Origin of the sequence: Flavobacterium tructae, assembly GCF_001853485.1 — a bacterium.
Classification (GTDB): domain Bacteria; phylum Bacteroidota; class Bacteroidia; order Flavobacteriales; family Flavobacteriaceae; genus Flavobacterium; species Flavobacterium tructae.
This window is the reverse complement of the sequence record NZ_MIKE01000024.1, coordinates 461,372-515,812: the sequence shown is the minus strand read 5'-3', so window position 1 is coordinate 515,812 and position 54,441 is coordinate 461,372. Positions and strand designations below refer to the sequence as shown.

The window sequence follows — 54,441 nt, the reverse complement described above, 5'->3', positions numbered from 1 at the left end:
GCGCGAAACCCACCACAAGATGAGATTTCTTTTAAGGATCGTGGAAGATGACCACGTTGATAGGCTATAGATGTAAAGGCAGTAATGTCATAGTCGAGTAGTACTAATAATCCGTAAGCTTATGTACACCCTTTTCCCGATAGCGCAAGCTATCGGGAGGAAACTTTCTTAACTAAAAAACTTATTTGTTTCTTTATCTCAGTATGTTAAAATATTGTTTTAATTATCAATTGTTAATTATCAATTGTCAATTAAAAAGTTGCCCAAGCAACTAACAGCCTTAAGGTGGTTATTGCGGCGGGGCTCACCTCTTCCCATCCCGAACAGAGAAGTTAAGCCCGCCTGCGCAGATGGTACTGCAGTTATGTGGGAGAGTATGTCGTCGCCTTTCTTTTAAGAACCCTATCCAAATCGGATAGGGTTTTTTGTTTTATACTAGTTTTAAATTCTTACGCTTTTTGTATAAATCTCTGCGGTTAAAAAAAAAGTACACAGATGATACGGATTCGCCAGGCGAAAACGCGGATTGGAACGGATTTTTTTTGATTTACAGGAGTGAAAATTACTTTTGCCCTTTCAGGGCGATGTTTGCTGTTTATTTTGCTTTATACATAGTGCTTCGCACCATGCTCTTTGCTTTTCGGGCTTTCAGCCCTTTTTCCTTGTGTGCTTTGCGTAAACCTTTGCGGGCTTTGCGGTTAAAAACTTTAGTCCTTTTTTCTTTGAATATTCTTTTTATCACAGACTGCGTTAGGGATGGAAGCGATATCCTTTTGCGATTACCGTACATTTAAAATTCCCTGAAACTTCTATCGCAAAAGATTTGGCGGACAGCCCGACCCAAAGGGGAACGCCATAATAATTAGCTAACACGATAAGATGAATATGCAACCGCACAGGGAATGTGTAGTTGAGATGTTTTTTTAAGTGTTTTTTAGTGCTTTATTTTTAGTTTTATCTGGAGAGTGGGTTCTTGCTTGTTTTGGATGAGAAAAGCGATTTAAATCTCCTGTTTTGAAGTGATTTTTGTGGAAAGGAGTATGGGGTTAAATTGCTACATCGTAGCCAACTTTTACCTTGTCCATTATTACATGAGTGTAGAAATGTTTAACATTCGGATCATCCATTAGCCATTTTTTGGCAAAAGATTCGTAATGCTGCATGTCTTTTGTGTTTACAATAATAACAAAATCATAGGTACCGGTGACGAAATAACATTGCATCACTTCGTGGCATTTCCGCATAGAATCCTTGAATTTTTCTAAAGCTTTTGAATTTCCGTCCGCTAGAATGATGTCTACTATGCAAGTAATCGTTAAGCCAATAGTGCTTGGTGCTATTATTGATATATCGGCCTCTATTATTTTATTTTCTCTTAATCTTGCTAATCTTCTTTGTACGGCTGAACTGCTTAAATTTACTAAGTCGCCAAGTTCTTGCGCAGTCAATCTATTGTTTTTTTGAATGTACTGTAAAATTTTTTTGTCGTATTCGTCGAGTGCTTGCATTTTTTACCTGATTTTCAAGTAAATTTAGGTTAAATTAGTTATTTGTAGTATTTATTTGCTGAAATAAAGCAGGATGGTATAAGTAGTTTTGTGTTGTAATATTTAACATAAAAGAAGAATAATGAAAAGAAATGGAAGTGTTTTTTCTGAAGAAGAAATAGAAAAATTTAGAAGTGAAACAATTGGGTGTAAAAATGTAAACCATCTTAACAATGCAGGCGCAGGTCTAATGCCTGATGTGGTAACTCGGTCTATTTTGGAACATATAAAGTTAGAATCTGAAATTGGGGGGTATGAGGCTGCGGCTTTGAAGACAGATGTAATAAAGGAATTTTACGCTCAGGCTGGAAAATTGGTTAATTGTAATCCGTCGAATATTGCTTTTACGGCGAGTGCTACGGATTCTTATACCCGTGCGTTGTCTTCTATCCCGTTTTTGAGGGATGATGTAATTTTGACTGATAATGATGATTTTATTTCGAATCAAATTCAGTTTATTTCATGTCAAAAACGATTTGGAATTAAAATAGTAAGAATAAAGAATGCTGAGGCCGGAGGTGTTGATCTAAAAGATCTCGAGGAAAAATTATTTTCTCTTCAGCCAAGATTACTGGCTATAACGCATATTCCAACCAATTCCGGTTTGGTTCAGCCTGTTAAAAGTGTAGGTGAAATATACAATCGTTATAGAAAAGTGCATACTGATAAAACCTGGTATATTCTGGATGCTTGTCAATCGGCGGGACAAATGAAGTTGGATGTTGAGGAATTGAAATGTGATTTTTTAAGTATTACGATCAGGAAATTTTTGAGAGGTCCGCGTGGCACGGGGTTTCTGTATGTTTCAGACAAGGTTCTTGAGTCTGGACTCGAGCCTTTGTTTATTGATATGAGAGGTGCTGATTGGATTGAAAAAGATGAATATAAACAACAGCCGGATGCTAAACGTTTTGAAGATTGGGAATTTGCTTATGCTCTTGTTTTGGGAAGTAAAGCTGCTATTGAATATTGTTTAAGTATTGGGGAGGATAGAATTTGGAGGCAAATACAGTTGTTGTCAAAATATATGAGAGATGAACTGGCTAAAATTTCTAAAGTTAGGGTTTTGGATAAAGGACCTGAGCTTGGGGGCTTGGTGACATTTTTTGTCGAGGATTCTCAACCAAAATATATTGTTGATGAGTTACTGAAGAGAAAAATAAATGTGGTTCCGAGTTTTAGAAATTTCGCTGTTATTGATTTTGATGAAAAGGGGGTAAAATGGGCAGTGAGAGCATCTCCTCATTATTATAATACTTTCGATGAAATTGATTTGTTTATCGAGGCAGTTAAGGAAATTGTGTCTATTTAATATTGCTAAGTCGTCGTGATAAATAGCAAAAAAAACTCCTTAATTTCTTAAGGAGTTTTTTGTGGGCGATGAGGGGTTCGAACCCCCGACCCCCTCGGTGTAAACGAGGTGCTCTGAACCAGCTGAGCTAATCGCCCTATTTTACTAGGTTGCTATCGTTTGTGATTGCGAGTGCAAATATACGCTAGTTTTTGAGTTCTGCAAAGAAAATCGAATAAAAAATAAAACTTTTTTAAAAATGATTTATATCTCGCTGTTTATGAATTTGTTATTAAATTGGTTTTTTGCAGATTTTTTTGCTCTTGAGGCTTTTGTTTAGGCAAGAGGCAATTCAGCGACTACAAAAGTGCTCCCGCCAACGTAAATAAAATCATTTTTTGAGGCATTTTTTCTGGCTGCAGTAAAAGCATGTTCTACTGAGTCGTAATTTTCCCCTATTAAATGGTGCTTTTTAGCGGTTTGATTTAAAATTTCTGTCTTTAGACCTCTGGACGAATTTGGGCTGCAAAAATAGTATTGTGCATTTTTAGGAAAAAGAGGTAAAATTGAATCGAGATCTTTGTCGTTTACAACTCCCAGAACAATATGTAAATTTTCGAAACTCTCTTTTTGGATTTGTTTCATTACAACAGCCAGTCCGTGCTGGTTGTGGGCGGTATCACAGATAATCTTTGGGTTTTCTCCCAATTGCTGCCATCTACCTTGTAAACCGGTATTTTTTACAACATATAATAAACCGTTTTTTAGATTTTCGTCTGAGATTTTAAACTCATTTTGAGAATTTAAAATGTGGATTGTCTGCTGTACCGTTTTTTTATTGTGAAACTGATAATCCCCAATTAGATCGGAAGGAAAAACTTCTGTGATTAAATCGGAAGCAAAATAAATGGAAGCTTCATTTAATTTTGCTTTGGCTAAGAATACAGGTTGAGTCTCAAAGGTGTATTCTCCAATGACAACAGGAACATTTGGTTTTATGATTCCGGCTTTTTCACCAGCAATTGCTGCCGGGGTATTTCCTAAAAACTGAGTATGGTCTAAATCGATGTTGGTAATAACCGATACTAATGGTGTGATTATGTTGGTTGCATCGAGTCTTCCGCCAAGACCAACTTCAATAATAGCAATATCAGTTTTCTCTGAAGCGAAGTAATCGAAGGCTAGTCCAACAGACATTTCGAAAAAACTCATATCATTGGCTTCAAAAAAGTTTTTGTGTTTGGCTACGAATTGACAAACAAAATTTTCGGAGATTTCCTGGCCATTAATTTTAATTCGTTCTCTAAAATCTTTAAGGTGCGGAGAGGTATACAGCCCTACTTTATATCCGGCTTCCTGTAAAACTGAAGCCAGCATGTGCGAGGTAGATCCTTTACCATTGGTTCCGGCAACGTGGATGCATTTTAACTGATCCTGAGGGTTGCCAAGATGTGCAGCCAGCAACTTAATATTAGTCAAATCTTCTTTGTATGCCGAAGCTCCCTGAAGTTGGTACATTGGAAGCTGATTAAACATCCAGTTTGTGGTTTCCTGATAGTTCATTGAATTGCGTTAAAATGGTTTCGAATTGAAATAATTTTCATTTTTTTTAGTTTTATAAGGGAGTGAAAATTATCTTTATTGCAAATTTCAAATATTTTTTAGAATTAATTATTAAAAACAAGAATTAATATATGTTTAGCTACATTCAATTACAAGCTGATACCATCGCAAATGCCTCAAACGTAGTTATCGAAAAGATTGCACCTGAAAATGAAATTTCAATGTTTGGGTTTATTATGAAAGGGGGAGTTTTCTTAATTCCGATTGCACTATTATTATTTTATACTATTTATATCATTTTTGAACGTTACTTATATATCAAAAAAGCATCAAGAATCGATTCCCGATTGATACAGGATGTGGGAGATAAATTAAATGCCGGAAATATTGAATTAGCCAGGACTATTGTGGAAAGAAGTGATACAGCAGCAGGAAATATTCTGAAAGAAGGTGTGCTGGTTATTGGAAGACCAATTGCTGAGATTGAATCAAACATGGATCGTGCCGCTGATATTGAAATTGGTGAAATGGAAAGAAATTTGGGACATCTGGGACTTATTGCCGGGATTGCTCCAACACTTGGTTTTATTGGAACTATTTCGGGTGTAATTAAGATTTTCTACAGTATTTCGGTTACTGAAAATATTAGTATAGGAAATATTTCCGGAGGATTGTATGAGAAAATGATCAGCTCGGGTTCCGGATTAATTGTGGGGATTATTGCCTATAGTGCATATCACTTATTGAATGGAAAAATTGATGATTTTGCGTTGAAGATTCAGAAACAAATATTAGAATTTGTCAATATAATTCAAAGAGCATAAGGTATGTCTATCAAGAGAAAAAGAAGGTTTCATGCTGAAGTGGCGACATCGTCATTAAGTGATATTATGTTTTTCCTGTTGTTGTTTTTCCTTATTATATCAACACTTGCGAATCCTAATGTGATTAAAATGACATTGCCGAAAGCGAAAGCCAATGAAAAAACAAATAAACAGTTGATTAGTTTGTCTGTTACCGAAGACAAAAAGTTCTATATCGACAAAGTACCTGTTGAATTTGATGCTTTGGAAACCACTCTAATGTCGAAAATTGGAGCTGACAAACAGCAAACCGTGGTAGTTCGAATTCCGTTTAATCTTCAGGTTCAGGATTTAGTTGATGTGTTGCAAATAGGAGTGAAGAATAATTTAAAGTTTGTAATTGCTACCAGTCCGAAGTAACATAAACACATAGCTTTGTCCTCTTGGATTGGAGGAAAAAAGTACAAACTAATTGATGAAAATAAAAAAGGCTTTCAGGAAATTCTGAAAGCCTTTTTTATGGAAACAGATTTTAGTGTAAATCTGTGTAATTTGTGTTTAATCCAGACTGAAATTGTAAATTATTTTTCCAACCTGTTTTGCGGCTGCTTTGTCGTCTGCTGACCATTTTGTGTTCAATGCCGCTATTTTTGCCTGCTCCAGTAAACAGCTTGCGGTATTAGTTGTTCCTTTTATTCCCGCAGTTGCGCTAATGGTTTTTCCATTTTGGTCTACGGTAACTTCTACCACTACTTTTCCTTCTTCATTGCAGGTGTATTTTGGTGCCGGTTTAGACAGTGCTTTGCGTCCGTTTAGCGAATATCCAGATCCTCCACCGGAGCCGCCGCCACTTCCGGGACCATAACCGCTTCCGGTACCAATTCCATTGCCGGTTCCGTTGCCACCGCCAGTTCCTCCTCCGGAACCTCCCGTTCCATAATATCCGTTCGAACTTAGACTGCCGTTCGCTTTTCCTTTGTTTCCAGCTGCTTTATCGTCGCCATCACCACCTTTATTGGATCCTTTTAAAATGCTTGATAAGGCATCGTTTGTAGAATTGGAAACTTTTGGTTTTTCAGGAATCGGTTTTGCTTCCGGTTTTACAACGGGTGTTGCTTTTTTTGGTTTTTCTTTTGTTGGAATTGCAACACTTTCGTCGGTTGTGGTATTTTCCTGAGTTAAAATTGCTTCGTCTGGTGTTGCTTTTGCCGGAGTTTGTCGGGCTTCGTTTTTTACATTTAAAACTTCACTTTTATAATTTGCTCCCGAGCCTAAATCGCTGTCTCCAAAATTTACCGTAACACCTCCGCCACCTCCGCCAGAAGCCAAAGCAACATTGTTCTCCGGATTGTAAGGAGGCCAAAAGCGTATAAGAAATAACAACGCAATAAGTACTGCATAGATAACAGTAGTGAGTAGTAAGGATTTCTTTTGATCTGAAGAAATGGAACTCATTTTTATTCTGAATTTTGAAATTGTATTATATAAAAAACGCTTAAAAGTAGTAAAAATTGTTTAGAATAGAAGAGGAGGTGATTTTATGACTTACTGTTTTTTGCACTCCGATTTAGCCGATTTGCGCAGGTTTTGTAATTCATGGGGAAGCGGAATCAAAAAAGATCAGCTGAATCAGCGTGAAACATAAAAAAAACGGGCCAGATGTTCATCCGGCCCGTTTTGATAAAGTATAAAAAAATTATACTAGTTGTTTCAATGCAATTTCAAAAGCAGTTGCACTGATATTTGTTTTGGATGGATTTAAAGTGTGGGCTTTAACAATCGCATTTTTTATAATTTCTGAAGTATCATTAAAGATATCCTCGTCCGTCATCTGAACTTTTTTCTCCATGAAATAAGCAAAAACTCTTGCCATTCCACAGTTTGAAATGAAATCAGGAATCAAACTTACTTTGCTATCCACTTCTTCCATGATCGAACCGAAGAAAATTTCTTTATCAGCAAAAGGAACGTTTGCTCCACATGAAATAACTTCTAATCCATTTGCGATTAAGTTATCGATTTGCGCCTGAGTTACCAATCTTGAAGCCGCACAAGGAGTGAAGATTTCGGCACCAATTGTCCAGATTTTAGTGTTGATTTCGTCAAATGGGATCATGTTATCGGCAACTAATTTGTTTCCGTCTTTATTTAAAAACAAAGTTCTGATTTCTTCAAATGAAAAACCTTCTTCTTTAATTAATCCTCCGTCACGGTCAATAATTCCGATTACTTTAGCACCCATTTCAGCCAAATAGAAAGCGGCAGCTGAACCTACATTTCCAAATCCCTGAACAATTGCTTTTTTACCTTTGATGTCTCCACCGTAAGTGGCATAGAAATGACGAGCTGCTTCGGCAACACCATAACCGGTAATCATGTCGGCAACCGTATATTTTCGGGTTACATCAGGAGAGAACTTTGGGTTTTCGATTACTTTGATAACACCCTGACGCAATTGTCCGATTCTATTGATTTTGTCTGCTTCGGTAGGTTTGAAGTGTCCGTTGAAAACACCTTCCTGCGGATGCCATACACCACATTCTTCGGTCATTGGAATTACTTCGTGAATTTCATCTACATTTAAATCTCCTCCAGTTCCGTAGTAACTTTTTAATAATGGTGAAACGGCTTTGTACCAACGTTGTAATACTCCTTTTTTACGTGGATCATTTGGGTCAAAATTTATTCCTGATTTGGCACCTCCAATGGCTGGTCCTGAAACAGAAAATTTAACTTCCATAGTTTTGGCCAACGATAAAACTTCATTCATATCTAAGCCTTTTCTCATTCTTGTTCCTCCACCCGCAGCTCCACCGCGCAGTGAGTTGATAACAGTCCATCCTTCGGCTTCTGTTTCGGAATCTTTCCAGTTAAAAACAATTTCAGGTGCTTTATTTTCAAATTGCTGTAATAAATCTTTCATTTTGTTGAGATATGTTTAGTTTGTGTAAAAGTATAAAATAGAATAATGCGAATAATGTATCTCGTGTCAAAATTTTATGGAAGAGAAAAAAGAAAGCCGAAAACAATACGTTTTCGGCTTTTGAATTTTATAAATCTAACAAATTATATTCCTAATAAGTGTTTTTTTAATGTCTCATCAACAGGTTTGTCTGAAAGCCAGATTCCGAATAATGCTTTTTTGAAATCAAATCCTGGAATTTTTCCTTTTAAAACTTCATTTTTGTATACATTGATGGTTTGGTCAAGCGGATTATAAGCAAGAACAAACACATCTTTTTCAGTTATCATGTCACTTAAAAAAGTTTTAAATTCCTCGATTCGGGGACGCAATTGATTAAGATTGCTTGACGCAGATTTTTCAAAACCGGCATTCATCGCTTTCGTCAGTTTGCTTGAAGAAACCATTGAAGAAGTAATTTCAATTCGGATTGCCATTTCGGTATCGCTGTCAATAATAAATTGTGGATCCTGACTTAGCTGCGATAAATATAAGGCCTGAACATAAACTTCCAACCACATTTTTGATCGGCCTCCAGCACCATTAAGCTGTAAAGTTTTGCCCTGAAATTCAATTTTTCTTGGAACTGTTACGCCATTCACATCAAGCTGAGTCTGGGCTGAAACGGTTGAGAATTGTATACTAAAAAGGAATGTAAGTAGAAGTAAACTTTTTTTCATGTTTTATGGAAATTATAATTATTGAGCAAAAATAATGTTAATTTATCAATTTTATAGCGTTCTTAAATATGTTTTTTTTGACTCAATTTTGCTTTTTTTGTTTGTATAAGATTAGTAATCAAATTAGTAAGAGTTGTTTTACGGGAGGCTGTATATTTTAAGAATTGTTTAATCTTTTGAATAACTAAACTTTACTAAAATTTTAGCGATCGGACTTTTTTGATCCTGTATTTTATTCTTGTTTTTTAGAGTAATGATTGCAAATTTGATGCGTGTTACGCTAAATTTTTAAGATTATAACGAAAACGTTATCGTAATTATTGCCGATCTAGTAAATTTATATGCGCGCATTGTTAAACTCACTTTTAAAATTTATCTTTGGGAGCCTTTTTACAAAAAAAGCAATTCAAAAAAACAAAACAAAAATAACCGTCATCTTAATTTCGATATTTTAAATCGGGTTAAGCTGAGAAAAATAAAAAAGGATAACTATGGATTTTAATCTTACCGAAGAACATTTAATGATTCAACAAGCTGCAAGAGATTTTGCTCAAAACGAATTGCTGCCGGGAGTTATTGAACGTGACGAAAAACAAATTTTTCCGACAGAACAAATAAAAAAAATGGGGCAACTAGGATTCCTGGGAATGATGGTTGATCCTAAATACGGAGGAAGTGGACTGGATGCAATTTCTTATGTAATTGCGATGGAAGAAATTTCAAAAGTAGATGCCTCAGCTTCTGTAGTGATGTCTGTAAACAACTCATTAGTTTGTTGGGGACTGCAGGAATTTGGAACTGAAGAACAAAAACAAAAGTATTTACCAGGTTTAGCATCGGGAGAGATTCACGGAGCATTTTGTTTGAGTGAGCCTGAGGCGGGTAGTGATGCTACTTCTCAAAAAACAACCGCGGTTGATATGGGAGATCATTATTTGGTAAACGGAACGAAAAACTGGATTACCAATGGAAATACAGCATCTGTTTATTTAGTGATTGCACAAACGGATCCGGAGAAAAGACACAAAGGAATCAACGCTTTGATCATGACGAAAGACATGCCGGGCTTTTCTATTGGACCAAAAGAACAAAAAATGGGAATCCGTGGTTCTGATACGCACTCTTTAATGTTTAGTGATGTAAAAGTTCCTAAAGAAAACAGAATTGGAGAAGATGGTTTCGGATTTAAATTTGCCATGAAAACGCTTGCCGGAGGTCGTATCGGAATTGCTTCTCAGGCTTTAGGAATTGCTTCAGGAGCTTATGAACTGGCTTTGAAATATTCTAAAGAGCGTAAAGCTTTCGGAACTGAAATCTGCAACCACCAGGCCATTGCTTTTAAATTGGCAGATATGGCGGTTAATATCGAAGCAGCACGTCATTTGTGTATGAAAGCAGCTTGGGATAAAGACCAACATAAAAATTATGATGTAAGTGGTGCAATGGCGAAATTGTTTGCTTCGCAAGTGGCAATGGATACTGCCGTTGAAGCGGTTCAGATTCATGGAGGCAACGGTTACGTAAAAGAGTACCATGTAGAGCGTTTAATGCGTGATGCAAAAATTACTCAGATTTACGAAGGAACTTCAGAAATTCAGAAAATTGTAATTTCAAGAGCTGTTATTGCAGGATAAATCTCTTCGAAACTTAGATAATCAAAACCCTTTCAGGCTGCCCAATGTCTGAAAGGGTTTTTGTTTGGATTTTAATTTCGTTATATTTACAGAAATAAACTTTTTATGTACGAAGATTTAAAATACTGGTATTTACGAGACCATAAGTTGTTTAGAACTTTGAGTTACTCACAGATCAAACAATTGTGCATTATCACAGGTTTTAAAAAAGCGTCAAAAGGAGAAATTATTTATTTTTCTACTTCAGATTTACCCCGCATATTTTTACTCAAAAAAGGAAATATTAAAATCGTATCTATTGATGAAGAAGGTAATGAAACCATAAAAGACATCATTCAGAAAGGGGATTTGTTTGGCGAATTAACTTTGGAAACGGATGCCAAAAATGAAGAATATGCAAAAGTACTTTCGGATGATGTTGCGATTTGCAGCTTCCTGATGTCAGATTTCGAAGATTTATTACTAAGAAATCCAACACTGGCACTTTCGTACACCAAATTTGTGGGGCTGAAAATGAAACGTATTAAAAATAGTTATGCCAATTTAGTTTCTAAAGATGCAAAAACCAGATTGTATCAGTTTCTTAAAGACTGGGCAGATAAGGAAGGAGTAGCGGAAGGGAATTCGGTAACGATGGAAAACTATTTGACACAGAATGATATTGCACAAATTATTTGTACTTCAAGACAAACGGCAACCCAATTGCTGAACGAGATGGAAACGAATGAACTGATACATTACAATAGAAAAGAGATTGTTATTGTTGATATTACCAAAATCTAAGTTATTTTAAGCGAAGTGTAAATTAGCCGACATTTGCCTTTTTCATACTACCGTAATTTTACATTATCAAATTAAGATGTAAAGTTAAAAATTATGAAAAAATTATTTTTTATTGCTTTAGTAGCCTTATGTACTGTTGCTACTGCGCAAAGTTCGCTTCCTAAAATGGCGACCGATATTGCTCCTTTATTAATAGGAGAGAAAATTCCAAATACCACATTAAAGTCAGTTGAAAATGCAGCGGTAAAAATCTCTGATTTGCTTGAAAAGAAAAAAACGGTTTTAGTTTTCTATCGCGGCGGCTGGTGTCCTTATTGCAATATGCATCTTCAGGCGTTAGCTGAAGCAGAGAAACAAATTCTGGATCTTGGATACCAGATTATTGCAATATGTCCTGATGCTCCGGAGAATTTAAAAATTACAGAAGAAAAAGATAAAGTAAAATATACTTTGCTTTCTGACTCTGAAGGAGAATTTACCAAAGCGATTGGAATTGCTTACGAAGCTCCTGAAAACTATAAATCAGTAATTAACGTACATTCTAAAGGAGTTAATAAAAGTTTCTTACCGGTTCCGTCAGTTTTTGTTGTGAATCCAAATGGTGAGATTGCGTTCGAGTATATTGCTCCTGACTTTAAGCATCGCATTTCGACTGAATTACTCGTTTCAGTATTAAAAAACCTAAAATAAAACAAGATGAAAAAGCTGTTGTTTTTTGTATTGATTTTGGTTTCGGGTATTTCATTTGCTCAGAATGATGCGAAAAGAATAAGTCAGTACAATCTGGAAAATAAAGTAGCCATTCAGGGCTACGATCCTGTGGCCTATTTTAGTCCGGGAAAAGCGATTAAAGGAAAGAATGAATTATCAGCTTCTTATCAGGGGGTGATTTATAAATTTTCTTCCAACGAAAACAAACAGGAATTTTTAAAAAATCCCTCAAGATATGAACCGCAATACGGAGGCTGGTGTGCCTATGCTCTGGGAAGTTCCGGAGAGAAAGTGGAAATAAATCCGGAAACTTTTAAAATTATCGACGGTAAACTCTATTTGTTTTACAATGCCTATTTTAATAATACTTTGAAAAGCTGGAATAAAAATCAGACTAATCTGAAAACGCAAGCCGACGAGAACTGGAAAAAAATAAACAGGTAACAAGATGGAAAAATCAGAAAAAATAATCTGGGCTTTAAGGATTATAGCAGCCGGAATTTTGTTGCAAACCTTATTTTTTAAATTCAGCGGAGCAGAAGAAAGTATTTATATTTTCTCGACTTTAGGAATTGAACCATACGGAAGAATTGGATCAGGAATAGCCGAATTGGTTGTTGCGATTTTAATTTTAATTCCAAAAACAACATGGATTGGAGCTTTGGGCGGATGTGGAGTAATGGCGGGTGCTATTCTATCTCATTTATTTGTTTTGGGAATTTCAGTTCAGAATGATGGGGGCTTACTTTTTTTACTGGCCCTTATCACCTTATTATGTTGTTTAGGATTACTTTATTTCAATAAAAGTAAATTGTTTAATCTTCTAAATTTAAAATAGCCATGTTACTAAAATCAATACGCCACAGTTTAGATGAACTCGATGATCTGTTAGGTCAATTGACAGATGCAGATTATGCAAGACCTTGTTCTGCTCTCAACAATGCAACAATTGGCGAGCATTTGCGACACATTCTGGAAATGTTTATAGGTCTGGAAAAGGGTTACAATTCAGGAGTTGTAAATTACGATAACCGTGAGAGAAATATTCGAATGCAAACGGAAACGGCATTTGCAAAAGAACTTATAACCGGAATAAAAGCAAATCTGAAAAGTGAGAACAAAACCATTTATTTAGAACAGGTAATAGACGGGCTTGCCCTTCGAATTCAAAGCAATTATTACAGAGAATTGCTATACAATCTGGAGCATTGCATCCACCATCAGGCTTTGATCAAAGTGGCCGTTATGCCGTTTAAAGATGTTTTGATTCATGAGAATTTTGGTGTGGCCCGTTCCACTATAGAATACAGAAAACAATGTGTACAGTAAGTTTCGTCAACCATAACGGAGTGGTAATGATTACTTCAAATCGGGATGAAAAAGTAATCCGTCCGGAAGCCATTGCACCCAGAAACTATTGTCATAATGGTAAAAATGTGATGTACCCGAAAGATTCAAAAGCGGGAGGGACGTGGTTTGCCGTAGATAAAAACGGAACTGTACTGGTACTTTTGAATGGAGGTACAGAGAAGCATCGGATTTCATTTTTGTATAGAAAAAGCAGGGGACTGATTGCTCTCGATATGATTTCGAGTTCGTCGCCCAAGGATTTCTGGGATGAAATTAATCTGGAAGATATCGAACCTTTTACATTGGTTTTGTATCAAAATGAAGAATTGTACGAACTGATTTGGGATGGTCTGGTAAAAATTAAGACACTGTTGGAGAGTTCAAAGAATCACATCTGGTCATCGGTTACTTTATATCCTCCGGAGATCAGAAAGAAACGCTCCAATTGGTTTTTTGAATTTTTAGAAGGTAAGGATGAAATCTTCTCTACCGATATGTTAGATTTTCATAAAAACACTCAAAATGATGATTCTGAAAACGGATTGGTCATTAATAGAGAAAATGTTTTGAAAACACTTAGTATAACTCAGGTGGTAATCAAGCAGAATAAAGGGACTATGAAGTATTGCGATTTAATTAAAACAAAGGAGTTCTCGACTTCTTTTATAAGTATTTAATGTAGTAAAGATGAAACTATTTTTTCATAAAGTAACCAATTGGGAGTACTGGCCTTTTAAAGTGCTGTACGTTCCTATTTATTTTCTTTGGGCCTATTATGCGATCAAAGCAAGATCAGTATTTTTCTTTAATGCGTCTAATCCGAAGATAAAAAACGGCGGGTTTATAATGGAAAGTAAAAAACAAATTTATGATTTGCTTCCCAGAGAATGTTATCCCCATACTATTTTGATCAAAGAGGATACGGATCTAAATAAGATTGCAGAAAAAATAGTCGAAAACAGAATTTATTTTCCTTTAATCGCTAAACCTGATATCGGTTTAAGGGGGTCTGGTGTGAAAAAAATAAGAAATGTTTTTGAGTTGAGTGAATATGCCGGAAAAGCAAATTTTGATTTTTTATTGCAGAATTTGATTCCATTTAAAAATGAAGTTGGTATTTTTTACGTGCGTCATCCACACCAAAAAGAAGGCAAAATTACCGGAATTGTTTCGAAAGAATTTTTAATTGTTACCGGTGACGGAATCTCAACTATTGAAGGGTTAATCTGTAAAACGCCAAGATTTCAATTGCAGCTTGATGTTTTAAGAGAGGAATACGGAGATCAACTGCATCAGGTTTTGAAATATGGTGAAAGAGTAAATTTGGTTCCTTTCGGGAATCATGCCCGTGGAGCAAAATTTTTAGATGGAAGCGATTGGATCACCCCAAAGTTAACCGCAATGATTGATAAAATTGCTAAAGAGGTTCCGGAATTTTATTTTGGGCGTTTTGATATTATGTACAACACTTTCGAAGAATTAGAACGTGGAGAAAAGTTTCAGGTTGTAGAGCTTAACGGGGCAGCCAGTGAACCCACACATATTTACGATCCTAAACATTCTGTTTGGTTTGCCTGGAAAGAACTGGCAAGACACATCACTTATATGTATGAGATCAGTGCTGCGAATCATAAAAAGGGAGTGCCATACCTGAATTATAAAGTTGGAATCCGGGAATATAAATTGCATTTGGCTCAGAACAGTAAGATTATAAATTTTTAAAAAATGAAAAGGTTAAAGAATGTCTCAATTGGATTTTTGGTGAGCTTCATCGGATCGATCCCGTTAGGATATTTGAACGTAGTAGGTTTGGAGATTTATTCGAAATCAGGACTTTTTAATTTGGTTTTCTTTCTGTTCGGAGTCATTTTTGTCGAAAGTTTTGTCATTTATTTTACGTTGCTTTTTGCCAGAGAACTAATCGATAATAAAAAATTAATGAAGCTAATTGATTTTTTTGCTATTGGATTTATGTTTGTTCTGGCTTTTCTCTTTTATTACGGATTCAATCAAGCTACAAAATCAACTGATAATTTAAAGGGGTATTTGGTGTATTCACCATTTGTCATCGGAATGATTTTAAATTGTTTCAATTTTTTACAGCTGCCTTTCTGGACGAGCTGGAATCTGTATTTGCTTAACGGAAAGTATATTGTCGTAGAAAAAAAGTTAAAATATTATTATATTGCAGGAACTTTGATTGGTATTTTTTTCGGGATGTTAAGCCTGATTGTGGTTTTACAGACTATTTTTGAAAAGAGTAATCCATTATCAAGGTACGTGATGCCTGTTTTTATTCCGATATTTTTTATGGTCTTAGGGAGTATTCAGGTATTTAAAGTGTATAAAAAATATTTTAAATCGACTGCTTTTGAGGTTTAGTTCCTCAAGCACAATTAAATCATTCTTTATGAAAAAGCTTTATTTTCTACTTCCTTTTGTTTTTCTGGCCTGTAAATCAAATCCCGTTACAGTGAACACTACATCTTCAACAGCTGTTTCAAACCCTATTGAAGTTGCCTATAAAGTAAAAGAATCTGAAGTTTCAGATTTTCTGAAAGAATTGTCTTCCGATGAGATGGAAGGTCGTGAAACAGGCACAAAAGGTATCGAAAAGGCTGCCGCTTTTTTAGAGAATTTTTTAAAGAAGAACCATGTGGCACCTTATTTTACTGCCTATAAAGACACATTGACCAACTTTAAAACACCAGCCTATAATATTGTGGGAGTGATAGAAGGAACCGATCCTGTGCTGAAAAAAGAATTCGTGGTCTTAAGTGCGCATTACGATCACATTGGATTAGAGAAAAAACAACAGGCAGATGTTGTTTTTAACGGAGCGAATGATGATGCGTCCGGAGTTACAGCAGTTGCTGAGATGGCGAAGTATTTTAGTGAAACAAAATCAAACAAACGCAGTATTCTTGTTGTGTTTTTTGCCGGAGAAGAAAAAGGATTGTTAGGTTCTAAAAGCCTCGTGCAAAAACTTAAAAAGCAAAATTTTAATTTATACACACAATTGAATATCGAAATGATTGGTGTACCTATGAAACGTGATTATCTGGCCTATATTACCGGTTTTGACAAAACCAATATGGCTGCGAAAATAAACGAATACACGGGTAAAAAGACTATTGGTTTTTTACCAAAAGAAGCAGAGTACAAACTGTTTTACCGATCGGATAATTATTCTTTTTATGAGGCATTCAAAAAACCATGTCAGTCTATAAGTACTTTCGACTTCGAAAACTTCGCCTTTTACCATCATGTCTCAGACGAATTTAAAGTAATGGATATTTCACATATGACTTCTTTTATTCAGGAGTTTCTGCCGGCAGTGACCAAAATTGCAATCACACCCACAGAGGAAATTACGATGAATAAATAATACTGTCCTTTTATTCGATTTGCTTATTTTTGCTTTATGAAAAATATTATTGTTACCGGAACCAGTCGTGGAATTGGTTACGAATTGGCATTGCAGTTTGCCAATGCTGGTCATCAGGTTTTGGCAATTTCAAGAAAAACACCTCAGGCACTTTTGGAGCATCAAAACATTAGCTGTTTGTCAGTAGATCTGTCAGATGAAGCGGCTTTACAAGAAGTAGATCAATTTCTTTCGTCTGCCTGGAAGAGAGTGGATGCAGTGGTTCATAACGCAGGTGCATTGTTGTTAAAGCCTTTTGCTGAAACCACTCAGTCCGATTTTGAAAGTATTTATAAAGTGAATGTTTTTGCGGTTGCCAACTTAACTCGTATTTGTCTTCCTTATCTTCAAAGCGGAAGCCATGTGGTTACAATCAGTTCTATGGGCGGCGTAAGAGGAAGTTTGAAATTTGCAGGTTTAGCGGCTTATAGTTCCAGTAAAGGAGCTGTAATTACTTTAACCGAATTGTTGGCGGAAGAATATAAAGAAAAAGGAATCTCATTTAATGTTTTGGCACTGGGTTCCGTTCAGACTGAAATGCTAAATGAAGCTTTCCCCGGTTATCAGGCACCAATATCCGCCGAAGGAATGGCAACGTATATTTATGATTTTACGCTTAACGGAAATAAATATTTTAACGGAAAGGTTTTAGAAGTTTCGTCTACTAATCCATAAGCTAAAATTCCAAACATATATGTCAGGCCGAGCGAAGTCGAAGCCCTTTTTACAAATAATATTTAACTTATAGTGAACGAGACCCTTGCAAAATATATACCGGAGCATGCTGTAAGGCCTGTTTTTGATTTGATTGTTGCCAATCAGGTTCATCTGAAAATCGTGAATGAGCGTCAGACGCGTCATGGGGATTACAGAAGAGGGCCTAGTGGCAAACATGAAATTACGGTGAATGCAAGTTTAAATAAATATCGTTTTCTGATCACGCTGATTCATGAAATTTCGCATTTAGTGGCGTTCGAAAAGTTTGGCAGAAATATTAAACCTCATGGAAATGAATGGAAGTTTACTTTTCAAAGAATGATGGTTCCTTTTATTCGTCCTGAGATTTTTCCAAGTACTTTATTGCCGTTATTAGCCCGACATTTTAAGAACCCTTCAGCAAGTAGTGATACCGATACGACCTTGTCTTTGGCCTTAAAACAATACGATGCGCACAACGATAAGAACTATATTTTTGAAATCCCCTATGGAAGTGTATTCAGGATTAAAAATGGTAAAACATTCAAGAAATTGGCCGTTAGAACCAAACGTTTTGAATGTATCGAAATTAGCTCAGGAAAAACGTATCTGTTCAATCCAAATGCCGAAGTGGAGATAATCCAATAAAAGAAAATTCCAATAAAAAAAATCCAAATTCCAACTGCATAAGTATTGGAATTTGGAATTTTTTTATTGAGTTTCCCAGCGGAATTTGGAATTTTAAAATCTTATCCTTTCAAATAAGCCTCTCGTACTTTTTTAAACAGATTAGAAGAATAAACGAATTTTACAATGGCTTCGTTATCCGTTCTAAAGATTTCTTCTTTAGTTCCCTGCCACGCTTTAACTCCTTTTTTCAGGAATACGATATTCTCACCAATTTCCATCACCGAGTTCATGTCATGGGTATTGATAACGGTTGTAATGTTATATTCTTCTGTAATTTCTTTGATCAGATTATCAATCAGAGTAGAGGTATTTGGGTCCAGACCGGAGTTAGGTTCATCGCAAAATAAGTACTTCGGATTATTTACAATTGCACGTGCAATTGCAACACGCTTCTGCATTCCTCCCGAAATTTCAGAAGGCAATTTTTTATGTGCATCAATTAAGTTTACTCTTTCCAGAACAAAATCAACACGTTCTTTGACTTTAGCCTTGTTATCGTTTGTGAACATTTTTAGAGGGAAAGCGACATTTTCTTCAACAGTCATCGAATCAAATAAAGCACTTCCCTGAAAAACCATTCCGATTTCGGTTCTTAATTCTCTTTTTTCATCCGGATCCAGTTCTGAATAAACACGGCCATCAAATTCAATAGTTCCATTATCGGGAGTATGAATTCCTAACAGACTTTTTAATAAAACAGTCTTTCCGGATCCACTTTGTCCAATAATTAAGTTCGTTTTTCCAGTTTCAAAAACTGTCGAAACACCTTTTAGAACTTTGCTGTCGCCAAATGATTTTTCTAAATTTTTTACTTCTATCATGATCCTAGTAACAATTGTGTTAGTATATAATTAAAAAGAATGATTGAAACCGAAGTCCAAACAAACGATACCGTACTGGCCTTACCTACCTCTAGTGCACCACCTTTCATGTAATAACCGTGAAAAGAAGGAATAGTAGCTAAAAGCATAGCGAATATTAGAGTTTTAATAAAAGCATAAACGATGTGAAAAGGAATGAATTCTATTTGGGCTCCAATAATAAAGTCACTGCTGCTCGTAAAACCTCCGTAAACACCAGCAAGCCATCCACCAAAAATTCCCAGGAACATACTGATTCCAATCACAAAAGGATACAATAGTAAAGCAATAATTTTAGGGAAAACAAGATAGTTAAGAGAGTTTACCCCCATAACTTCCAAGGCATCGATTTGCTCTGTAACACGCATAGTTCCGATGCTTGAAGTAATAAAAGATCCCATTTTTCCGGCCATAATTACCGAAATAAAAGTAGGAGCAAACTCCAAAATCACAGATTGACGTGTAGCAAAACCGATTAAATATTTTGGGATTAAAGGATTAGTTAAGTTTAAAGCCGTTTGAATCGCAACAACACCTCCAACAAAGAAAGAGATAAAGCAAACGATACCAAGAGAGTCAATAATTAAATCATCAATTTCTTTAAAAATTAATTGTCGCATAACAGGCCATTTAGTCTGTTTATTGAAAATCTCTTTCAGCATTAAAAAATATTTCCCAACCTGGGATAAGTAACGAATTAGCATCATAGTTTTACAAATATTGGCTAAATTAAGGATTAGTTTACAGTTTATAGTTTCAGTTTACAGTTTTTTAATTTTTTTAAGATTTAAAAAACTTCTGTTTCATTTTCTGCAAACGATAATTTCTAATAAATTTAGCTTGTTCGGGAGTAACGAGTAATGGCGTTTTTGCTTTTTTTGCTTTCCAGAATCCACGGACATAATCCAAAAAGAGAAATGGTTTTTTCTTCATCATGGCCAGTTTAGCCGATGCGATTGCGGTAATCCAGAAACCATATCCTAAAGTATAAAATGCTTCGCCTTGTTTGTATCGGGCAGTTTTGTTGTAGTTAGCGCCAGTTGGTTTCAGATGTTTTACGTGTAAAGAAGCGTCGGTGACAATTTTCCATCCGTAATATTTACAAAGAAGTTCGTCTACAGTGTCCCAGCCCATAGCCGGTTTTAAACCTCCAATTTGCTGAAAAGTTTCTTTGCGATAGGCTTTGAGTGCTCCGCGAATATGATCTTTATCGGTAAGGTTTTCTAAAATCCAGTCTCCATTTTTTTCAATATAACAAAAACCTCCCGCCATTCCTACTTTTGAATCAGACTGAAAATGTGCGATAATAGTTTCGAAATAATTGGAAGGAAAAATAAGATCACCGTCTATTTTTACCATAATATCATAGTCGGAATCCAAAGTTTCTAAGCCTTTCTGAAACGCCTGAATTACTTTACTTCCCGGCATATGAATGGCATCTGATGTTTTGTTTACAACAGAAATAAAAGGGTTTTCTTTTGCAAAACCCAGTACAATTTCTTCTGTTCGATCTGTTGAATTGTCATTTACCACAACAACTTTTGATGGTAAAATAGTTTGTGAAACCAAAGACTGTAAGGTCAAGCCAATTAAATCTTGTTCGTTGTGAGCCGGGATGACGATGTAATACTTCATAATTTTCAATTTAAATCCCAATTCTTTAAATTCCAAATTCCAATCAAAACGGGCTTAATTGGAATTTGGAATTTTTTTATTGGAATTTGACTTTAGGCTTTTATTTTTTCCGCCACAACAATATAATATCGTGGAGTAAAATATCTCAATAAAGGTCTGAAACCAAACTTCTTTACCGGATGCGTGAATTTTTGACGATCAGTAATTTTCCAGCCTGTTTTTTCTAAAAGCCAGTCCAATTGCCAGTCTTCGAATTCATGATAATGTCTGTCCCACATATCAGTTTTAGAACGATATGCAGATGAAAACCATAAACGTAATGGAATTGATATTAACAATTTATCACATTTTACATTTTGCAGAATGGTGTAGGGATTTAGCAAATGTTCGAAAATTTCAAAAGCGGTAAAAACACTATATTCTTCCGTTTGTAAAGCCGTTTGATCGTTGTCCAGATCTTCGCCTTTTGTATTTTTTACAGTATAACCATTTTCTTCCATTATCTTAGAGAATGGATTTGGTACACCAAAATCAAAAATAGTCTCTGATGTTTTAACGTGTTTTTGTAAAAATTCTAAAGTAAGTTTGAATCTTTTATTGGGAAACGTTTTTTCGTACATAGTCATTGCGAGGAACGAAACAATTTCTCGTTCTTGATTTTATAATTAGGTCGCAAATATACTAAAAAAAGTCCGCACCATAGGTTACGGACTTTTTTAGTTTACAGTTTACAGTCGCAGTATTCAGTCTCAGTTTGCACTCTACTGAATACTGAGACTGAATACTGAGACTGAATACTGAAAGCTGCGACTTAAAACTAATATCTGTAAACAAAAGCATTGACATTCATTCCTGCCCCAACAGAGGCAAAAATAACAACATCACCTTTATTTATTTCGTGATTTTCCAGTTTTCCCTGTATCAATAAATCATAAAGAGTTGGTACTGTAGCAACACTGGAATTTCCTAAATCATGTATGCACATTGGCATAATGTTTTCAGGAGGTGTTTTTTCGTATAGTTTGTAAAAGCGGGCAATAATGGCTTCATCCATTTTTTCATTGGCCTGATGAATCAGAATTTTTTTCACTTCATCAATGGATATTCCACTTTTATCAAGACAGCTTTTCATCGCACATGGTACCTGACTTAAGGCAAATTCGTAAATTTTACGTCCGTACATTTTGATGTATTTAATGTCCGGATCTAATTCAGGGTTGTATGATTTTCCAAAGAATAGGTAGTTGGCTTCATCAGTTGCAAAAGTAGCACTTTCATAAGATAGTAATCCTGCTTCATCATCAGAAGCTTCTAAAATAGAAACACCTGCACCATCTGAGTAAATCATAGAATCGCGATCGTGATCGTCAACCACTCTTGATAGTGTTTCAGAACCAATTACCATCACTCTTTTTGCCATGCCAGATTTTATAAAGGCATTGGCCTGCAGGACACCTTCAATCCAGCCCGGACAGCCAAAAATAATATCATAAGCCACACATTTAGGATTTTTAATACCTAGTTTGTTTTTTACACGTGTTGCTAAACTTGGAAGAATATCAGTTTGATGGGTTCCCGCTTTTACGTCACCAAAATTATGTGCGTAAATGATGTAGTCTAAGGTTTCGCGATCTATTTTAGCATTTTCAAGAGCTTTTTCGGAGGCAAAAAAGGCCAAATCAGATGAGGTATGTTGGTCTTCGGCATAACGACGATTTTCGATACCAGTGATGCCTTTGAATTTTTTTATTACAACTTCGTTAGGGTAACCAAAAGGAGTTCCGTCCTCATTTAAAAAAACATGATCACCAAAGTCAGTATTACTTACTTCTTGAGTAGGAATGTAACTTCCTATACCTATTATTTTTATTTTCATTATTCCTTTATTGTCCGGTAAATTTAGGGCTAAAGTATAAATAAAATCATGATAACTATCATAAAAAATAGTATGCACGCATATAATTGAGGAATAGTAATTTTTTGGGGGATATATTGGTTATTTTATAATGAATTATAGATTTTAGCGAGATTTCAAACGTTTGCGATCGGTGGTTTATTGGTGTAATTTTTCTCTTAGAGTAAAAAGTGTTTTTTGATTTGTTACAAATGAAACAGAAGCATGTAAAAGTGTTGAAATAAAAAATCCGACAGGTTTTAAAAACCTGTCGGATTTGGATAATATATATTAAAAGAAAAACTTAATTTTTAGTTTTCCATATAAGCTTCAATAGGAGCACAGCTACAAACTAAATTTCTGTCTCCGTATGCGTCATCTACACGACGAACTGATGGCCAGAATTTATTGTCGGCAATGTATTCTAATGGGTAAGCTGCTGTTTCTCTTGAATAAGGGAAATCCCAGGTATCAGCAGTTAACATTGCTAATGTATGAGGTGCATTTTTTAATACATTGTTTTTATCATCAGCTGTTGCAGCTTCAATTTCTTTTCTAATTGAAATAAGAGCATCACAAAAACGATCTAACTCTGCTAAATCTTCAGATTCTGTAGGTTCAATCATTAAAGTTCCGGCAACCGGGAAAGAAACGGTAGGAGCATGGAAACCATAATCCATTAAACGCTTCGCGATATCACCAACTTCAATTCCGTTTTCTTTAAATGCACGGCAATCTAAGATCATTTCGTGAGCCGCTCTTCCGCATTCTCCTGTATAAAGAATTGGGTAGTGCCCTTCGAAACGTGTTTTCATATAGTTCGCGTTCAGAATAGCATGCTCAGTAGCACTTTTTAATCCTTCACCACCCATCATTGTGATGTAGCCGTAAGAAATTAAACATACTAAAGCTGATCCGTAAGGCGCAGATGAAATGGCAGTAATCGCTTTTTCACCACCTACTTTAAGGATTGGGTTTGTTGGTAAGAAAGGAACCAGTTTTTCGTTCACACAGATTGGTCCAACTCCAGGTCCACCGCCACCGTGAGGAATAGCGAATGTTTTGTGTAAGTTTAAGTGACAAACGTCAGCGCCAATTGTAGCCGGGTTAGTTAAACCAACCTGAGCATTCATATTAGCACCATCCATATATACTAATCCGCCATTGTCGTGGATTAATTTAGTAATTTCAATGATTGAAGATTCGAAAACTCCGTGAGTAGAAGGATACGTTACCATCAAACAAGATAAATCATCTTTATGTTCGATCGCTTTTTCTCTTAAATCCTCTACATCAATGTTTCCTTCAGGAGTAGTTTTGGTTACAATGATTTTCATTCCGGCCATAGCTGCAGAAGCAGGATTGGTTCCGTGAGCTGATGAAGGAATCAAACATACATTACGGTGACCATCATTTCTTGACATGTGGTAAGCACGAATAGCCATTAATCCGGCATATTCTCCTTGTGCTCCTGAGTTAGGTTGTAATGTTGTTCCCGCAAATCCTGTAATTACATTTAACTGCTGCTCTAATTTTTTAAGCATAGTGATGTAACCTTCTGCCTGTTCAACTGGTGCAAAAGGGTGAATGCTGTTCCAGTTCGGCATTGATAAAGGAAGCATTTCTGAAGCTGCGTTTAATTTCATTGTACAAGAACCTAATGAAATCATCGAATGATTCAATGATAAATCTTTACGTTCTAATTTTTTGATGTAACGCATCAACTGACTTTCTGAATGATGATTGTTGAATACATCATGTGTTAAGAAAGGAGATGTTCTTTCTAATGAAGCCGGTAACTGACTTGCCTCAGATAATTCAGAAACGGTAAAAGTTTCTTTTCCTAAAGCTTCAGCAAAAATGGCAATAATTTGGTTGATGTCAGCAATTGAAGTCGTTTCGTTAAATGAAATCGAAATGGATTCGGCATCAGGATAGAAGAAGTTTACTTCGTTTTTCTCCGCAACAGCTTTTACTTTTTGAGCGTCAGCTTTTACTAAAATAGTATCAAAGTAAGCAGTGTTGGTTTGGTAAACTCCTAATTTATTTAAGGCTTCAGCAGCAGTAACCGCCGATGCATGAACTTTGTTTGCAATGTATTGTAGCCCTTTTGGTCCGTGGTAAACTGCGTACATTCCGGCCATAACCGCTAATAATACCTGAGCAGTACAAATATTTGAAGTCGCTTTTTCACGTTTAATGTGTTGCTCACGAGTTCCTAACGCCATACGTAACGCACGGTTTCCGTTTACATCGATCGAAACACCAATGATACGGCCCGGCATAGAGCGTTTGTATTCTTCTTTAGTGGCAAAGAATGCAGCATGAGGTCCGCCATAACCCATTGGTACACCAAAACGCTGTGAAGTTCCAACTACTACAGCAGCTCCCATTTCTCCAGGAGAAGTTAAAGCAGCTAATGATAAAATATCAGCAGCGAAGGCAACTTTAATTTCATTTTCTTTTGCTTTAGCAACAAAAGTGCTGTAATCGTTTACCTGACCATATTTTCCCGGGTACTGTAAAATAGCTCCGAAAAATTCATTTGAAAAATCAAATGTTTCATGGTTTCCAACTACTAATTCAATTCCAACCGGAGTTGAACGTGTTTGAAGAACAGATAAAGTTTGTGGCAAAATTTCTTCAGAAACGAAGAATTTGTTTGTATTGTTTTTCTTTTGGTCACGTGTACGAACGTCAAATAATAACGCCATAGCTTCTGCAGCAGCAGTTCCTTCATCTAATAAAGAGGCGTTGGCGATTTCCATTCCGGTTAATTCAATAACCGTAGTCTGGAAATTTAAAATTGCTTCAAGACGACCTTGAGCAATTTCAGCCTGATAAGGAGTATAAGCTGTATACCATCCCGGGTTTTCAAAAATGTTTCTTTGAATTGGAGCCGGAACGATTGTTGGATGGTAACCCAAACCAATGTATGATTTGAATACTTTATTTTTCTTTCCTAATTCCTGAATATGGTTTGCAAACTCATACTCCGTCATAGCCGGATCTAAGTTTAATGGTGCTTTTAAACGAATATCATCCGGAAGGGTTTCATAAACAAGTTGTTCGATCGATTCAACTCCGATAGTCTGTAACATGTGTTGAAGATCTGTTTCTCTTGGACCAATGTGTCTTAAAGCAAAAGCATCTGTTTTCATATAGTAGTAAAAGTGTTGTTTTTTAGTCGCGCAAAATTAAGTATTAATAATAATTTAATGCACATTTTTAACTTCATTTTTTGTGAAATTTTCAATTAAAGATATGGTTTCTTAATAATTGATTAGATTTGAATAATGAAAGTGTTAAAGTACATATTAGATTTTTACCTGAATGGCAGTATTCATGTGGCTTTATCATGTTATGCACTCATTCGGATTACCTTTCATGTGTTTCATATTCAGTACGATGAGTCGATGGCATTGTTTGGTTTTTTGGGAACAATTGTGGGGTATAATTTTGTTAAATACGATGTTTTGGTTCGTGTTCAAAAGAAAAAAATCGGAAACCAGTTGAAAATTATTGCCATTTTGAGTTTTATTTCACTGTTTTTGGTGGGCTATTATTTTTTTCAGTTGAAGCGGATTACTCAAATTGTTTCAATTGTGATTTTTTTAATAACGGCACTTTACACCCTTCCGTTTTTTCCGAATCGGAGAAATGCACGAAATTGGGCAGGTGTAAAAATTTATATCGTGGCAGTTTGCTGGGTGGGTGCTACCTTAGTTTTACCTTTGATAAATGCCGAAATTCCTTTTACCAGTGATTTTTTTATAAAATGTATTCAGCGTTTCGTTTTGGTTTTTGTTCTGGTTTTGGTTTTTGAAATTATCGATTTGGCCAATGACGATCCGCATTTACAAACAGTTCCTCAAACAATAGGAGTAAAACGAACCAAAATTTTAGGACTATTATTGCTGATTCCTTTTTGGGGATTAGAAGTTTTTGTTTCTACTTTTAATTATCATGATGCTTTTATCAATCTGATAATGATTTTTGTATTGATGTTATTTATTGCATTTGCAAACCCCAATCGCTCCAAATATTATACTTCTTTTTGGGTGGAAAGTGTTCCCATATTTTGGTGGCTGATGATACTGTTTCTTTAAAGTAGTTTTTCCTAAAATAAAAAAACCGATGCGCATACATCAGTTTCCTTAGGAGTGAAATAAAATCTTACTTCGTTTTTTGTTCTGCTAGGGCTTTATTCAGGTCGGCTTTAGCTTCGGCTAGTTTCTTTCTTTTCTTATCAATTTTTTCTTTGCTTTCCTGATCTTTTATGGCTTTGTTTAGATCATCGGTTCTTTCCTTGACTTTTTGCTGTTTTTCCTGAACTTTTTTGTTAAGGTCTTTGTTCACTGTTTTTGTCGTACAGTTTTTTTTAGTTTTCGAGATAGCTTCTTCGACTCCTTTTATTTGACTTTGATTGCCGGCCTTTTTGGCAGCAATCAGTTTTATGTTTAATTCACATAGTTTTCTTTCACAGCCTTTTAGTGTTTTGCAATTGCTTTGTGCAAATCCGATGAAAGAAATAGTAAAAAAAACAACCGATAGTATTTTTGCTTTTAATGTCATAAAGTTTAGTTTTAGTTAGTTTACGGATTCTCGAAAATCGTGTCTGACTATAAAAGTAAGAAATTTAAAGTTTTTTTTCCGAAACTATTTTGAGTGTTTTATTTCTTTCCAAAAGGAAGTTCATAAGATGTTTTTCTAAAAATAAAATATCAAAAAGTTCACCTAAAATTCCAAATGGAGTTTCATATTGCAGTTTGTCTTTCATGATAGTAAATCCGTCTTTTTCTTCAAAAAAATGTTCGTGTTTGAAAGATTTGAATATGCCTTGTTCCATTTCGTCGACAAAGTAGGTATAAGGTTTCATTGCTGTAATTCGGCTTTTATGAGTGAGATAAAAACCGAAATGTTTGCCACGCCAGGTTACTGTTTCATTTAATTGGATTAAGCCGGATGTTACACCGGCAATTGCTTTTTCTTTTGATGGACTGGCAGATTGCTGATGAATATCAATATTTCTTGAAGCATCAAAAACCGATTTTTGAGAGGCTTTTATTAGGGTTGTAAGGTTTAGGACTGTCATTTTCGATATCATTTTTTTAGTTTGGGGATATGAGTGTTACCAATATGTAATCTCTCCGAGATTAATTGCCCCATATATCTAATTTTAATTAATCACCACACTTCAATCCGTGAAAGTGCTCCTGTAGGAGCGATATAATGATAATATATCCTATCTCGGAGAGATTACATATTGGTAAAACTACTTCGCCGCCCTACATAACTGTCCCGTAGGGACTATACGAGACTTAGCACAAAGCGTTTTTCGTAGCTTTTCTGGTTTCAGTACAGCACTTTGATTCTTTTAGGATAAGAGATTCTGAAAAGCCGGATCAATATTTTCAAACTTAAACGCAAAACCTTTTTCTAAAAGTCGTGTCGGAATTACATTTCTGCTCTTTAAAACTAGTTCTGTTTCTGTTCGAATGATAAAAGATCCGATTTCCAGAAAGAATTTGTTGAGTGAGATTCCAAAAGGTACACCAACTGCTTTTCGAAGTTCTTGCATAAAGTCACTATTTGAAATAGGGTTTGGCGAAACGATATTTACTTTTCCTGCCATCTCTTTTTTTATTATAAACTCGATTGCACGTGCAAAATCATCTTCGTGAATCCAGCTGATCCATTGATTTCCTTTTCCTTGTTTTCCTCCAAAACCTATTTTAGCCAAAGTCTTTAACGGAAGGAGAGCACCGCCGTTTTTTCCCAAAACGATTGATGTTCGTAATGCCGTTTTCAGGGTATTTGGAGTTTCTGTTTTAAAAAAAGCTTTTTCCCACGAGAGAGCCACATTTATAGAGAAGTCATTTCCGATCTCGCCCTCGACTTCGTCCATTTGTTTGTCTAAAGAAAAACGGTAAATGGTGGAAGTTGACGAATTGAGCCAATGTTTTGGTGGGTTTTTACAATTCAAAACGGCTTTGTTTAAAATTTTTGTGCTTTCAAGACGAGACAATAAAATTGCTTTTTTATTTTTTGAAGTATAGCGACAATCAACAGATTTACCTGCCAGATTAATTAATACCGTGGCATTTTCCAGTTCACTTTCCCAGCCTGAAAAAGTTTTGGTATTCCAGTTTACATATTTTATTCCATCGATGATTTGTGACTTCCCTCGAGTCAGAATAACAATTTCTTCAAATTTGTTTTTGAAATGATATATTAAAACCTTTCCCAGAAATCCTGTTCCGGCTGCGATGATGAGTTTGCTCATTGTTGTATTTTTTTGGCACGAATTGCCCGAATGGTAATCCGTGCAATCTGTGACGATTTTTTAAAATCAGTTTAAAATGAAGAATAAAGCAATAATTCGATAGAGAATCCAGGTGTAAGATAAGTAAATTGGAAGTTTCAAAATTTTGATTCTTCTGAAATGTTCCAAAAATAGGATCAAAACGGTGACTCCGAACCAGCCTAAAACGATAGTTTCAGTAAGTGGTATAAATTTGCTTAGAAGCAGGACAGGACTTAAAATTAAGGAACCCATTAATGAAACGGTCATTAGATTTCCGGCATAATTCATAATGGTTTGTCTGTCAAATTGGAATAAAAACAAACTTTGGAAAACAATTTGGCCCAATGTAATAATGATTTCTCTTGAAATACTGGTTTTCGGTAAACCCGGAATCAGATTAGCATAACCAAAAAGGATAGAGCTTGTTATCGTTAAGGCAAATCCGATAAACAGAAATCGATATTTATAATTAAAATCGGGAGTACATTGTAATTTGTTTTCTTCGACTGCATTTCCAGGGATAATTACTTTTCGATTGTAAGAAACAAAAGAATACATTTTTTTGAGGATAAAGTGAATCGGTTTTAGAGTTGAAATTTTTTCAATAAGCGGAAATGAAAAACCGACAACTTTAATTAAACTGTCAATTCCATAAGTTACTGTTTTTGTTTTGTTATCAATCAAAGCGATTTCGTTTGGAGCGCGTTTTAAATCAACAAAATTTTGTTCTTCCTCAGATAGCTGACAGTATGATTTTCTTCCGTTTTGATCTAACATGCCACTTTTTACAAAGCCAGTGGTATACAAACTGCATAGCGGACAATCTTCATCGTAAAGTAGGGTTTGGTTTTCCAGCGTTTTCATAGTTATCGTTTGTTTTAAACTTTCAGAAAAAAATGAAAGTTTTGATTAAATTTTTTTATTTCATGATTTTAAGGACAAGACGTCCCAACCAGTTTTCATTAAATTCGGTCATTTTATCCATCATATTATCTGCTTTTAATACAAAATCATACAATTTAGAAGTCTGATCTACAAAGTGTTTTTCTTCAGCAGTATCATTTGCTCCAATTGTAGAAACTTCTTTCAATATTTTAAGAGCAGGTTTAATTTCTCTTTTACTTCTTTCTCTGGCAATTTTTACGGCCAGTTCGTCTAGATCCTTTTCAGCAGTAAAAAATTCCCTTCTTTCTCCGGCTTTGAATTCTTTGTAGACAATTCCCCAATCCATTAAAGCTCTTAGGTTCATGCTGGCGTTTCCGCGTGAAATTTGTAATTCCTCCATGATATCCTCCATAGAAACAGCTTCGTTCGAAACCATTAACAGCGCATGAATCTGTGCCATGGTTTTATTAATACCCCACTGAGAACCTAATGCTCCCCAGGTTTGTACGAACTTATTTTTTGCTTCTTTGAATTCCATGAAACAAATGTAAGTAAAAGTTTTTAAACTTTCAAAAATAAATGAAAGTTTGTTTGATGAGGTTTTTCTAAGAATTATCTTATGTCTTGTTTTTTGTGTCTTATGACAGATAATTCTCATTTTATAACATTTTTTCGATTCGATCTTCATATCTAAAATAGCTTTGATATAGAAATTTAATGAAAGAAAATTATCTGAGTAACTATTTAATTATTAAACAGTTGTGATTGAAAAAAGTGGAGCAGAACCCACTTTAAAAAACGGACTGTTTCGCACAGTTAAAAGCGAAGGCGGATCTGAAAAGCCTCATGAGTAGGACAAAAACTATTATTATGCAAGCAATACCTCAAAAAGTAAAAAATGTAAATGTGTATCCTTATGTAGAATGGCATGGAGGAGGAGTTGGACCAGTTATTCTTCCTGTTGTTGAAAAAGCTACCGGTACCTTTGCAGTTGGAACACTTATTAAATCAGTGTTTTATAACCTTGATTTGAACACACTGTCCGAAAAACCAAAATTAGGTGTACACCAAAGATATATAGCAACTGGAGAATATGAAGACGGTACTCCTTTTACTACTCCGTGGATGTATTGTACAAATGCGGGTACACAGCCTGAGTTTGGAAGAACTATTACGCTTGGTAAACCAGAGTCTGAAACAATTAATGCCGAAACTTTGCCTCCTTATATCACACTGGGAGAACTTACTGATATTACAGTTTCTCAGTTATTTCCGGCACCGGCAATAGGACAGAGAGTTTTAATTGAAAATGGAACCGGAAATGTTATCGCTACCAGAACAGGAACACCTCATGAAATGGGAAGCGAAGTAAATACCGGAAATCGTTTAGGCAAATTAACAGCTGGAGCGAAGAATATTATTATCACCGGAAAAAATAATGAAGGCAGAACAGTGACTTTAGGTAATTTGACTTGCTTGAGTCCAAATGAACCAGCACTTTTCCTGCATCAGTTTGGTTATAGTAATTAAGGAATCAGAAAGTTTCTTCGGTAGAAATTTCTTCCTGAAAAAGGATAAATCCTCAAACAAAACAAATAATAACTAAAAAACAACAACTATGGGAATAATCATGCCTTATGGTGTCGCTGTTAGAGAAGCTCTTGCCTCTAATGACCTGGCTAAGATGGAAGCTGTTGCCAAGCAAGCAAAGCAAACAATAAGAGATCATGGAGATCTGACTGTAGCTTTATTAGACTTATTGGACGCAATAGATTCTCTAAAGAACAAGAAGTAAGCTGACTTGTACAGAAAAACAAGGGGGTATCTGAAAAACCTAAAGAGTAGGAGTAATCAAAAGATAAAATATTATGGCAACAGTACTTTACGGAGTAGGAATCAGAGAGGCGATTGCCTCAAATGATTTAGAAAAAATGGTTGCGGTAGCTGAACAAGCTAAAAAAACCATAAGAGAACAAAAAGATTTGCATGTAGCATTAGTAGAATTGCTTGATGCAATTGATGCCTTGAAAAAGAAAAGGTAATCTAAAAAAAGACGGTTTATCAAGTTTTACTTTTTAAACCGTCTTTTAAATAATTGTCAAACCATAAACAAAACTAATACCGATTGTATATTCAATATAGTCCAATTGCATTGTACTATTTTCATACTACATCGGCATTATATCAGAAAGCATTGAACTAAAATATAAGTAAAATTGATATAAGATGGATACTATTAAGACTTCAACAAGATACAGAGTAAGGGATGATTATGCAACGGCTACTCCAGTGCATGTCGTATGGGAAATTACGCTGGCTTGCAATTTGAAATGCTCACATTGCGGATCGAGAGCCGGAAAAGTAAGACCGGGTGAATTAACTACAGAACAATGTTTTGGGGTTATTGATAGTCTTAAACGTCTTGGTACCAGAGAAATTTCGATCATTGGGGGGGAAGCTTTTTTAAGAAAAGACTGGATTGAGATTATCGAAAGAATACATCAAAGTGGGATCGAATGCTCAATGCAGTCCGGTGCCTATAATTTAAACGAAGAAAGAATCATTGCTGCAAAAAAAGCGGGAATAAATAATATAGGTGTTTCTATCGATGGAATGCCGGATACTCATAATAAAATAAGAGGAAGAAGAGATTCTTTTGAACATGCCGTTAATTGTCTGGGATTACTTAAAAAGCACAATATAACTTCTAGCGTAAATACAGTAATTACAAAAAGAAGTAAAAATGAGATGAATGAGCTTTTGGATGTTTTGATTGAAAATAATGTAAAAAACTGGCAGATACAACTTGCCGTTGCTATGGGGAATGCCGTAGACAATGCGGATGAACTGATCGTTCAGCCTTATGAATTAATTGATTTTTACGATGAGCTTATTGTGATCTACAGAAAAGCCTTAGCTCATAATATCCTAATACAGGCGGGGAATAACATTGGTTATTTTGGACCGTATGAACACATTTGGAGACAGGGCAATGAGAAATATTATACCGGATGTTCGGCAGGACATACCGGAATAGGGATTGAAGCAGATGGTAAAATTAAAGGCTGTCCTTCCTTACCAACAAGTGCCTATACAGGAGGAAATGTAAAAGATATGGCACTGGAGGATATTTGGAAATACAGTGAAGAGATGGTTTTTTCCAGATATAGAAATAAAGAAGAATTATGGGGCGGTTGTAAAGGCTGTTATTATGAATCTTCTTGTCTGGCGGGCTGTACCTGGACAAGTCATGTATTGTTTGGTAAGAGAGGGAATAATCCTTTTTGCCATCATCGTGCTTTAGAACTAAAAAAGAAAGGACTTAAGGAACGAGTAAGAAAAATACAGGAAGCACCGGGCGACTCTTTCGATATGGGACTTTTTGAAATTATCGTCGAAGATGAAAATGGCGTAATTGTAGAAATACAATCACCTCATAGTGAAACTCCTGTTCCTGTTGTTGATGTGACAGCAAGAGTTCCAAGAATACCTAAAGCCTTAAAGTTATGCAATGGCTGCGATAATTATGTCTATGAAGAAGAAGAGGTTTGCAGTTTTTGTAACAGCAACGTGAAAGAGGTAAATGATGAATATGCCGCTAAAATGGAAAAAGCAAAACGCTCACTGGAAAAACTAGAATTCTTAATGATGAAATAGTATGGAGCAATTAAGAAGTATTCAATCAGAAATTGATCAGTATTTGCATCATATTGAAGAAGGTTTAAGTCTGTCGGAAATTACAATTAAGTACGGACTCAACTCTTATCGATACGGATCTTCCAGTTTCTTAGAGGCTCTTTTTGACCCGATTCCAATGACACCACAAACGGTATTTTATGATTTGGGTTCCGGTTATGGAAATATCATTTTATACGGTGCCGTAAAACATCCGGATGTTCAGTTTAAAGGAATCGAAATTCTTGAAGAGCGAAATAAAGTTTGTGTTGCTTTAATCGAAAAAGAAGGACTTGCGAATGCCAGGGCAATTTCGGGAGATATTTTAAAAGCGGATATCTCAGATGGAAATGTTTTTTATCTGTACAATCCTCTTTACGATTTTCAATATGCTGAATTATTAGAGAAACTCTATCACATCTCTCTCCGTAAAAACATTATTGTAATTGCCGAGTCCAGCTGCATCTTTTTCGATGAAGCCGATTGGTTAGAGCAATATCACTTTAAAGATATTGATGTGCTTCGGAAAATTAAATATTACCGCTCTAAATCTGTTCATTAAAAACCACCAACAAACAATAGAAATCAAAATCATTAATTAACCTAAAATCAAAACAGTTATGGCAAGTTTAAGTTCAATTATTCTTCCGGTTCTTGAAGGAATGGAAGAATCACATTTAAAAGTTCAATTATTAAAATTCCTTCCAAATCAGGAGGAAGCATTTTCAAAAATTGAGAAAAGTTTCAATCAGCTGACTTCTAAAGTTCAGGACAAAGAACGTTTACAGCGTTTCTTTCACAGCTGGAGTCAAACCAATAACAGTGCAATGACAGTATCCGGAATCAGTAATCGTATGACCATGCTGGTTCATAAAAATCAACCTATTGCAGATGAAAAAGCACTATTGCAATCGATCACCAGCTTAAACCGTATCGTTGATGAAGATCTGGCAGTGGTAGGCAGAATTTTGCATTCGCAGCTGTTTTATACTATGGCCACTACAATCTGTACAGATGATGACTGGCTTTCCAGACGTTACCTGAATCAAAGCGCCTGTGATTTTAAAGCATGGAAAGATCAAAACTCATTACGAAATAAAGACATCATGATTGCTTTACTGACGACTTTGATACATGAAATTTATACGCATGGAGAAGTAGAACTGATCTTGCCAAAATTCCAGTCCTGGTTGATTAATGATTACGGTTACACAGAAGAAGAGTGCGACAAGACATTAGCATGGATCAGTGTTCACTGTGGACCAACAGAGAAAAATCACTTCTTTTTTGCTGTTAGTTCAATTTTTCACTACGCCAAGGCAATGAATATCGATCTTGAATCGTATGATCTTGAAACAATTGTCAACGACTATTTAGCAAAAAAATCGGCCGTGATGGTGGATCTTTTGGAAGTAGAAGAATTGAGTTTTTAAATCGGCGTATCTAATAATCTATTACAAAAAAATAAACTTCAATCTTATATGTCAAAAATTAAACTACAGCAAAACCAAGCTGATCAACAGGAAAAATGGAATCAGTTGTTTTTTGAATACTTTCAGAATATCAACATATTAGGCAGAGATGCTTTTGCTAATTCGTCTGTCGTCCTGTCTCCGGAGTATAACAAACCGATGGATCGCCTGTGTGCTGTTTTAAACAAAGCTTGTACAGCAATTGTTTTGAATTACTTTGAAGACAGCAGAATCCGGAACTATTATCAACTGGAGAATGACCTTGAAGCTTTATTGAAAAAGTGTAGTAGCCAAAGCTATAATCAGGGTTTTTATCGCCCTGATTTTTTATATGATAGTAATGACCAGCCCAAAATCTGTGAAATAGGAGCACGTTATCCGTTAAATGGATGGATGATCAGTTATTATTTACACCTGATAAACAATCAGACCAACGAATATAAAGATCAAATAGCTGCAGGAGGTACAGATTTAAAAAATCTTATCGACGATCTGTCTCATCAGTTTGCTCCCCATAAAAAAGTAGCTCTTATTCATGATGATGAAAAAGGCAGCGATATTTTTAATGCACAAAGAGAGTTGGCCAAATTAAATATTGAATTAATTTCTGCAAAACCTCAGGAGCTCGTGATTGTAAAGGATTCAATAGAAGCCAACGGAGTACCGGTTTCACAATTTATACTTGAAATGGATCGGGAAGAATTAAAAAAAATTAGCCCCGATGTATTGGACAAGTTAATTGAAGAGAATTGCTATTTCAATGACATTCGAACTTTAATCCTTATTCATGATAAAAGAGTTTTAGCTGTCATGTATGATGCCGCGATTATGCTGGACTACCTGAGTAAGGAAGAGTACAATTTTTTGAAAGAGTACCTTATTCCAAGCTTCGTTATTACCGATCCTGTTGAATGTGATGAATTTACAAATACAAAGCAAAATCTGATTTTAAAACTAAACAGCGGCGGAAGGGGAATCGGAGCCTATGTGAAAAGTGATTGCACTGATGAAAACTGGAATACTATAGTGAGAGAAAACTGGAAGAGCTATCTGATTCAGCATTTTGTAGATCAAAAAGAGTTTGACGATGCTGAAAACAACCGTCAGATTTATTTAGTGGGAATGCTGCTGTGCAAAGATGATAAAAGTTATGGATCCGGTATGTTTCGGGGATCAGATGAATCTGTTGTGAATGTGCATCAGGGAAGAGCTTTGATTTATCCAATAGCACAGTAGTCAAAATATGAAACATACCGTTGTGATACCTCTTTATAATAAGGAAGCTTACATCTATGATACTATTCGTTCTCTGGCTTTTCAGGAAAAAAAAGTGTCAGAGCTTATTATTGTCGATGATTGCAGTTCAGATCTGAGTTTGGTATATCTAAAAGACGCGCTCTCTTTTTTTTCTCCTCAATTTTTGCAGACGGATGTTCAAATTATTGAGCTGGAAGAAAATAAAGGTCCGAGTAACGCCAGAAATATCGGAATTGAATTGGCAACCGGAGATTTGATCAGTTTTCTGGATGCAGACGATTGTTATTTACCAACTTGTTTACAAGATAGTAGTTCTATGATGGAGGAGGAGAATCTCGATGTGCTGATACTTGGTATTCTGCTCATTCCCTCAAATCATTACTTACCGAAAACTAAATCATTTGAAAAAGAAATGATTCCCTTTTCAGAGGAACTATTTTTAATTCCGGATCCATTACACACGATTAGTTCTCCCGATTTTATTATGGGTTTTGGCAGTAATGTTGTGATCCGAAAAAAACATCTTGAAGATATTTTTTATGAGACTGATGTTTCAATAAGCGAAGGCATTGACTTATGGTATCGGGTACTAAAAACATTACCTCAGCCTTCCAGAGTTGGATTACTGAATAAAGCCTGCATCGAAGTACGGGAAGTAGAAGGAAGTTTGTCCAGAATCAGCCCCACAGATTGGAAAGCAATTGAAATCCCGATCATCATAAAGCGGTATAGAAAAAGCTCCAATCGATACGATCAGCAGTTAATGGGAATGTATTCGCAGCGATGGCTGGAACACGCCATGGAGCGATTGCCGTCCTGGCAGCAAAAAGGCTTGTTTATTTTCAATCATTTCAAATTATTGGTCAAGAACAGTTATTATTTAAAAAGAAGAAACTCTTAAAAACGACTCCTTATGTATCCCGTTTGTATCCCTCCAAAAATAGACCATTCTGAATTACAGGATTACTTTGAATTGGCCAAACAAAATCCGTTGTATATTGAATTTTACAAAGGAAATGATTTTGCTGCCGGAGCACCTGTACTGAGTAAAAAAGAGTTAATGCCAATTTTAGAGACAAAGTTTAAACTTGAGGAAGAAAAAACAGGCGTTTATCTCGTACGCTCAGGCGGGAGCACTCAAAAGCCGCTGGTTTTTCCGGTTGATATTCAGGAGAATCATAATCAGCGTCTTGCATTGGCAGGCGAACTCACCCGAAATAATTTTTTTACTTCCAAAACAATTGCCCTGAACATTTTTGGTTATTCCGATATGTATCGTACGGCAGCTATTATGGATGATATTCTTGAAAAATGTCAGGCAACAACTTTGGCATTAAGTGCCCATGCAAGTTATGCCGATATGGAGCAGGCAGCCCGTCATTTCAAACCTGATTTTATATTCGGAACTCCTTCAAAACTAATCTGCTTTGCTCATTTTTTACAAAAGAACAACAGACAAATAGAAATTGGGAAGTTGTTTTATGCGGGAGAGTTTTTACGACCTAATACACAAAAATTTTTACAGCAGGTACTGGGTTTTCAGGAAGTGTATTCCATGTATGGTTCCGCCGAAACCGGAATTTGGGCCTGGTCACATTGTACTAAAACGCCATCCTTGTTTTCCGTTATTAAAGGTATTATTGTCGAAATTATAAATCCCGATGAGGAAGGATATGGTACAATAGCGGTTACTAATACATTCCGTAAAAGGTTTCCGGTTTTTCGATATGCCATCGGAGATATAGGCCGATGGGTGGAACTGGATGGAAAATCTTTTTTGGAATTAAAATCCAGAGAGGCAAAATCTTTTATAGTTTGTGAACAGCATTACGACTTAGATAAATTTCTGTCGTTTACAAGTGAGGCAACCGCTTTTCAGATTCAATTGTCAACAAATAAAAATTTTAAGGATGTTGTAAAGATGCTAATCGTACAAAATGTTTCTGAAGATAAAAGAGAGGCTTTTGTTGAGGAAAAAGATGCGGCATTGAAAAAACTGTTGAACTATGAAGACGGTTTTATGGATGTTGAGGTTTTGCTGGTTACGGCGGCAGATCTGTACATAGATCCCAATACGACTAAGACACCTGTGCTACTGGATCGTAGATAATGCTTTTGTGCAAGTTTGTAATTTTTATTCCCTCTTTAAAAGAATTCTGTTCCAGTGATTATTCGCTTTATGGATAAAAAAACCAGTCTCATGACATTTTTTTATCTAGGGTTTCTTATGCATTGTAATTTTAATCGGGAAAATTAAAAATGCTGGTTTCGTAAAGTTATTCTAAAGGAAATCAGAATGATAAGATTAGCCATTGAGAATCAAAACAATACCAAACAATCCGAATTAATAACCCCAAAAGCAAACTACCATGAAAGATTTAACCTCTTCCTCGAAAAATTGCGTGGATCCGATACCAGATTCAAGATATCCGGTTTTGGAGACTTTTACAGGGCCTCAGCCCAGACTTCCACAATTTTGGAAATGTACTTGTGTACTTCACCCTTTTAGCCCCCTGCAGAGCAATAGTACTACTGCTGACAAAGAGAGCCCTTTTTTTGAAATTTGTACCGCGACGGTTTATTATGCCGAAGGACTTGGATTAAACGCTTTGTTGGTAGGTGCTTCCGGCAGAAGATGGTGGTACAGAATAACGCCAACTCAAACAGAAGTATCGACCGATGGAATCCGTTATACACCGATCAATGTAGGTTGGAGAATTCCAACTACAAACTGGTTTGGAAATGAAAGCAGTAGAGCAAAATGTTCCGGAACCAGTTACCTCAACTGGATGAAAGCACAAAAAGTAGATTGGTGGAAAATTCCGGTAGGTAACAGCAGTCCTGCACCTGCTACCTGGATGTGGTTTGATCATAAAACCAATTTTCCGGTGCGTCTTATGTTTGGACAAGGACCTGTTGCACGCCCGGGTTTAGGAGATGTTAATCAGCTGGCCTTATTTCAAATGTTCTCGTTTACTTATTTCTCTACTTTTGAGAAATTATCGAGCAATCCTTTAAACACACCTTTGGTACCTCCTGTTGTAGAAGGCTTTTCATTTGGAAACCCTGATAACTACGAGCTATTTACATGGAATACTAATTTTGGGATGACTGTTTTCATGACACCGGTCAATGAAGCATTCAATCCTCTTCCTACAAGGGTTTTATACAATTGGAGAGACAATTCGCAATACAGCGTTTCATCAGACAGGAGTCAGAGTACCCTGATGAAATATACCTACAATCCCACAAATCCATTTACTGCGCAACAAGCGCTTCTTACCGGACCAACTCCTACCGGAATGACTCCGCCGCCTAATAGTGGTGCAGGATTTTTAATTAATTATGTAGGAGACAGAATAACAAATGCGATTGGTTTTGGAAATTTTCCATTCCCGCAACAACCGCCAAACTGGGTTCAGATTCCGGCGGTACAAGGAAAAATTCATGCCACTATTGTGAGGAATCCTGCGCTTTGTCCGGGTAATACAGCCACGGTTGTTGGTGTATTTTTTCCGCCTTCAGGAAATAATTATCCAGATTCTACTTATTTATGGACCTGGTATAGCCCTTTCGATCGAACCGGAAGACGCAGCCGACCAATAACCTTTATGCAATCGCAGTCAGGTGTAGGTTTAGGAACGAGTCTTGCTTTGGCAGATTATTTTGATTATGAAGAATTTACAACGCCAATTCCGGCTTGCAATTTCGCAGTTCCGCCAGTTGATTTTACCGTTCAGGCGAAACCGAATCCAAGTACTCCTGATAATCCTAATCCTTCTTATCCATGGTTGGATACAGGTGTTCGACTGAATCCTAGTAGAGTTGCTACCATAAAATATAAAGACGGACTATGGACGGCGAATCCAAATATCAATAACGGTCATTTGTACAATTCTGCCGGAAACCCAACTTTTATTAGTGCTAAACCCGGTTATGCACTTCCAGGGGCAAACGAGGGAGCATTGGTAGGTAAAATAGGAGATACTGTTTTCTTAATCGGACTGGGAGCAAATACACCACCGGGATTAGTTGGAAAATTAGAATTATGCATCAATGACGATTTAAAAGGTATTTACGGAGCAGGTCTGACAGATAATATAGGACAGGTAAACGTGCAGATAAGTGTTAGTTCTCCAAGAAAGGAAAAACTGGAACCCGTAATAGAAAGTGGGACAGAACCCACTCTGGAAAACGAGCCGGTATCTGAATAAGGAGAAACTTGATCCAATGATAAAAAGTGGAGCAGAACCCACTATAAAAAACGAGGCGGTATCTGAAAAGCCCCACGAGTAAGAAAAATTTAAATTAAAAGATTATGGCAGATTTATTAGCAGGTGCCTATTTAGCAAAAGGCACAATCGGGAATGTAGGAACACCAGGTGCTCCAATTGCATCATTTAGTTTAGTTGTTGTACCATCACAACATTCTGTTTCAGGTACAGTAGTCATTACACAGGCCATCCCTGGTCCTGATAGTCATATCGTTGTTCATGTTAAAGGAAGAATATATGCAACCGGATTTGGTAAAATTACTCAGGTAGTTAGCCTAAGCGGACAATATGTTCAATCTGTTCCTCCTCCTGCAATTGGTTCTTTCTTGGCTAATTTTGAGGCACACTTAGCAATCGATAGTTCATGGAACGGAACAGGAGGATTCTCTTATTGGAATCACCACATAGAGAATGTGCCGGTAAAGTCTGCAAAGACCCCGAAAAAAGAACTGGCATAGAAACTAAATTCTCCCCAAACAATTCAATACAAGAATACTGAATTAAGAAAAAATCTTATTTCATTAAAATCTAAAGACCGCCTGCTTCGGGCGGTTTTTTGTTAAAAGAGGTTCTGATAATTAAAAACTTCAGACGATTCAAAAAAACAAACAAAAGAAACACCCATTAACTACACCAAATCATGAAAAAAATAAATATAAAAACAACAGCTACCGTTATCGCGGTTTTTGCCATCCTGATCCTTGGATGCAAAAAAAATGATATACTGGCAAAGGTTGATTCCGATTACGAATACCTGCCACAAGATGTACAGGATTCATGCAGTGTTTCAGAAGATGAATTCAAGACCTGGTTTAAAACAAAAAAAATTACCGAAAATGGACTTGTTGAACCTGCAAACAGTGTTGATTTTCCACATAGAAATAATTGCGATTTTTATAAATGGTCTGAACAAATGTTTTTATGGATTACCTCTCCAGTTTCCGACGGAGACTATAAAAGTGGTGGCACTGTAATAGAATCTCCCGTTTTCTATAATGTTTCTGCAGAAGATCCAGTTACCAAAAAACGTGTTTTAACACCACATAAACCAAATACTTTATTGAGTGCTGTGAGTAATATTAGCCAAACAGGACCAAACAGACTTCCAATTATAATTGATAAAAAAGGAAGAGCATTTGAAGTAGAACCTCAAAGTAAAAATGAAGCTGTTAAAGATGCGTCAAATAAATCTGTGATAGTAGGTGGGGTTATTGCTAATGCCAATGGGGTGCATTCTTTTATAGATACAAAAGGAAAAGCTATTTCTAAGCCTAAAGCGATAATAGATACTAAAGGTCATCGTGAAAACATTGTGCAGGAGTTTATAACAAAAGATAATAAAACTTTGTTCCTGGATTCAAAGGGAGATGTAATTGATACAGAACAAGGACAGGCTGGTTCTAACGGAGCGTTAGTTGCGGTAAATAAATCACTGGTGTATTACATCACAATGGTAAACGATGTTTATGCTTATTTCCTGACGGGTGTACAAAACAAGAAATTAAATGGTAATCAGTTCCCTACTACAGCCAGTGCGAGAGATAGTATTCTTGCCTATGCAAAGAGCAGCGGTTTTGCCGCTCCACCGGATCCGGATGCTTTGGCAATAGAATTAAAGACATCATGGGTGGAAGTAAAGGATTTACCAAATCCGGAGAGTTATGTTACAATCAAAGCTAAGATTCCTGTATACGACAAATCAGACCCTAAGTTGTGGAAGCTAACAAATAAAACAACAACAGCAACACTGGCGTTGGTTGGAATGCACATTGTAGGAAGTGTTGCAGGACATCCCGAAATGATCTGGGCAACTTTTGAACACCAAAAAAATGCACCAAACGAAGCGTATTCTTATAGAGATGTTAATGGTAAAATCAAGCAAGTAAAAGCTGATGGAGGAAAAGATTGGCTCTTTAATGTTAATGCCGACGATACCACAAAAAATACGCAGAAGATGACTGTTGAAAACAATACAATTAAAATTACTGACCCAGCGATAGACAAGCCTAATATAAAAAGAGTTATGGCCTGGGGAGTTGCTTCTGATACTGTTCCAAATCAAGAGAATAGAACTCCTGCAGATTCGAATAGTGAAGTTATTGCTATTAACAACAGTATACGTAAAATGCTGGCTGGTAATGATATTAGAAAGAATTATTTACTAATAGGTGCGACCTGGACTTTTGGTGGTGCAGGGCCTAATGGTAATTCATATCCTTACGGTGGAAATAACGGAGATGCAATTGGAACAGGGCGATTAGCGAATAGTACTATGGAGACCTTTTTTCAGTCTCCAAGCTCCAATTCTGTTCCGGATGGAAATTACAAATCAGTTACGTCCTGCTTTTTTTGTCACAGTGGCGGAAATAGTGTAAAACCAGATAGTCTGAGTCATGTGTTTACTCATATAATACCATTGTCTACAAAGACGAGAGATTTACTTAAAAGAAAAATAAATTAATTCAACAAAAGCCGGGACTAAATTTTAGTTACCGGCTTTTAATTTTGTAAAAGGAATGATGAAGATAAGTAAATTTATCTTTGGTATTTGTAGTCAGATCGAATCAAAAAAAACAAAGCATTTCTACCCCGGTTTTAAATATATCCAATAAGCTTAAAGCAACCCATCTCTTTTCAATAAACTTCCGGTTTGGGTTTCTGACTACCGAACAGTTCGCAAAAAAAAAATATAAGTTTTAGAGACTTTTACAATTACAGCATTAAGAAAAATCTTATGACTGATTTATTTGTTTTCGTGCCATCATATAGGGATCTCGTGACATTTTCCGATATTAAATTGAATGGCTCGTTTAGTTTTGAACAGATAAAGATATAAAAGCCATAGATTTAGTATGCTGACCCCAAACAGTATAAAACATCCCTTTTTGAAAATTAGTTCGACATTATTTTTTTAGTTGGTTTTTAAATGTTTTTCTGTTTTACAGTTCTTTTTCTCGGCTTGTCTTTATTTAAATATGATAAAGTATTATTTAAAGCGTACAAACTATGAAAGAATTTGAGATTGAAAAAAACATTAATTTATCGGATGAAATTTTTTTAAGGCAGATTGATGCTATCATGCAAGAAAAAAAACGGACCCATCTTTTGGTGCCTCTCAATTAGCCGATCAGTTAAAGATCAGTAAAGCACAGCTTAATCGTAAAGTGCAAAATCAAATGAGTTTCCCGCCAGGGAAACTCATTTTGTATTATAGGATGCAGCTGGCCAAAGATATTTTAGAAACTAATAGATATTCTATTGAAGAAACAGCTCTTTATTGCGGTTTTAGCGGAGTGACTTCTTTCAGTCGTAAATTCAAACAAGAGTTTGGAATTTCCCCCTCAGCATATCGTAATGATAGTCTGATTACAGGATTTAAACCGGAAGATTGGAAAATTCCTTTAAGTAATGCGTGTTTCAACAAACTGATTCAGTTAAAAGAAGAATACAAATGGCTGGCGAAATTGCTGATCATCGTTATCGATAATCTTGATAACGAGGCATTCTGTATAGAGATGCTGTCAGCGAAACTTTTTATGAGTCAGTCAAATCTTAACCGTAAGGTGAAATCATTATTTGGATTTCCGGCTATACGTCTGTTACGAGATATACGCCTTCAATTTGCTGCTGAGGTATTAGTGGTACAAAAGAAATCAGTTACTGAGGCAGCCTCTCTTGCCGGCTTTTTTGATATCGCTCATTTTTCCCGTGTTTTCAAACAGAATTTTAATTATCCCCCAAGTAAGTATAATACAGATAACAGTTTATTTCCATTTGTTAATTTATTAAGAAAAGTGTTATGATTCAAATTGATAAAAAGTAGCTTATTCTGTACAAATAAAAGCAAGAACAAACAGATAATTTTGACTTATTAGAATTAAGGATTGTACAACCCGAATCTAAAAAACTCATTGAGGGATACTGCAGATCGCGAAAATGAGAAAATCAATAGTAAGGCAAAAATGTAATTCGTCTCAACAATGTAAATGAGATTTTTATCTCAAAGAAAAAAGAAAAATACAGCTTGATTGATACGGATTTTGTGTTTACGTTATTGATAAAAGTATATCATTTATAGGAGTAAAATCCACAATTTTTCTGAGGCAGGCAATGAAAAAGAAATGCCTCATCAAGTAATGTTTAATTTAAAAAAGGAAAATCATGGCAGATGTATTAATTAAAAACGAAGCAGGAACCGGGCCTTTAGCAACAGGAAGAACAAATGACCCAATAAATGCTGATCACTTACATGTAACTGATATCGACCCTGTAGTTCGAATTGTATTAGGAAATGAGTACGTAGTAGGTTTAGACAATGGTACTAATATGGTAGGTCGTATGTGTACAGCATTAGCAGGAACTAATGCAACATTTACAAAATAAGTAAAGGTTCCGTTTGCGGGTCATTAGGTTTGCTTCTAAAAAATAGGGTATCACTTTTACGAACCATGAAATTTTACTATTAGAGTTTCAAAAAGTACAAACTATTTTACAGAAGCATTAATAAGGAGTGGAGCAGATTCCACTTTAAAAAACGAACTGTTTGCATTCAGAAAATAATGTAAGGCGTTACCCGAAAAGCCTCATGAGTAGGGCCAAACAAACAAATTTATTATGGCAACTTTTAACACGACAGTTAGTATTAGTCCTGAAGACGTAAAAATTTTAAAAGCAGAAGGATATTCTTTATACGGATTCAAATCTGTAGCAGCGTCAGGGGATGGTTCTCCAACCGTATGGTTTCATTTACCGGCTGAAAAATTATTGACTTCAACCAAAATTACCTGGCAAGAACAGTTTCAGGCCTACAATTCAACAAGTACGGTCGCACCTCAGGTTGTAATTGAAGCGAGTAATACCATCGATACAGATTTGGGTGAAAAGATAACAATTGAAAAAGGATCCGGTAATATCGAAGCAACTTCAGACGGTTATCCGGGAACAGTATCTTTTTTGAACGAAGATACACAGCGTTTTACAGTGGGGATTAATCAGTTAGTAAACGGGAAATCAAACATTTTGTGTGCCTTTCCAATTTTAGGAGCAGGGTCTGCAAGAGTGATCACACCTATTACTAAAATTGCTCTTATTTTTTCTACAGAGAAGATAGAAACAGCAACCGTAATTACAAAAGCAATGTCTGCCGGAGCTTTTATTGACCTTACTGGTACAGACTCACGTGTGGTTAATTATAACATAGATGAAGGTTGGAGTGCAAAAGGAGGTAATTGGCTGAAAAACTTTAATGCTTATACAGATTTGAAAAAGCTGTTAATTGAAAATACCAGCGCCAGAGAAAAAGCGTTAAGCGAAAGAAGTAAGTAACAATATAGGGTAGTGTTGTTTGAATTACTCTTCATCTGCATTTGGATGAGGAGTAATTCTTTTGTTTCAATATAAACTTAAAGAAAATAGTATGGCCAATAGACTAATAATTAACTTCTCTCAGGAAACCGTTGAGGTATTAAATAAAGGAAACTATAGTTTATGCTGTTTTCTGGCCTCAAGGTCCAGAAATGCTTCACAGTTCAGGCCTCTGTGTTGGAGTGTGACTAAAAATTTTCTGAGATCGGTCCTTATAGAATGGGAATACAATCTGAGTGGTTATATATCGACAAGTGAGATTACAGAAAATCAAACAATATATATTCCGCAGCCACAATCTGAGAGACCCGCATCTAGTTCAACTTCAAGAAGAAGTATAGGAGGAACAAATTACAAAATAGAGTTAAAACAACGATTGCTGATTCAGGATTTTGGAGGACTTTCAGTAGATACCAATAATGATAATCCAACCGTATTAATTCAGAACGAATCCGGTACAGAGTATGCCACTGGAATTTGTGTTCACAATACTAACGATAATCGGTACTATGGCAGCTGTACTTTTAGAATTTTCGGAAGGCAAAATATTGAGGTTACTCCTGACAATAAAGCCTTCTTAATGTTTAGTGACAACAATCCTCAAAACAATACGGTAATGCTTATTTCGGAAAGTCCGGGAATATTGATTGATTTTGATTTGATGAATGATTCCAGAATAGTCACATTTGATGTAGATCAGGGCTGGAGTTCCAATGACGAAGTATGGGGAATAAAATATCCTGCGGGTACAAACCTGCAAACCTTGTTAGTTTCTTAAAGCAGTAAAAAAATTCATTTGCAGGTATCGTTTCAAACTTTGACTATTACGACAAGTTTAGAAAAGAATACCCCACATTCTATAATGTTTCGATAAAGCAGTCTTAATTTTTTATAGAAGAAAATATCCCTGCCAAATATGAAGTATTCCGGTGTAATCTGCTGATTATTACATGTAATGAGCCAGTTGTTACACTGTGAAAGTTAATTCTATAACATAGCTTTATTTTTGAAAAAAAAAGTTATGAAACAACGCTACTTACTATTTTTATTTTCAGTTTTATTCCCAATCATCTTAGTTTCTCAGCCCAGTCATAATAAAAAAGTAGTTGGATATTATGCACAATGGGCTATTTATGGCAGAGATTTCAATGTCTCTAAGATAGATGGAAGTAAATTGACACATTTAAATTATTCTTTTTACGGTACAAGTTATGATCCCGCCCATCCGGAGAATACAAAATTACAATGTTTGGATACCTATGCTGATTTTGAGCATATGGAAGGAGGAATTCCGTGGGATGCTCCCGTAAAAGGAAACTTTTATGGCTTGATGAAGTTAAAAGAAAAGTACCCTCATTTAAAAGTACTAATATCTGTTGGTGGCTGGACAAAAGGTCAGGATCTTTCTCCAATTGCTGCAAGTCCTGTGGCAAGAACTGCTTTGGCTGCCGATATGGTAAAATTCATCACTACTTATCCGTTTATTGACGGATTTGATATCGACTGGGAATATCCTCTTTCAGGTGGTACAGATGGTACTGAGATTCTTAATGGTGCCCCGGTTCCTCCTCAAAAATACCATCCTGACGACAACAAAAATTTAGTTTATTTATTAAAGGCAATGCGTCAGGCGATGCCCAATAAATTAATTACAATCGCGGCTGGGAACAATGTTCGAAATGTATCTAAACAATATCTTGGACCAAATAACAGAGCTCAATACGGAATGACAGAAGATATTTCGACCTATTGCGATTATATCACTTATTTTGGTTATGATTTTGGAGGAAACTGGTATGATAAAACCTGCTACAATGCTCCATTGTATGCAAGTGGAAACACCAATGATCCGCTTTATGGTGCAGCGCAGTCGGAATCATTAGACGAATTAACGAGTCAATATTTGAATGTAGTTGGTTTTCCTGCCAATAAATTAATCATGGGATTACCTTTTTACGGCAAAAAGTTTGATCATGTTGCTAATGACGGAACCAATCCTAATTTGCCCGGATTATTCGTTGCCGCACCAAGAGATGTAGTTTCCGCCTGTAAAAATGCACAGCCTCCTCTAGGAACCTGGGATACAGGTGCTCCATGTGAAAATTCAGGAAGTATTGAAATTTGCGATTTGGTAGGGAATTCCGTAACCACTCCGCATCCTTATCTTGATCCTAATACCATGATGGTTACACCTACGGCAGCTTCGGCAGGATGGGTACGATATTTTGATAACACCACCAAAGTCCCTTATTTATACAACTCGAAACTAAAACAGTTTATCTCTTACGAAGATAAGCAGTCGATCGATCTTAAAGCCAGATATATAGCGTCTAAAAACCTTGCAGGAGGTATGGTTTGGGAATTGTCTCAGGATACCAGAGGAGCTGTTCCTAATGCATTATTGAGTCAGATAAATGATTCGTTTAATGTTGCTGTTGAGGGAACTTTAGTCTTTAGTGGTGCTGTAAAAATGGGTGCAAATTTAGTTTCGGATGCCACAGTTCAGTTAAAAGATGAGAATGACGCCGTTATTCAAACCGTTAAATCTTCCGATGGAAATTTTACTTTTAACAAAGTAGTTTCAGGAGCCAATTATTCAGTTACCGCTTTAAAAGTTTCCTATACTTTTACGCCGGTAAAATTAACAAATGTTACTGCAAACCAAACAGGTATCGTGATACAAGGTACACAACCTCTTTATGCCATTACAGGAACCATGCTAAATGGTACTACAGTAGTTTCCGGAGTAACCGTTACCGCAGCTTCAGCAACAGCTAATGTTACTGCGGTTTCAGATTCAAAAGGAGCTTATAGCATAAACAGTTTAACAGCGGGAGCAGACTACACCATTACTGCTGCCAAAACAGGAATGACATTTTCACCCGCTTCTACTTTATACAGTGTGTTAAGTGAAAATAAAGTTTTAGATTTTAATCAAAATGCCACTCCAACTAATAAAATAAGCGGAACGGTTAAAAATGGAGCTGTGCCAATCGCTGGTGCAAAAATTGAACTAAATCTTCCATGGACAGATAGTACACATCCTTATGCTACTTTTGTTGCTACAACAGATACCTCTGGGAAATATAGTTTTGACAATGCAATATTTTCGGGCTATACAACCATTTCAAGTTTAAAAATGAATGCCTGGGATAACAACTCTGTTGTTTATTATCCTACAGATTTGGCCAATTTACCAATTCCGGTTTTATCAAAAGAATATAACTTTAACTCAAGCGGTGTTACTCCGGAAGTGACAATCACGAGTCCGTCTGCGGCAAACCTTGCAATAGTTCCGGGAACAGCTATCCAGCTTAAAGCAAATGCCAGTATGACTTTTGAGGATGGAAAGACTACATTATCATCGGTTGTATTTAATGTAAATGGGTTAAATATTACAGGAGCGTCTACAACAGGTACCGAGTATGCGGCAACGTGGACTCCGGCAACAGCTGATTTTAATAAAAACTACACGCTAAAAGCTACGGCTACAGCCTCTAATAATGCTACAGCCGAAAATAGTTTTCCATTTTATTTGCAATGTTCAGGTACAGCATGTCCAAATGTATTGCCGGAAATTATCTGGCTTACACCTGCATCCAATACAATCAATCAGGCTTCCGGTTTTCAGCCGGTTTCAATAAGTGTTAATGTGACAGATAGAGATGGTACAATTTCAAGTGTTACAGTAAATGTAAACGGAACTTATTTTCCGACGATAAAAGGTTCTGGAGACACTTATAGCTATACTTTTACTCCTAATAGCTATAAAGAATATCCAATAATTATAAAAGCAATTGATGATAAAGGAGGCGAAAAAACACTAAATCAATCGATTACTATTGTTAACTCAAAGTTTAATCCGTTGCCGGCTAAAGTTATTGTTGGCTATGCACATGGATGGGAAAGTGGGAGTGCACCATTTTTGTATTTTAAAGAAATTGCAGACAAGAAATACAATGTTGTTGTTTATTCATTTATAGAGACGGTGAATAGAGATGGTTATACTCCAGTGTTAGTAGTAAATGAACCTCGATTTTTTACAAAAGGAGTCTTTGATCCGCAATTGTTAAAAAATGATATCAAAACTTTGAGAGATAAAGGTATCCCCGTAATCGTTTCAATTGGCGGACAAAATGGTCATGTTGAACTAAAAACTATTGACCAGAAAAATATTTTTGTAAATGGAATAAAAGCAATTGTTGACCAATACAACTTTGATGGAGTTGATATCGATTTTGAAGGAGGTTCTATGAATTTTGGAGCGGGAGCGTTAAAAGATTTTTCTTATTCGGCGATTTCGGCCTACCCAAAACTTAAGAATGTAATTGATGCTTTCAAGGAATTAAAGACCTATTATGGAACAGGTTTTATTTTAACTGCTGCTCCGGAAACCTATTATGTACAAGTTGGATATTCGGTGTATGGAGATGGAGCCGGATCTTTTTTACCGGTAATTCATAATTTGCGTAATGAGCTGGATCTTTTGATGGTGCAGTTGTATAACACCGGATCTGTAAATGCTTTAGATAACATAGCATATTCTCAAGCCACTCCGGATTTTTTAGTAGCCATGTCAGATATGTTGATGAAAGGATTCAATGTAGCCTCTACGGGATTTTATTTCCCACCCTTGCCGGCTTCTAAAATAGTTATTGCAATTCCGGCCTGTCCGGGAGCGGCACCGGCAGGAGGATATCTAACACCTGACAAAGGGATTAATGCTTTTAATTACTTACGATTTGGCACTACATATTCCGGAAGAAAATATACAATGAAATCTTCTTTGCAGCCGCAAATGAGAGGAGTGATGACCTGGTCTATCAATTGGGATGCCGCTTGTGGAAGTGGTTATGAGTTTTCTAACGCATATGACAACTATTTTAGTAAATCACTGTCAGTTGATCAATTTGGTGAAAAAGAGGAGACCAATTTTATAGTTTATTTTAAAGATAATGCATTGTCTATAACAGTCCATAATGAAGCAATTGATATTGATCATGTTGAGGTATATAATGCTCTTGGGCAATCTGTAGTAAAGTACAAAAACACCCAAAACAATAGAAATTTATGGCTAGAAGACGGAAGTTTCCTGACTAAACAGTTATTTATTGTAGTCATAACCGATAATCTGGGACAAAGAAAATCGTATAAGCTGGTTAATTTTTAAGACTAAATAATATCCAATTTCCTGAAAAATGAAGTTGACTAATAAAGTTAAATTCGTTAGGTCATCTAATTCTTTATGCCGATCACAAATGAACTGTTTGGAGATCCTAATAAATACAAATAAATAATGATGAAATTTTATAAAATACCACTTCTTTTATTGTTTTTTTTGTTTAACCTAAATAATGTATATTCTCAAGTAAGTTATGAATTTTGTATGACAGGTAAGTATGGAAACACGATTGTTTTGGATTTTAAAGTTCATAATAACACGAATGCTTCCATACCGGACTATAGTTTTGTTTTCAATTGGAAAGGAGTCTCTAATGTTATCATGTGGTCCGGAATGGATGTCATTCAAAACGGAGATAACGGTATAGTTGAGCTTAAAAAAACGACTTGGGGAAATGTTCTGCCGGTAGGAACTACAATTTATAGTGTCACGATGGATTATGTGCCGGGAATGTTTCCGCCGGGCCAGGGTACATTAAATGGTACTCCCATAAAAGGAATTACTTGTTATACTCCTCCGGCCACCGAGAATTTTAAGTGTGAGAAAAATTTTAGCAGTATCTGCGCCATAAAACCTGCGGGACCTAATGGTAATGAAATAAAAATTGGTGAAGGTTCTGTCTGGGCGTGGGGTGAGCGTGTAGATGTTTATATTCCCGAAAACAGAAAAGGGTGGGCTATTAGTATGGCTGTTTCTCACAATTTGTTTACAAATCTGATGGGATTTGAGGCCATGAGTGTCAATGAGTATTTTGCAACAACGATTCAGGAAATAAACGCAGGCTGCGAAGGGAGTAAACTTATTGCTCCAGGTTGGGTTACAAAAAAATACCCTAATCAGGATTTAATTAACGGTGGAGTCAATTGTTATGATACCACGGGGAAGGTTGCAGCAGGATACTTTCAGCAAGAGATGGGAGGAAGCTGGATGGAGATGTTTATGAACTATCCTTGTTTTATCCCTCAGGTTCCTAAGAATAATTTTATAAGCGATCCGGCGATAGGAGCAAGTTTTGAGTTTCAATCTATTATAAAAACGTATCATGATTACAGAAATATTGCTTTTTGGCAATATGTTAAATGCTGGAATCCTATAGGTTTCATAAAAGACTCGAAAGATCCTTATGCGGCGGTTAAAATTTTAGCTCTGGCTTATAATCAGGGAATGAACAGTGGTGCTTTTGAACCTGTTTTTGTTAAAAATCGTGCGAATGCTGTCGCTGCAACAAATTTGATGGATTATATTTCTCCGGCTTCACCTTCCGGACTGGACCGGCTTTATGCAGAACAAATTAACAGACTGACAAAAGTATTAGACGATAGGGTAGCAGATATCAGTTGGACTGATGCTGCTATTTGGGGCGTAACCGATAAATCGGCTCATACCTTTAGAGGATTTTATGACGCACAAATTGAATGGAGTGACGTAGACGAGTATATAAAAAAAATTACGCCTTTTTATGCTGCTTTCGGAGTAACAGAAGCAAATTTCAGAGCCGCAGTCAAACCTGTTTTTGATCGTATCAATGGAGGAAATTCTATCTCTTTCAGATACCAGATGCACGATGTAGTAGAGGCAATAGTTGTCTTTTTGCCAGCCTTTGATCCTAAAAAAGGATTGTCTGAAGTTTATGGTAACGAATCAAACGGGTGTTATGCTCCTACAGCCAGAATGGAAGGATTTGACGGAGGCTGCGGAAAAGATTTAGGATTAACAGTTTATTTCTCTGGTACACCTCCTTATAAATTTACGTACAAGAGAACCGATGTATCTCCGGAAATTGTTTATCCGGAAATAGCCACTTCACAAAATCCGTATTCGATAAATTCGGCATCTCTATCAGAAGGAACATATGCTATTGTTGCAATCAGTGATGCTAATTCTGCCGGAGAAGTTGTGTGCGAACCTATAGAAATAAAAAATGTTGGAGTTGCAATCTCAGCAAAATTAGTTAAAGAGGGAGGAGGAACATGTACGGGAACAGGAGCAGGGGTTAAGGTTGAAATAAACGGCACTGGATCCGGTCCTTTTATAATAGAATATGAAATAAACGGAGTGGTCCAATCTCCCGTAACAATAAATAATACAGGCTTGTATCCTTTAATAGTTGCTCCGGCTAAGGAAGGAACTTATCGATTGACTAAAATTTCTACAGGCGGATGTACTTCGGTGCTTGACGATACAATTGTTATTAATAAAGAAATTCCAGCATCAGCCAGTGCTAAATTAACGAGATATGGAGGAGTTTCTTGTTCTGGGCTAGGTTCAGGGATTCAAGTAAACCTAACAAGTACAAAATCAGTACCATTCACAATAGAATATGAAATTAACGGAACCGTTCAATCTCCTGTAACGATAAGCAGTACAGGTTTGCACACCTTAATAATGGCTCCGGCAAATGTTGGGACGTATCGATTAACAAAAATTTCAGTTGAAGGCTGTGATTTTTTGCTGGATGATACTTTAATTATTTATGGAGGAGTGCCTCCTAAAGCCAGCGCCGACCTAATTAAATACGGAGGGAATGCTTGTTTAGGAGAGAATTCAGGAGTACAGGTAGAAATTATGAGTCCCGATTCAGGCCCTTTTGTAATAGAGTATGAAATTAACGGAATACCACAATCTCCTGTAACTATAAATGATGCGGGTTTACATACTTTAGTAACAGCTCCCTCTAAGGCCGGAATCTATCGAATTACAAAAATTTCAAACGGAGGATGCAGCTTTTCATTAGATAATACTCTTGTAATTGATAATGAAGAACCATTTACTGCAAACGCTAAATTAGTCAAGTATGGGGGAGATTTTTGTTTAGGAGAGAATTCAGGAATTCAGGCAGAAATTACGAGTAGAGATCAGGGACCATTTACAATAGATTATGAATTAAATGGAATAGCTCAATCTCCCATAACAATAAACAATACAGGTTTGCATACATTAATCGGGTCTCCGGCTAAGGAAGGAACTTATCGATTGACTAAAATTTCAACAAGAAGTTGCAGTCTTTTAATGGATGATGTTCTAATTATTGAGGAGAATACAATACCGGCAGAGGTAGTAATTGAAGGGAATTTAATGATTTGTAAAGGGGACAATACTGATTTGAAGGTGAACATTCCTTCAAATCATACAATTAAGTCCTATCAATGGGAAGTCGATGGCAATGCTATCTCCGGAGCCAGTACGAATACTTATGTTGCAAATCAGGAAGGAAATTATACCGTTAATGTTGTTACCAGTATGGGATGTTATTTACTTTCTTCTGTGGCAAAAGTGATTTTTTTAAACAAAGAAGATTGTGAGTTACAAAAACCTGAATTAACCGAATTTGATTATCCTAAGTTTTTTACGCCTAATAGTGATGGATATAATGATACCTGGCATGTAAATAATCTGGAGAATTTCACCAAATTAGAGATCGATATTTTTGACAGATATGGTAAGTTCATCACTCATTTGACTAAAGATAGTCCGGGATGGGATGGCACTTATAGAAACA

At 36.1% G+C, this 54,441-nt stretch carries 50 protein-coding genes, 1 tRNA gene and 2 rRNA genes (1 of these 53 running past the window's edge); 36 read left to right on the top strand and 17 right to left on the bottom strand.

The window, feature by feature from the left end:
• A 23S ribosomal RNA gene (locus tag BHE19_RS16025) occupies positions 1–127 on the top strand; the annotation flags it as partial.
• A 154-nt stretch (positions 128–281) separates the two neighbouring features.
• A 5S ribosomal RNA gene (rrf, locus tag BHE19_RS16020) occupies positions 282–391 on the top strand.
• 655 nt (positions 392–1,046) lie between these two features.
• On the opposite strand, the gene BHE19_RS16010 is transcribed toward rrf, so the two are convergent.
• Positions 1,047–1,508 carry an Lrp/AsnC family transcriptional regulator gene (locus BHE19_RS16010; protein ID WP_070907944.1) on the bottom strand — a complete coding sequence of 154 codons (462 nt, stop codon included), beginning with the start codon at positions 1,506–1,508 and terminating at the stop codon, positions 1,047–1,049.
• A gap of 121 nt (positions 1,509–1,629) precedes the next feature.
• Here BHE19_RS16010 and BHE19_RS16005 point away from each other — a divergent pair, with 121 nt between their 5' ends.
• Positions 1,630–2,859 carry an aminotransferase class V-fold PLP-dependent enzyme gene (locus BHE19_RS16005; RefSeq protein WP_070907943.1) on the top strand — a complete coding sequence of 410 codons (1,230 nt, stop codon included), beginning with the start codon at positions 1,630–1,632 and terminating at the stop codon, positions 2,857–2,859.
• Between the two features lie 62 nt (positions 2,860–2,921).
• Here the strand turns inward: BHE19_RS16005 and BHE19_RS16000 are convergent.
• Positions 2,922–2,996 (bottom strand) — tRNA-Val (locus tag BHE19_RS16000).
• Between the two features lie 178 nt (positions 2,997–3,174).
• Positions 3,175–4,401, bottom strand: a complete 1,227-nt coding sequence (locus tag BHE19_RS15995) for a bifunctional folylpolyglutamate synthase/dihydrofolate synthase (protein WP_070907942.1) — start codon at positions 4,399–4,401, stop codon at positions 3,175–3,177.
• 131 nt (positions 4,402–4,532) lie between these two features.
• Here BHE19_RS15995 and BHE19_RS15990 point away from each other — a divergent pair, with 131 nt between their 5' ends.
• Both BHE19_RS15990 and BHE19_RS15985 read left to right on the top strand, forming a co-directional pair.
• Entirely contained in the window at positions 4,533–5,225 is a 693-nt protein-coding gene (locus BHE19_RS15990; protein WP_017498783.1) for a MotA/TolQ/ExbB proton channel family protein, read from the top strand.
• Between the two features lie 3 nt (positions 5,226–5,228).
• Entirely contained in the window at positions 5,229–5,624 is a 396-nt protein-coding gene (locus BHE19_RS15985) for an ExbD/TolR family protein (RefSeq protein ID WP_026110223.1), read from the top strand.
• Between the two features lie 138 nt (positions 5,625–5,762).
• Here the strand turns inward: BHE19_RS15985 and BHE19_RS15980 are convergent, their stop codons facing one another.
• The 3 genes from BHE19_RS15980 to BHE19_RS15970 form a co-directional block, all read right to left on the bottom strand.
• Positions 5,763–6,659, bottom strand: a complete 897-nt coding sequence (locus BHE19_RS15980) for a hypothetical protein (protein ID WP_070907941.1) — start codon at positions 6,657–6,659, stop codon at positions 5,763–5,765.
• 241 nt (positions 6,660–6,900) lie between these two features.
• The gene (locus BHE19_RS15975; protein ID WP_070907940.1) at positions 6,901–8,127 is read right to left on the bottom strand and encodes a Glu/Leu/Phe/Val dehydrogenase dimerization domain-containing protein; all 1,227 of its coding nucleotides are present in this window, start codon (positions 8,125–8,127) and stop codon (positions 6,901–6,903) included.
• Between the two features lie 143 nt (positions 8,128–8,270).
• Complete coding sequence (locus BHE19_RS15970; protein WP_017498778.1) at positions 8,271–8,846, bottom strand: chalcone isomerase family protein; 576 nt, start codon at positions 8,844–8,846, stop codon at positions 8,271–8,273.
• Between the two features lie 491 nt (positions 8,847–9,337).
• Between BHE19_RS15970 and BHE19_RS15965 the strand changes: the two genes are divergently transcribed.
• From BHE19_RS15965 to BHE19_RS15910, 12 genes are all read left to right on the top strand, one after another.
• On the top strand, positions 9,338–10,480 hold the full coding sequence (locus tag BHE19_RS15965; protein WP_026110222.1) for an acyl-CoA dehydrogenase: 1,143 nt from the start codon (positions 9,338–9,340) through the stop codon (positions 10,478–10,480).
• A gap of 105 nt (positions 10,481–10,585) precedes the next feature.
• The gene (locus tag BHE19_RS15960) at positions 10,586–11,263 is read left to right on the top strand and encodes a Crp/Fnr family transcriptional regulator (RefSeq protein WP_070907939.1); all 678 of its coding nucleotides are present in this window, start codon (positions 10,586–10,588) and stop codon (positions 11,261–11,263) included.
• A 93-nt stretch (positions 11,264–11,356) separates the two neighbouring features.
• Complete coding sequence (locus BHE19_RS15955) at positions 11,357–11,953, top strand: peroxiredoxin-like family protein (protein WP_070907938.1); 597 nt, start codon at positions 11,357–11,359, stop codon at positions 11,951–11,953.
• A gap of 6 nt (positions 11,954–11,959) precedes the next feature.
• Complete coding sequence (locus BHE19_RS15950) at positions 11,960–12,418, top strand: YHS domain-containing (seleno)protein (RefSeq protein ID WP_070907937.1); 459 nt, start codon at positions 11,960–11,962, stop codon at positions 12,416–12,418.
• Between the two features lie 4 nt (positions 12,419–12,422).
• On the top strand, positions 12,423–12,812 hold the full coding sequence (locus BHE19_RS15945) for a DoxX family membrane protein (protein ID WP_070907936.1): 390 nt from the start codon (positions 12,423–12,425) through the stop codon (positions 12,810–12,812).
• A 2-nt stretch (positions 12,813–12,814) separates the two neighbouring features.
• Positions 12,815–13,303, top strand: coding sequence for a hypothetical protein (locus BHE19_RS15940; RefSeq protein WP_070907935.1), 489 nt, complete (start codon positions 12,815–12,817; stop codon positions 13,301–13,303).
• Positions 13,291–14,001 (top strand): NRDE family protein, encoded by a 711-nt coding sequence (locus tag BHE19_RS15935; RefSeq protein ID WP_070907934.1) that lies wholly within the window; start codon positions 13,291–13,293, stop codon positions 13,999–14,001. Before BHE19_RS15940 ends, BHE19_RS15935 begins: the two co-directional genes overlap by 13 nt.
• 10 nt (positions 14,002–14,011) lie before the next feature.
• A complete protein-coding gene (locus BHE19_RS15930; RefSeq protein WP_070907933.1) occupies positions 14,012–15,046 on the top strand; it encodes a D-alanine--D-alanine ligase in 1,035 nt (344 codons plus the stop codon).
• Positions 15,047–15,049: 3 nt separating this feature from the next.
• The gene (locus BHE19_RS15925; RefSeq protein WP_070907932.1) at positions 15,050–15,706 is read left to right on the top strand and encodes a hypothetical protein; all 657 of its coding nucleotides are present in this window, start codon (positions 15,050–15,052) and stop codon (positions 15,704–15,706) included.
• Between the two features lie 28 nt (positions 15,707–15,734).
• Positions 15,735–16,712, top strand: a complete 978-nt coding sequence (locus tag BHE19_RS15920; RefSeq protein WP_070907931.1) for a M20/M25/M40 family metallo-hydrolase — start codon at positions 15,735–15,737, stop codon at positions 16,710–16,712.
• Positions 16,713–16,748: 36 nt separating this feature from the next.
• The gene (locus BHE19_RS15915) at positions 16,749–17,426 is read left to right on the top strand and encodes an SDR family NAD(P)-dependent oxidoreductase (protein WP_070907930.1); all 678 of its coding nucleotides are present in this window, start codon (positions 16,749–16,751) and stop codon (positions 17,424–17,426) included.
• A 72-nt stretch (positions 17,427–17,498) separates the two neighbouring features.
• On the top strand, positions 17,499–18,095 hold the full coding sequence (locus BHE19_RS15910; protein WP_017498766.1) for a SprT-like domain-containing protein: 597 nt from the start codon (positions 17,499–17,501) through the stop codon (positions 18,093–18,095).
• 101 nt (positions 18,096–18,196) lie between these two features.
• On the opposite strand, the gene BHE19_RS15905 is transcribed toward BHE19_RS15910, so the two are convergent.
• The 6 genes from BHE19_RS15905 to gcvP all read right to left on the bottom strand — a co-directional run bounded on the left by BHE19_RS15905 (position 18,197) and on the right by gcvP (position 25,687).
• Positions 18,197–18,958 carry an ABC transporter ATP-binding protein gene (locus BHE19_RS15905; protein ID WP_017495095.1) on the bottom strand — a complete coding sequence of 254 codons (762 nt, stop codon included), beginning with the start codon at positions 18,956–18,958 and terminating at the stop codon, positions 18,197–18,199.
• Positions 18,955–19,704, bottom strand: coding sequence for an MlaE family ABC transporter permease (locus tag BHE19_RS15900; RefSeq protein ID WP_017495094.1), 750 nt, complete (start codon positions 19,702–19,704; stop codon positions 18,955–18,957). The genes BHE19_RS15905 and BHE19_RS15900 overlap by 4 nt, the downstream gene beginning before the upstream one ends.
• A gap of 73 nt (positions 19,705–19,777) precedes the next feature.
• Positions 19,778–20,632, bottom strand: a complete 855-nt coding sequence (locus tag BHE19_RS15895; protein WP_070907968.1) for a glycosyltransferase — start codon at positions 20,630–20,632, stop codon at positions 19,778–19,780.
• Between the two features lie 92 nt (positions 20,633–20,724).
• On the bottom strand, positions 20,725–21,252 hold the full coding sequence (locus BHE19_RS15890) for a methyltransferase (protein WP_017495092.1): 528 nt from the start codon (positions 21,250–21,252) through the stop codon (positions 20,725–20,727).
• Between the two features lie 197 nt (positions 21,253–21,449).
• A complete protein-coding gene (locus BHE19_RS15885) occupies positions 21,450–22,508 on the bottom strand; it encodes a 3-oxoacyl-ACP synthase III family protein (protein ID WP_070907929.1) in 1,059 nt (352 codons plus the stop codon).
• Between the two features lie 329 nt (positions 22,509–22,837).
• Positions 22,838–25,687 (bottom strand): aminomethyl-transferring glycine dehydrogenase, encoded by a 2,850-nt coding sequence (gcvP, locus tag BHE19_RS15880; protein ID WP_070907928.1) that lies wholly within the window; start codon positions 25,685–25,687, stop codon positions 22,838–22,840.
• Between the two features lie 135 nt (positions 25,688–25,822).
• Between gcvP and BHE19_RS15875 the strand changes: the two genes are divergently transcribed.
• Positions 25,823–26,635, top strand: coding sequence for a hypothetical protein (locus BHE19_RS15875; protein WP_070907927.1), 813 nt, complete (start codon positions 25,823–25,825; stop codon positions 26,633–26,635).
• A 67-nt stretch (positions 26,636–26,702) separates the two neighbouring features.
• Here the strand turns inward: BHE19_RS15875 and BHE19_RS15870 are convergent, their stop codons facing one another.
• The 5 genes from BHE19_RS15870 to BHE19_RS15850 all read right to left on the bottom strand — a co-directional run bounded on the left by BHE19_RS15870 (position 26,703) and on the right by BHE19_RS15850 (position 30,256).
• Entirely contained in the window at positions 26,703–27,101 is a 399-nt protein-coding gene (locus BHE19_RS15870; RefSeq protein WP_083342566.1) for a DUF1090 family protein, read from the bottom strand.
• 64 nt (positions 27,102–27,165) lie between these two features.
• On the bottom strand, positions 27,166–27,621 hold the full coding sequence (locus tag BHE19_RS15865; protein WP_070907966.1) for an SRPBCC family protein: 456 nt from the start codon (positions 27,619–27,621) through the stop codon (positions 27,166–27,168).
• Between the two features lie 282 nt (positions 27,622–27,903).
• Positions 27,904–28,812, bottom strand: coding sequence for a TIGR01777 family oxidoreductase (locus BHE19_RS15860; protein WP_070907926.1), 909 nt, complete (start codon positions 28,810–28,812; stop codon positions 27,904–27,906).
• A gap of 66 nt (positions 28,813–28,878) precedes the next feature.
• On the bottom strand, positions 28,879–29,697 hold the full coding sequence (locus BHE19_RS15855) for a thiol-disulfide oxidoreductase DCC family protein (RefSeq protein WP_070907925.1): 819 nt from the start codon (positions 29,695–29,697) through the stop codon (positions 28,879–28,881).
• 55 nt (positions 29,698–29,752) lie between these two features.
• Positions 29,753–30,256, bottom strand: coding sequence for a GbsR/MarR family transcriptional regulator (locus BHE19_RS15850; protein WP_070907965.1), 504 nt, complete (start codon positions 30,254–30,256; stop codon positions 29,753–29,755).
• Positions 30,257–30,588: 332 nt separating this feature from the next.
• Between BHE19_RS15850 and BHE19_RS15845 the strand changes: the two genes are divergently transcribed.
• The 18 genes from BHE19_RS15845 to BHE19_RS15770 form a co-directional block, all read left to right on the top strand.
• The gene (locus BHE19_RS15845) at positions 30,589–31,248 is read left to right on the top strand and encodes a hypothetical protein (protein WP_017495082.1); all 660 of its coding nucleotides are present in this window, start codon (positions 30,589–30,591) and stop codon (positions 31,246–31,248) included.
• Positions 31,249–31,336: 88 nt separating this feature from the next.
• Complete coding sequence (locus BHE19_RS22350) at positions 31,337–31,513, top strand: DUF1843 domain-containing protein (protein WP_017495081.1); 177 nt, start codon at positions 31,337–31,339, stop codon at positions 31,511–31,513.
• Between the two features lie 73 nt (positions 31,514–31,586).
• Positions 31,587–31,760, top strand: a complete 174-nt coding sequence (locus tag BHE19_RS22345; protein ID WP_017495080.1) for a DUF1843 domain-containing protein — start codon at positions 31,587–31,589, stop codon at positions 31,758–31,760.
• A 184-nt stretch (positions 31,761–31,944) separates the two neighbouring features.
• Complete coding sequence (locus BHE19_RS15840) at positions 31,945–33,375, top strand: radical SAM/SPASM domain-containing protein (RefSeq protein ID WP_070907924.1); 1,431 nt, start codon at positions 31,945–31,947, stop codon at positions 33,373–33,375.
• 1 nt (position 33,376) lies between these two features.
• Positions 33,377–33,955, top strand: coding sequence for a class I SAM-dependent methyltransferase (locus BHE19_RS15835; RefSeq protein WP_070907923.1), 579 nt, complete (start codon positions 33,377–33,379; stop codon positions 33,953–33,955).
• Between the two features lie 58 nt (positions 33,956–34,013).
• A complete protein-coding gene (locus BHE19_RS15830; protein WP_070907922.1) occupies positions 34,014–34,826 on the top strand; it encodes a hypothetical protein in 813 nt (270 codons plus the stop codon).
• A 48-nt stretch (positions 34,827–34,874) separates the two neighbouring features.
• On the top strand, positions 34,875–36,101 hold the full coding sequence (locus BHE19_RS15825) for a hypothetical protein (RefSeq protein WP_070907921.1): 1,227 nt from the start codon (positions 34,875–34,877) through the stop codon (positions 36,099–36,101).
• 7 nt (positions 36,102–36,108) lie between these two features.
• The gene (locus BHE19_RS15820; RefSeq protein ID WP_070907920.1) at positions 36,109–37,023 is read left to right on the top strand and encodes a glycosyltransferase family 2 protein; all 915 of its coding nucleotides are present in this window, start codon (positions 36,109–36,111) and stop codon (positions 37,021–37,023) included.
• 12 nt (positions 37,024–37,035) lie between these two features.
• Positions 37,036–38,232, top strand: coding sequence for a phenylacetate--CoA ligase family protein (locus BHE19_RS15815; RefSeq protein ID WP_070907919.1), 1,197 nt, complete (start codon positions 37,036–37,038; stop codon positions 38,230–38,232).
• Positions 38,233–38,491: 259 nt separating this feature from the next.
• Positions 38,492–40,336 (top strand): hypothetical protein, encoded by a 1,845-nt coding sequence (locus BHE19_RS15810; protein WP_070907918.1) that lies wholly within the window; start codon positions 38,492–38,494, stop codon positions 40,334–40,336.
• A 104-nt stretch (positions 40,337–40,440) separates the two neighbouring features.
• The gene (locus BHE19_RS15805; RefSeq protein WP_017495072.1) at positions 40,441–40,854 is read left to right on the top strand and encodes a DUF1842 domain-containing protein; all 414 of its coding nucleotides are present in this window, start codon (positions 40,441–40,443) and stop codon (positions 40,852–40,854) included.
• Between the two features lie 182 nt (positions 40,855–41,036).
• Complete coding sequence (locus BHE19_RS15800) at positions 41,037–42,857, top strand: hypothetical protein (RefSeq protein ID WP_070907917.1); 1,821 nt, start codon at positions 41,037–41,039, stop codon at positions 42,855–42,857.
• Positions 42,858–43,572: 715 nt separating this feature from the next.
• Positions 43,573–44,199 (top strand): helix-turn-helix transcriptional regulator, encoded by a 627-nt coding sequence (locus BHE19_RS15795; protein ID WP_123923459.1) that lies wholly within the window; start codon positions 43,573–43,575, stop codon positions 44,197–44,199.
• A 358-nt stretch (positions 44,200–44,557) separates the two neighbouring features.
• A complete protein-coding gene (locus BHE19_RS15790; RefSeq protein WP_017495067.1) occupies positions 44,558–44,779 on the top strand; it encodes a hypothetical protein in 222 nt (73 codons plus the stop codon).
• Positions 44,780–45,010: 231 nt separating this feature from the next.
• On the top strand, positions 45,011–45,721 hold the full coding sequence (locus BHE19_RS15785) for a hypothetical protein (RefSeq protein ID WP_070907915.1): 711 nt from the start codon (positions 45,011–45,013) through the stop codon (positions 45,719–45,721).
• Between the two features lie 91 nt (positions 45,722–45,812).
• Positions 45,813–46,538 (top strand): hypothetical protein, encoded by a 726-nt coding sequence (locus tag BHE19_RS15780; protein ID WP_070907914.1) that lies wholly within the window; start codon positions 45,813–45,815, stop codon positions 46,536–46,538.
• Between the two features lie 243 nt (positions 46,539–46,781).
• Complete coding sequence (locus BHE19_RS15775) at positions 46,782–50,930, top strand: glycosyl hydrolase family 18 protein (RefSeq protein ID WP_070907913.1); 4,149 nt, start codon at positions 46,782–46,784, stop codon at positions 50,928–50,930.
• A 126-nt stretch (positions 50,931–51,056) separates the two neighbouring features.
• A protein-coding gene (locus tag BHE19_RS15770; RefSeq protein ID WP_083342564.1) for a T9SS type B sorting domain-containing protein crosses the window boundary here: on the top strand, positions 51,057–54,441 show its 5' portion. 104 nt of this gene lie beyond the right edge of the window; only the first 3,385 of its 3,489 coding nucleotides appear in the window; it begins with the start codon at positions 51,057–51,059; its stop codon lies beyond the right edge, outside the window.

Bases quoted from the DNA above. Each gene is read 5' to 3' on its own strand.
- BHE19_RS15790 (WP_017495067.1), top strand. From the start codon at position 44,558: ATGGCAGATGTATTAATTAAAAACGAAGCAGGAACCGGGCCTTTAGCA.
- BHE19_RS15975 (WP_070907940.1), bottom strand. From the start codon at position 8,127: ATGAAAGATTTATTACAGCAATTTGAAAATAAAGCACCTGAAATTGTT.
- BHE19_RS22345 (WP_017495080.1), top strand. From the start codon at position 31,587: ATGGCAACAGTACTTTACGGAGTAGGAATCAGAGAGGCGATTGCCTCA.
- BHE19_RS16005 (WP_070907943.1), top strand. From the start codon at position 1,630: ATGAAAAGAAATGGAAGTGTTTTTTCTGAAGAAGAAATAGAAAAATTT.
- BHE19_RS15810 (WP_070907918.1), top strand. From the start codon at position 38,492: ATGAAAGATTTAACCTCTTCCTCGAAAAATTGCGTGGATCCGATACCA.
- BHE19_RS15950 (WP_070907937.1), top strand. From the start codon at position 11,960: ATGAAAAAGCTGTTGTTTTTTGTATTGATTTTGGTTTCGGGTATTTCA.
- BHE19_RS15850 (WP_070907965.1), bottom strand. From the start codon at position 30,256: ATGGAATTCAAAGAAGCAAAAAATAAGTTCGTACAAACCTGGGGAGCA.
- BHE19_RS15915 (WP_070907930.1), top strand. From the start codon at position 16,749: ATGAAAAATATTATTGTTACCGGAACCAGTCGTGGAATTGGTTACGAA.
- BHE19_RS15870 (WP_083342566.1), bottom strand. From the start codon at position 27,101: ATGACATTAAAAGCAAAAATACTATCGGTTGTTTTTTTTACTATTTCT.
- BHE19_RS15905 (WP_017495095.1), bottom strand. From the start codon at position 18,958: ATGATAGAAGTAAAAAATTTAGAAAAATCATTTGGCGACAGCAAAGTT.
- BHE19_RS15855 (WP_070907925.1), bottom strand. From the start codon at position 29,697: ATGAAAACGCTGGAAAACCAAACCCTACTTTACGATGAAGATTGTCCG.
- BHE19_RS15795 (WP_123923459.1), top strand. From the start codon at position 43,573: ATGAGTTTCCCGCCAGGGAAACTCATTTTGTATTATAGGATGCAGCTG.
- BHE19_RS15780 (WP_070907914.1), top strand. From the start codon at position 45,813: ATGGCCAATAGACTAATAATTAACTTCTCTCAGGAAACCGTTGAGGTA.
- BHE19_RS22350 (WP_017495081.1), top strand. From the start codon at position 31,337: ATGGGAATAATCATGCCTTATGGTGTCGCTGTTAGAGAAGCTCTTGCC.
- BHE19_RS15830 (WP_070907922.1), top strand. From the start codon at position 34,014: ATGGCAAGTTTAAGTTCAATTATTCTTCCGGTTCTTGAAGGAATGGAA.
- BHE19_RS15805 (WP_017495072.1), top strand. From the start codon at position 40,441: ATGGCAGATTTATTAGCAGGTGCCTATTTAGCAAAAGGCACAATCGGG.
- BHE19_RS15985 (WP_026110223.1), top strand. From the start codon at position 5,229: ATGTCTATCAAGAGAAAAAGAAGGTTTCATGCTGAAGTGGCGACATCG.
- BHE19_RS15955 (WP_070907938.1), top strand. From the start codon at position 11,357: ATGAAAAAATTATTTTTTATTGCTTTAGTAGCCTTATGTACTGTTGCT.
- BHE19_RS15900 (WP_017495094.1), bottom strand. From the start codon at position 19,704: ATGATGCTAATTCGTTACTTATCCCAGGTTGGGAAATATTTTTTAATG.
- BHE19_RS15785 (WP_070907915.1), top strand. From the start codon at position 45,011: ATGGCAACTTTTAACACGACAGTTAGTATTAGTCCTGAAGACGTAAAA.
- BHE19_RS15960 (WP_070907939.1), top strand. From the start codon at position 10,586: ATGTACGAAGATTTAAAATACTGGTATTTACGAGACCATAAGTTGTTT.
- BHE19_RS15800 (WP_070907917.1), top strand. From the start codon at position 41,037: ATGAAAAAAATAAATATAAAAACAACAGCTACCGTTATCGCGGTTTTT.
- BHE19_RS15875 (WP_070907927.1), top strand. From the start codon at position 25,823: ATGAAAGTGTTAAAGTACATATTAGATTTTTACCTGAATGGCAGTATT.
- BHE19_RS15885 (WP_070907929.1), bottom strand. From the start codon at position 22,508: ATGAAAATAAAAATAATAGGTATAGGAAGTTACATTCCTACTCAAGAA.
- BHE19_RS15835 (WP_070907923.1), top strand. From the start codon at position 33,377: ATGGAGCAATTAAGAAGTATTCAATCAGAAATTGATCAGTATTTGCAT.
- BHE19_RS15865 (WP_070907966.1), bottom strand. From the start codon at position 27,621: ATGACAGTCCTAAACCTTACAACCCTAATAAAAGCCTCTCAAAAATCG.
- BHE19_RS15990 (WP_017498783.1), top strand. From the start codon at position 4,533: ATGTTTAGCTACATTCAATTACAAGCTGATACCATCGCAAATGCCTCA.
- BHE19_RS15845 (WP_017495082.1), top strand. From the start codon at position 30,589: ATGCAAGCAATACCTCAAAAAGTAAAAAATGTAAATGTGTATCCTTAT.
- BHE19_RS15935 (WP_070907934.1), top strand. From the start codon at position 13,291: ATGTGTACAGTAAGTTTCGTCAACCATAACGGAGTGGTAATGATTACT.
- BHE19_RS15920 (WP_070907931.1), top strand. From the start codon at position 15,735: ATGAAAAAGCTTTATTTTCTACTTCCTTTTGTTTTTCTGGCCTGTAAA.
- BHE19_RS15775 (WP_070907913.1), top strand. From the start codon at position 46,782: ATGAAACAACGCTACTTACTATTTTTATTTTCAGTTTTATTCCCAATC.
- BHE19_RS15980 (WP_070907941.1), bottom strand. From the start codon at position 6,659: ATGAGTTCCATTTCTTCAGATCAAAAGAAATCCTTACTACTCACTACT.
- BHE19_RS15860 (WP_070907926.1), bottom strand. From the start codon at position 28,812: ATGAGCAAACTCATCATCGCAGCCGGAACAGGATTTCTGGGAAAGGTT.
- BHE19_RS15840 (WP_070907924.1), top strand. From the start codon at position 31,945: ATGGATACTATTAAGACTTCAACAAGATACAGAGTAAGGGATGATTAT.
- BHE19_RS16010 (WP_070907944.1), bottom strand. From the start codon at position 1,508: ATGCAAGCACTCGACGAATACGACAAAAAAATTTTACAGTACATTCAA.
- gcvP (WP_070907928.1), bottom strand. From the start codon at position 25,687: ATGAAAACAGATGCTTTTGCTTTAAGACACATTGGTCCAAGAGAAACA.
- BHE19_RS15995 (WP_070907942.1), bottom strand. From the start codon at position 4,401: ATGAACTATCAGGAAACCACAAACTGGATGTTTAATCAGCTTCCAATG.
- BHE19_RS15940 (WP_070907935.1), top strand. From the start codon at position 12,815: ATGTTACTAAAATCAATACGCCACAGTTTAGATGAACTCGATGATCTG.
- BHE19_RS15895 (WP_070907968.1), bottom strand. From the start codon at position 20,632: ATGAAGTATTACATCGTCATCCCGGCTCACAACGAACAAGATTTAATT.
- BHE19_RS15930 (WP_070907933.1), top strand. From the start codon at position 14,012: ATGAAACTATTTTTTCATAAAGTAACCAATTGGGAGTACTGGCCTTTT.
- BHE19_RS15970 (WP_017498778.1), bottom strand. From the start codon at position 8,846: ATGAAAAAAAGTTTACTTCTACTTACATTCCTTTTTAGTATACAATTC.
- BHE19_RS15815 (WP_070907919.1), top strand. From the start codon at position 37,036: ATGTATCCCGTTTGTATCCCTCCAAAAATAGACCATTCTGAATTACAG.
- BHE19_RS15965 (WP_026110222.1), top strand. From the start codon at position 9,338: ATGGATTTTAATCTTACCGAAGAACATTTAATGATTCAACAAGCTGCA.
- BHE19_RS15890 (WP_017495092.1), bottom strand. From the start codon at position 21,252: ATGTACGAAAAAACGTTTCCCAATAAAAGATTCAAACTTACTTTAGAA.
- BHE19_RS15945 (WP_070907936.1), top strand. From the start codon at position 12,423: ATGGAAAAATCAGAAAAAATAATCTGGGCTTTAAGGATTATAGCAGCC.
- BHE19_RS15925 (WP_070907932.1), top strand. From the start codon at position 15,050: ATGAAAAGGTTAAAGAATGTCTCAATTGGATTTTTGGTGAGCTTCATC.
- BHE19_RS15820 (WP_070907920.1), top strand. From the start codon at position 36,109: ATGAAACATACCGTTGTGATACCTCTTTATAATAAGGAAGCTTACATC.
- BHE19_RS15825 (WP_070907921.1), top strand. From the start codon at position 34,875: ATGTCAAAAATTAAACTACAGCAAAACCAAGCTGATCAACAGGAAAAA.